At 65.8% G+C, this 55180-nt stretch carries 55 protein-coding genes (1 of these 55 running past the window's edge); 29 read left to right on the plus strand and 26 right to left on the minus strand.

Annotation, left to right across the window (positions count from 1 at the left end; genetic code table 11):
• Positions 1 to 132 precede the first annotated feature (132 nt).
• Both ARADN35_RS0116120 and ARADN35_RS0116125 read right to left on the minus strand, forming a co-directional pair.
• Entirely contained in the window at positions 133 to 2799 is a 2667-nt protein-coding gene (locus ARADN35_RS0116120; protein WP_010463960.1) for an ABC transporter permease, read from the minus strand.
• 172 nt (positions 2800 to 2971) lie between these two features.
• Positions 2972 to 3733, minus strand: a complete 762-nt coding sequence (locus tag ARADN35_RS0116125; protein ID WP_010463961.1) for an IclR family transcriptional regulator — start codon at positions 3731 to 3733, stop codon at positions 2972 to 2974.
• Positions 3734 to 3963: 230 nt separating this feature from the next.
• On the opposite strand from ARADN35_RS0116125, the gene ARADN35_RS0116130 reads away from it, so the two are divergent.
• The 11 genes from ARADN35_RS0116130 (at position 3964) to ARADN35_RS26475 (ending at position 15757) form a co-directional block, all read left to right on the plus strand.
• Complete coding sequence (locus ARADN35_RS0116130) at positions 3964 to 4716, plus strand: SDR family oxidoreductase (protein ID WP_010463962.1); 753 nt, start codon at positions 3964 to 3966, stop codon at positions 4714 to 4716.
• A gap of 34 nt (positions 4717 to 4750) precedes the next feature.
• Positions 4751 to 5620 (plus strand): amidohydrolase family protein, encoded by an 870-nt coding sequence (locus ARADN35_RS0116135; RefSeq protein WP_010463963.1) that lies wholly within the window; start codon positions 4751 to 4753, stop codon positions 5618 to 5620.
• Positions 5621 to 5633: 13 nt separating this feature from the next.
• Complete coding sequence (locus tag ARADN35_RS0116140; RefSeq protein WP_010463964.1) at positions 5634 to 7148, plus strand: sugar ABC transporter ATP-binding protein; 1515 nt, start codon at positions 5634 to 5636, stop codon at positions 7146 to 7148.
• Positions 7149 to 7153: 5 nt separating this feature from the next.
• On the plus strand, positions 7154 to 8188 hold the full coding sequence (locus ARADN35_RS0116145; RefSeq protein WP_181147570.1) for an ABC transporter permease: 1035 nt from the start codon (positions 7154 to 7156) through the stop codon (positions 8186 to 8188).
• Positions 8189 to 8242: 54 nt separating this feature from the next.
• Positions 8243 to 9193, plus strand: a complete 951-nt coding sequence (locus ARADN35_RS0116150) for an ABC transporter substrate-binding protein (RefSeq protein WP_010463966.1) — start codon at positions 8243 to 8245, stop codon at positions 9191 to 9193.
• 61 nt (positions 9194 to 9254) lie between these two features.
• The gene (locus ARADN35_RS0116155) at positions 9255 to 10112 is read left to right on the plus strand and encodes an ureidoglycolate lyase (RefSeq protein ID WP_010463967.1); all 858 of its coding nucleotides are present in this window, start codon (positions 9255 to 9257) and stop codon (positions 10110 to 10112) included.
• Positions 10113 to 10147: 35 nt separating this feature from the next.
• Positions 10148 to 11428: an L-fuconate dehydratase gene (locus ARADN35_RS0116160; protein ID WP_010463968.1), complete on the plus strand. Its 1281-nt coding sequence runs from the start codon at positions 10148 to 10150 to the stop codon at positions 11426 to 11428.
• Between the two features lie 23 nt (positions 11429 to 11451).
• Positions 11452 to 12228: an L-fucose dehydrogenase gene (locus tag ARADN35_RS0116165; RefSeq protein WP_010463969.1), complete on the plus strand. Its 777-nt coding sequence runs from the start codon at positions 11452 to 11454 to the stop codon at positions 12226 to 12228.
• Between the two features lie 35 nt (positions 12229 to 12263).
• Entirely contained in the window at positions 12264 to 12605 is a 342-nt protein-coding gene (locus tag ARADN35_RS0116170; protein ID WP_010463970.1) for an L-rhamnose mutarotase, read from the plus strand.
• A gap of 145 nt (positions 12606 to 12750) precedes the next feature.
• Positions 12751 to 13815 (plus strand): porin, encoded by a 1065-nt coding sequence (locus ARADN35_RS0116175; protein ID WP_010463971.1) that lies wholly within the window; start codon positions 12751 to 12753, stop codon positions 13813 to 13815.
• Between the two features lie 232 nt (positions 13816 to 14047).
• Positions 14048 to 15757 (plus strand): serine hydrolase, encoded by a 1710-nt coding sequence (locus ARADN35_RS26475; RefSeq protein WP_159103197.1) that lies wholly within the window; start codon positions 14048 to 14050, stop codon positions 15755 to 15757.
• A 15-nt stretch (positions 15758 to 15772) separates the two neighbouring features.
• Here the strand turns inward: ARADN35_RS26475 and ARADN35_RS0116185 are convergent, their stop codons facing one another.
• From ARADN35_RS0116185 to gdhA, 5 genes are all read right to left on the minus strand, one after another.
• The gene (locus tag ARADN35_RS0116185; RefSeq protein ID WP_010463973.1) at positions 15773 to 16429 is read right to left on the minus strand and encodes an ABC transporter ATP-binding protein; all 657 of its coding nucleotides are present in this window, start codon (positions 16427 to 16429) and stop codon (positions 15773 to 15775) included.
• The gene (gene miaA / locus ARADN35_RS0116190) at positions 16426 to 17457 is read right to left on the minus strand and encodes a tRNA (adenosine(37)-N6)-dimethylallyltransferase MiaA (protein ID WP_010463974.1); all 1032 of its coding nucleotides are present in this window, start codon (positions 17455 to 17457) and stop codon (positions 16426 to 16428) included. The genes ARADN35_RS0116185 and miaA overlap by 4 nt, the downstream gene beginning before the upstream one ends.
• Positions 17450 to 18691 carry a multidrug effflux MFS transporter gene (locus ARADN35_RS0116195; protein WP_010463975.1) on the minus strand — a complete coding sequence of 414 codons (1242 nt, stop codon included), beginning with the start codon at positions 18689 to 18691 and terminating at the stop codon, positions 17450 to 17452. Before ARADN35_RS0116195 ends, miaA begins: the two co-directional genes overlap by 8 nt.
• A gap of 144 nt (positions 18692 to 18835) precedes the next feature.
• Positions 18836 to 19669, minus strand: a complete 834-nt coding sequence (locus tag ARADN35_RS0116200) for an alpha/beta hydrolase (protein WP_010463976.1) — start codon at positions 19667 to 19669, stop codon at positions 18836 to 18838.
• Between the two features lie 140 nt (positions 19670 to 19809).
• A complete protein-coding gene (gdhA, locus tag ARADN35_RS0116205) occupies positions 19810 to 21153 on the minus strand; it encodes an NADP-specific glutamate dehydrogenase (RefSeq protein WP_010463977.1) in 1344 nt (447 codons plus the stop codon).
• Between the two features lie 252 nt (positions 21154 to 21405).
• Between gdhA and ARADN35_RS0116210 the strand changes: the two genes are divergently transcribed.
• Positions 21406 to 22569: a glycerophosphodiester phosphodiesterase gene (locus ARADN35_RS0116210; RefSeq protein ID WP_010463978.1), complete on the plus strand. Its 1164-nt coding sequence runs from the start codon at positions 21406 to 21408 to the stop codon at positions 22567 to 22569.
• A 213-nt stretch (positions 22570 to 22782) separates the two neighbouring features.
• Positions 22783 to 23070, plus strand: a complete 288-nt coding sequence (locus tag ARADN35_RS0116215) for a hypothetical protein (protein ID WP_010463979.1) — start codon at positions 22783 to 22785, stop codon at positions 23068 to 23070.
• 82 nt (positions 23071 to 23152) lie between these two features.
• On the opposite strand, the gene ARADN35_RS0116220 is transcribed toward ARADN35_RS0116215, so the two are convergent.
• Together ARADN35_RS0116220 and mutL are read right to left on the minus strand one after the other, a co-directional pair.
• A complete protein-coding gene (locus ARADN35_RS0116220) occupies positions 23153 to 24208 on the minus strand; it encodes a phosphotransferase enzyme family protein (RefSeq protein ID WP_010463980.1) in 1056 nt (351 codons plus the stop codon).
• 112 nt (positions 24209 to 24320) lie between these two features.
• Positions 24321 to 26372, minus strand: coding sequence for a DNA mismatch repair endonuclease MutL (gene mutL / locus ARADN35_RS0116225; protein WP_010463981.1), 2052 nt, complete (start codon positions 26370 to 26372; stop codon positions 24321 to 24323).
• A gap of 110 nt (positions 26373 to 26482) precedes the next feature.
• Here mutL and ARADN35_RS0116230 point away from each other — a divergent pair, with 110 nt between their 5' ends.
• Positions 26483 to 27130, plus strand: a complete 648-nt coding sequence (locus ARADN35_RS0116230; protein WP_010463982.1) for a DedA family protein — start codon at positions 26483 to 26485, stop codon at positions 27128 to 27130.
• 112 nt (positions 27131 to 27242) lie between these two features.
• On the opposite strand, the gene ARADN35_RS26480 is transcribed toward ARADN35_RS0116230, so the two are convergent.
• On the minus strand, positions 27243 to 27482 hold the full coding sequence (locus tag ARADN35_RS26480) for a glycine zipper 2TM domain-containing protein (RefSeq protein ID WP_010463983.1): 240 nt from the start codon (positions 27480 to 27482) through the stop codon (positions 27243 to 27245).
• Positions 27483 to 27779: 297 nt separating this feature from the next.
• Here ARADN35_RS26480 and ARADN35_RS0116240 point away from each other — a divergent pair, with 297 nt between their 5' ends.
• A complete protein-coding gene (locus ARADN35_RS0116240) occupies positions 27780 to 29345 on the plus strand; it encodes a methyl-accepting chemotaxis protein (RefSeq protein WP_035198212.1) in 1566 nt (521 codons plus the stop codon).
• A gap of 58 nt (positions 29346 to 29403) precedes the next feature.
• Here ARADN35_RS0116240 and ARADN35_RS0116245 read toward each other — a convergent pair whose 3' ends face one another.
• The 3 genes from ARADN35_RS0116245 to tsaE form a co-directional block, all read right to left on the minus strand.
• The gene (locus ARADN35_RS0116245) at positions 29404 to 29736 is read right to left on the minus strand and encodes a cupin domain-containing protein (RefSeq protein ID WP_010463985.1); all 333 of its coding nucleotides are present in this window, start codon (positions 29734 to 29736) and stop codon (positions 29404 to 29406) included.
• A gap of 104 nt (positions 29737 to 29840) precedes the next feature.
• Positions 29841 to 31280, minus strand: coding sequence for an N-acetylmuramoyl-L-alanine amidase (locus ARADN35_RS0116250; RefSeq protein WP_010463986.1), 1440 nt, complete (start codon positions 31278 to 31280; stop codon positions 29841 to 29843).
• 6 nt (positions 31281 to 31286) lie between these two features.
• Positions 31287 to 31805 carry a tRNA (adenosine(37)-N6)-threonylcarbamoyltransferase complex ATPase subunit type 1 TsaE gene (gene tsaE, locus ARADN35_RS0116255; protein ID WP_010463987.1) on the minus strand — a complete coding sequence of 173 codons (519 nt, stop codon included), beginning with the start codon at positions 31803 to 31805 and terminating at the stop codon, positions 31287 to 31289.
• 12 nt (positions 31806 to 31817) lie between these two features.
• Between tsaE and queG the strand changes: the two genes are divergently transcribed.
• Positions 31818 to 32867, plus strand: a complete 1050-nt coding sequence (queG, locus tag ARADN35_RS0116260; RefSeq protein WP_010463988.1) for a tRNA epoxyqueuosine(34) reductase QueG — start codon at positions 31818 to 31820, stop codon at positions 32865 to 32867.
• 78 nt (positions 32868 to 32945) lie between these two features.
• Here the strand turns inward: queG and ARADN35_RS0116265 are convergent, their stop codons facing one another.
• Both ARADN35_RS0116265 and ARADN35_RS0116270 read right to left on the minus strand, forming a co-directional pair.
• A complete protein-coding gene (locus ARADN35_RS0116265; protein ID WP_010463989.1) occupies positions 32946 to 33635 on the minus strand; it encodes a GDSL-type esterase/lipase family protein in 690 nt (229 codons plus the stop codon).
• Positions 33632 to 34537, minus strand: coding sequence for an AEC family transporter (locus ARADN35_RS0116270; protein ID WP_010463990.1), 906 nt, complete (start codon positions 34535 to 34537; stop codon positions 33632 to 33634). Before ARADN35_RS0116270 ends, ARADN35_RS0116265 begins: the two co-directional genes overlap by 4 nt.
• A gap of 126 nt (positions 34538 to 34663) precedes the next feature.
• Here ARADN35_RS0116270 and ARADN35_RS0116275 point away from each other — a divergent pair, with 126 nt between their 5' ends.
• The 3 genes from ARADN35_RS0116275 (at position 34664) to ARADN35_RS0116285 (ending at position 37645) form a co-directional block, all read left to right on the plus strand.
• A complete protein-coding gene (locus ARADN35_RS0116275; RefSeq protein ID WP_010463991.1) occupies positions 34664 to 35629 on the plus strand; it encodes a tripartite tricarboxylate transporter substrate binding protein BugE in 966 nt (321 codons plus the stop codon).
• Positions 35630 to 35711: 82 nt separating this feature from the next.
• The gene (xerD, locus tag ARADN35_RS0116280) at positions 35712 to 36611 is read left to right on the plus strand and encodes a site-specific tyrosine recombinase XerD (RefSeq protein WP_010463992.1); all 900 of its coding nucleotides are present in this window, start codon (positions 35712 to 35714) and stop codon (positions 36609 to 36611) included.
• A 68-nt stretch (positions 36612 to 36679) separates the two neighbouring features.
• Positions 36680 to 37645: a Bug family tripartite tricarboxylate transporter substrate binding protein gene (locus ARADN35_RS0116285; protein ID WP_010463993.1), complete on the plus strand. Its 966-nt coding sequence runs from the start codon at positions 36680 to 36682 to the stop codon at positions 37643 to 37645.
• Between the two features lie 83 nt (positions 37646 to 37728).
• Here ARADN35_RS0116285 and ARADN35_RS0116290 read toward each other — a convergent pair whose 3' ends face one another.
• The 3 genes from ARADN35_RS0116290 to ARADN35_RS0116300 all read right to left on the minus strand — a co-directional run bounded on the left by ARADN35_RS0116290 (position 37729) and on the right by ARADN35_RS0116300 (position 41259).
• The gene (locus ARADN35_RS0116290) at positions 37729 to 39009 is read right to left on the minus strand and encodes an EAL and HDOD domain-containing protein (RefSeq protein WP_010463994.1); all 1281 of its coding nucleotides are present in this window, start codon (positions 39007 to 39009) and stop codon (positions 37729 to 37731) included.
• A gap of 85 nt (positions 39010 to 39094) precedes the next feature.
• Positions 39095 to 40360, minus strand: a complete 1266-nt coding sequence (locus ARADN35_RS0116295) for an EAL and HDOD domain-containing protein (protein WP_029414088.1) — start codon at positions 40358 to 40360, stop codon at positions 39095 to 39097.
• Between the two features lie 95 nt (positions 40361 to 40455).
• Positions 40456 to 41259: a ferritin-like domain-containing protein gene (locus ARADN35_RS0116300; RefSeq protein ID WP_010463996.1), complete on the minus strand. Its 804-nt coding sequence runs from the start codon at positions 41257 to 41259 to the stop codon at positions 40456 to 40458.
• A 110-nt stretch (positions 41260 to 41369) separates the two neighbouring features.
• On the opposite strand from ARADN35_RS0116300, the gene ARADN35_RS0116305 reads away from it, so the two are divergent.
• The 3 genes from ARADN35_RS0116305 (at position 41370) to ARADN35_RS0116315 (ending at position 43627) form a co-directional block, all read left to right on the plus strand.
• The gene (locus ARADN35_RS0116305; protein WP_010463997.1) at positions 41370 to 41894 is read left to right on the plus strand and encodes a gamma carbonic anhydrase family protein; all 525 of its coding nucleotides are present in this window, start codon (positions 41370 to 41372) and stop codon (positions 41892 to 41894) included.
• A 55-nt stretch (positions 41895 to 41949) separates the two neighbouring features.
• Positions 41950 to 42942, plus strand: coding sequence for an Hsp33 family molecular chaperone HslO (hslO, locus tag ARADN35_RS0116310; RefSeq protein ID WP_010463998.1), 993 nt, complete (start codon positions 41950 to 41952; stop codon positions 42940 to 42942).
• Between the two features lie 196 nt (positions 42943 to 43138).
• Positions 43139 to 43627 carry a CZB domain-containing protein gene (locus tag ARADN35_RS0116315; RefSeq protein ID WP_029414089.1) on the plus strand — a complete coding sequence of 163 codons (489 nt, stop codon included), beginning with the start codon at positions 43139 to 43141 and terminating at the stop codon, positions 43625 to 43627.
• Positions 43628 to 43691: 64 nt separating this feature from the next.
• Here the strand turns inward: ARADN35_RS0116315 and ARADN35_RS26485 are convergent, their stop codons facing one another.
• The 6 genes from ARADN35_RS26485 to ARADN35_RS0116345 form a co-directional block, all read right to left on the minus strand.
• Positions 43692 to 44192 carry a hypothetical protein gene (locus ARADN35_RS26485; RefSeq protein ID WP_050812531.1) on the minus strand — a complete coding sequence of 167 codons (501 nt, stop codon included), beginning with the start codon at positions 44190 to 44192 and terminating at the stop codon, positions 43692 to 43694.
• A 111-nt stretch (positions 44193 to 44303) separates the two neighbouring features.
• Positions 44304 to 44582: a septum formation initiator family protein gene (locus ARADN35_RS0116325; protein ID WP_010464001.1), complete on the minus strand. Its 279-nt coding sequence runs from the start codon at positions 44580 to 44582 to the stop codon at positions 44304 to 44306.
• Positions 44583 to 44758: 176 nt separating this feature from the next.
• Positions 44759 to 46045, minus strand: coding sequence for a phosphopyruvate hydratase (gene eno, locus ARADN35_RS0116330; RefSeq protein ID WP_010464002.1), 1287 nt, complete (start codon positions 46043 to 46045; stop codon positions 44759 to 44761).
• A 24-nt stretch (positions 46046 to 46069) separates the two neighbouring features.
• Entirely contained in the window at positions 46070 to 46375 is a 306-nt protein-coding gene (locus tag ARADN35_RS0116335) for a DUF1330 domain-containing protein (protein ID WP_010464003.1), read from the minus strand.
• Positions 46376 to 46387: 12 nt separating this feature from the next.
• On the minus strand, positions 46388 to 47242 hold the full coding sequence (gene kdsA / locus ARADN35_RS0116340; RefSeq protein ID WP_010464004.1) for a 3-deoxy-8-phosphooctulonate synthase: 855 nt from the start codon (positions 47240 to 47242) through the stop codon (positions 46388 to 46390).
• An 11-nt stretch (positions 47243 to 47253) separates the two neighbouring features.
• Complete coding sequence (locus tag ARADN35_RS0116345; protein WP_010464005.1) at positions 47254 to 48912, minus strand: CTP synthase; 1659 nt, start codon at positions 48910 to 48912, stop codon at positions 47254 to 47256.
• A gap of 91 nt (positions 48913 to 49003) precedes the next feature.
• Here ARADN35_RS0116345 and coaBC point away from each other — a divergent pair, with 91 nt between their 5' ends.
• The 4 genes from coaBC (at position 49004) to ARADN35_RS0116365 (ending at position 51866) form a co-directional block, all read left to right on the plus strand.
• Entirely contained in the window at positions 49004 to 50227 is a 1224-nt protein-coding gene (coaBC, locus tag ARADN35_RS0116350) for a bifunctional phosphopantothenoylcysteine decarboxylase/phosphopantothenate--cysteine ligase CoaBC (protein WP_010464006.1), read from the plus strand.
• Positions 50228 to 50452: 225 nt separating this feature from the next.
• Positions 50453 to 50719, plus strand: coding sequence for a hypothetical protein (locus ARADN35_RS0116355; RefSeq protein WP_010464007.1), 267 nt, complete (start codon positions 50453 to 50455; stop codon positions 50717 to 50719).
• Positions 50720 to 50721: 2 nt separating this feature from the next.
• A complete protein-coding gene (dut, locus tag ARADN35_RS0116360) occupies positions 50722 to 51168 on the plus strand; it encodes a dUTP diphosphatase (RefSeq protein WP_010464008.1) in 447 nt (148 codons plus the stop codon).
• Between the two features lie 194 nt (positions 51169 to 51362).
• The gene (locus ARADN35_RS0116365) at positions 51363 to 51866 is read left to right on the plus strand and encodes an outer membrane lipoprotein (protein WP_029414090.1); all 504 of its coding nucleotides are present in this window, start codon (positions 51363 to 51365) and stop codon (positions 51864 to 51866) included.
• 57 nt (positions 51867 to 51923) lie between these two features.
• On the opposite strand, the gene ARADN35_RS0116370 is transcribed toward ARADN35_RS0116365, so the two are convergent.
• Complete coding sequence (locus tag ARADN35_RS0116370; protein ID WP_010464010.1) at positions 51924 to 52448, minus strand: FKBP-type peptidyl-prolyl cis-trans isomerase; 525 nt, start codon at positions 52446 to 52448, stop codon at positions 51924 to 51926.
• Positions 52449 to 52502: 54 nt separating this feature from the next.
• Between ARADN35_RS0116370 and ARADN35_RS0116375 the strand changes: the two genes are divergently transcribed.
• From ARADN35_RS0116375 to ARADN35_RS27420, 3 genes are all read left to right on the plus strand, one after another.
• Entirely contained in the window at positions 52503 to 53627 is a 1125-nt protein-coding gene (locus ARADN35_RS0116375) for a cupin domain-containing protein (protein WP_029414091.1), read from the plus strand.
• Between the two features lie 26 nt (positions 53628 to 53653).
• Positions 53654 to 54172, plus strand: coding sequence for a hypothetical protein (locus ARADN35_RS0116380; RefSeq protein WP_010464012.1), 519 nt, complete (start codon positions 53654 to 53656; stop codon positions 54170 to 54172).
• A 201-nt stretch (positions 54173 to 54373) separates the two neighbouring features.
• Positions 54374 to 54637, plus strand: coding sequence for a hypothetical protein (locus ARADN35_RS27420; RefSeq protein WP_081474651.1), 264 nt, complete (start codon positions 54374 to 54376; stop codon positions 54635 to 54637).
• 134 nt (positions 54638 to 54771) lie between these two features.
• On the opposite strand, the gene ARADN35_RS0116385 is transcribed toward ARADN35_RS27420, so the two are convergent.
• Positions 54772 to 55180, minus strand: the 3' portion of a protein-coding gene (locus ARADN35_RS0116385; protein ID WP_010464013.1) for an MBL fold metallo-hydrolase. Its footprint extends 374 nt past the window's final position; 409 of the gene's 783 nt are visible here — the last part of the coding sequence; the start codon falls outside the window, past its right edge; its stop codon occupies positions 54772 to 54774.

Genomic DNA, 55180 nt, shown 5'->3' on the forward strand with positions numbered 1-55180 from the left:
GTTGGCACGGTGCGCCGGTATGGCTGGCAACCCCGGGATCGGGTTTGATTGGTGATGGATGATTATCAAAATCTGCAGGGATTGCAAACAATTTTTAACCAAACTATCGGAACTTGACAGACCGCCCGCCGTTCACCAATCTTCCTTGACCGCCATCACCGCATCGCGCCCAGCCGCAGCCCGCCCTGCCAGCCACGCCGTCACCGTGCCCGAGGCGACCACGGCCACACACAAGCCCAGCAGGCGCCCGGTGGGCAGGCTGAGGTCCATGGTCCAGTGAAAGCTTTGCGGGTTGACCACGTGCACCAAGACCACCGATACGGCCAGGCCCAGCAGCAAGCCTGCGGCCGCGCCCACGCCAGTCCAGGCAGCGCCCTCGCCAGCCACCACTGCCAGGATCTGGCGGCGCGTCAGACCCAGGTGGGCGAGCAGGCCAAACTCCTTGCGGCGCGCCAGAATCTGGGCGCTGAAGCTGGCGGCCACACCAAACAGGCCGATGCCGATGGCCACGGCCTGCAGCCAGTAGGTGACGGCGAAGCTGCGGTCAAAAATGCGCAGCGAGCGCTCGCGGATCGCGCCCACCGAGACGAATTCCACCAGGGCCTCGTCCGCCGCGCTGGTGCCGTCCCGGGCCGGGGGCACGCGGCCCGCCTGGGCTGCCGCCAATGCGCGGATCGCATCCTGCAACGCCGTGATGTTGATCTCTTCTGCGGGCCACAGCGCCAGGTCGCTGGTGCGGGCGTCGCCCGTCAGGCGCAGCCACACGGCGCGGTCCATCGCCACGGCGCCCGACTGCCGTGCATAGTCGCGCCACACGCCTGCTATGTAAAAGATAGCTGGTTGCGCTTGTCTATCAAGCGCCAAGGGGGTAAAAGCATCAGAAAGTGCGGGCCACTCCATGCCGGGGCGCAGTCCATACAGGTCCACCACCGCCTCGCTGACGTAGACGCCAGTGCGCCCGGCGGGCACGGGCAGGGCTTCGCCCACCAGGGGCAGGTGGCGGGCGGGGGCGGTGCCCAGCGGGCGGCTGATGACCATGAGCGCGGGGCGCGTGGCGTCGAGCTGCAGCGGGCTGGCGCGCAGGGCTTGCACACGCGCGAGGCCGGGCAACTGTGCGACGGACTCGGCGAAGCCTGCTGGCAGCAGTGCGGCCTCGCTGCCCGGCGCACCCAGGGCCGAGCGCACATACAGGGGCGATGGCAGCACAGCGTCCAGCCACTGCGTGACCGAGCCACGAAAGCTTGACACCATCACCGTCAGCGCGACGGCCAGGCTCAGGCTGGCCACCACCCCGCCTACCGCGATAGCGGCCGTGCCACGCATGCGCCGAGCGCGCTCCAGTGCCAGCAGCGCCAGGGCGTGGCGTGCGGCCAGCGGCTGCAGGCGGTGCAGTAGCCAGGCCATGGCCCAGGGCAGCACGGCAATGCCACCCACCAGCAGCAGGCCGATGGCCAGGTAGGCGGCCAGTGGTATGTCAAAAACGGGTGGTGCGCTAGTCAGTATTGCGCCAATAGCTATCAAAATGATACCAATCCAGCCTTGGTCCGCCTGGCTGGACACCGTGCCCAGGCCTTTCAAGGTTTGCGCGGGCGGCAGCGTCTGCGCGGCGCGCGCGGGCCACCAGCCACCCACCAGTGCTGCCAGCACACCCAGTGCGCCATAGGCCAGGGCTGCTGGCGCGCTCCACTGCAGAACCGGCTGCACCCCTGCAAAGTAGCCACCGCCCAGGTCGCCCCCCAGCAGCCGCAGCGCAGCGGCGGCCAGGGCCGTGCCCAGGGCGATGCCGGCGGCGCTGCCCACCAGGCCCAGCACGGCGGATTCGGCCAGCACCAGCGCCAGGCGCTGGCGCGGTGTGGCGCCCAGCACGGCCAGCAGCGCGAACTGCGGCGCGCGCTGTGCCACGCTGAGCGCCAGCACCGAGAACACCAGGAACGCCCCCGTGAACAACGCCACCAGCGCCAGCACAGTCAGGTTCACGCGGTAGGCGCGTGACAGATTGCTGATGCGCTGCGCCGCATCGCCCGGCTGCGCAAACACCACCTGCGCCGGCCAGCCGGGCTGGGCGCGCACGGCCTGCTCCCACGCGCTGCGGTCGGTGCCGGGCTGAAGCTGCAGGTCGATGCGGCTGAGCTGGCCGGCGCGGCCAAACAGGTCTTGTGCGGCACCGATGTCCATCACTGCCAGCGGTGCGCCCCCCGCAGCCACCGTGCCGGCAACGCGCACCGGCCATTGCTGCAGCCCGGCCTGCAGCAGCAACTGTGGCGACGGTTCTGCCGAGGTGGGGGGCGTGGTGGGCAGGCCCAGAGCCTGCAGCGCTGCTGTATTGAGGAACACCGTGGCCGGTGCAAAGAGGGCGAGCCGGTCGGCGCCCGCCCAGGGCCGTGGCATGAGCGCGGGGGCCATGGCGGGCAGCAACAGGGCGTCCACGCCCAGCACGCGCAGTGGCGTGGGGGGTGGAGTGGGTACGGTCGCCGTACCCGACCCCTGCCGCAGGGCCCGCGCCACGGCCGACAGCTCCAGCAGCGGGCTGGCGCGTGCCACCTGCGGATGGGTGGCAAGCTGCCCGTACAGTGCCTCAGGCAAACTACCCTGCATGGCCCGAAGCTCCAGGTCAGGTTGCCCGTTGACGGCTCGCACGGCCTGGGAGAATTCGTCCAGCGCAGACGCGTTGATCACATGCACCGCAAACGCCAGCGCCACGCCCAGCATCACCGCCGCCACTGCCGCAGCACTGCGCCAGGGGTGGTGGCGCAGGTCCTGCCAGGAGAAGGTGCGAAGCAGCGCAAGCATGGCCTGCATTGTGGCTGCTGGCGGGGCGCCTGGCGGATCCGGCGGATGAACGTCGCATGGCAACCCGACCGCTGGGTTGCCCGGGTTGGTGCTTGGCTTGGATGCCCAGGCCAGCCTCGGCCCGGTAGTTGGCATTCCTTGTCAGAAGTGCCAACCATGAACGCTCTCTTGTACCGCTTGTCTAGCGTAGTGACAGCCCGGTCGCCGCGCGTGCCAGCAGTTCGCGGGCGGTGTCCAGGTCCGAGCCGACATGGCGATCAATGCGCCGGATGAAGGGGCAGGTGAGCACGGCCAATGCATGCCCCTGGGGCCCGAGGATGGGCATCGAAATATCCGTGACGCCATAGGCCTGCTGGCTGTCGCCTTGCCAGTGTCCCAGCGTGCGGATGTGGTCCAGAATGGCCTGCAGCTCGGCCTCCGGCATGGGCACCTCACCCTCCAGCGCGTCGTGTTCTGCCAGCATTTCGGTGCGGCGCTGCTCGGACTGAAACGCCAGCACCACATGGCCCGATCCGGTGTCGATCAGGCTCACCCGCACCCCGAGCCGGATGGACAACCCCCAGTTGCCCGGGCCATTGACCTGCGCTACCACGGTGATGTTGCCCCGGTTGTAGATGCCCAGGTGGCACGACTGCTCGGCCGCCGTGGCAAAGGCTTCCATCGCAGGCAGGGCCTGCGCCACCAGCCTTTCGATGGGCGGGTGCCGGTGCCCCAGCACAAACAGCTTGAGGCTGAGCGCATAGCGGTCGCCTTGCTGCGACCGCGTGACGTAGTCCCGCGCGACCAGGCGCTCGAGCATGCGGTAGATCTCGCTCGGCCCGCGGCCCATGGCCTTCACGATCTCGGCGCGTGTGAGGCCGTGCGGCTGCTCTGCCAGCAGCTCGAGGATGTCCAGCCCTTTGTCGAGGGCGGGGGCGCGGTAGCGGTCGTTGGGTTCTGTCATGGAGAAAAAGGAGTGCTTGCAGCGCTACGGATTCAGGGGGGCGGAATGGAGTGTCCCTTGGCGCCGGTCAGCGCGCAGAAAAAGCGGCTTCACCTTACCAGAGGGTATCCCGGTCGCGGGACATCGGCCAGGGCAGGGTAAGCACTGATTGGATGGCAGTCGTCGCCTTTGTACATTATTTTCTAATGAACAAAAAGTTCATATATGAAGTTACAGAACAAAGGTACTCCATGAGACTGCAAGGCAAAACCATCCTGATCACCGCCGCTGGCCAAGGCATTGGTCGCGCCAGCGCACTGGCCTGTGCCCGCGAAGGCGCCCAGGTCATCGCCACCGACCTCAACCCAGCCTTGCTGGCGCGGCTGGCCCAGGATGGAGCGGGGCTCACGACCCATGTGCTGGATGTGCGCGACAGCGCTGCCGTGGTGGCCCTGGCTGCGCAGCTGCCTGCGCTGGACGGGCTCTTCAATTGCGCGGGCTACGTGCACAACGGCAGCGTGCTTGAATGCGACGAGGCAGCGTGGGACTTCAGCATGGACCTCAACGTCAAAGGGGCCTACCGCGTGGCGCGGGCCTTCCTGCCGGGCATGCTGGCCCGGATGGAGCGCGCGGGCACCAGTGGCTCCATCGTGAACATGGCTTCGATGGCCTCGTCGATCAAAGGCTTCCCGAACCGGTTCGTCTATGGCGCCAGCAAGGCTGCCGTCATCGGCATGAGCAAGGCGATCGCGGCGGATTTCGCCCGCGTGGGCCTGCGCTGCAATGCGCTGTGCCCGGGCACGGTGGACACGCCATCCCTGCGCGAGCGCATTGCGGGCGCTGCCGACCCGGTGCAGGCCGAGAAGGACTTCATCGCGCGCCAGCCGCTGGGCCGCCTGGCCACGGTGGACGACATCGCCCCCCAGGTGGTGTACCTGCTGAGCGACGAGTCCCGCTTCGTGACTGGACAAGCGGTGCTCGTCGACGGTGGCGTGACCATCTGAGCGGCAACGCCATTCAGCACCGGTAGCCCTGCCCATGACGCGCATCGACTCGCACCAGCACTTCTGGAACCCAGCACGCGGTGACTACACCTGGCTGCGTGCCGATGAGCCCGCGCTTGCGCCGCTGTTGCGTGCGTTCATGCCTTGCGATCTGGAGCCCACGCTCCAGGCCACGGGCACCGTCCGCACCGTGCTGGTCCAGGCTGCAGACTCGGTGGCGGAAACCGAATTCCTGTTGGGACTCGCCGCAGAGCATGACTTCATCGGCGGTGTGGTCGGCTGGGTGGACCTGAGCCGCAGCGACGCGGCCGCCACGCTGGAGGCGCTGTCGCGGTACCCGCAGTTCAAGGGCGTGCGCCCCATGCTGCAGGACCTGCCGGACGTCGATTGGATCGAGCGCGCGCCGCGTGCGGACGCCGTGCAGGCACTGAGCCGGCTGGGCTTGCGCCTGGACGCGCTGGTCAAGCCGGAGCACCTGCCATCGCTGCTGCGCTTTCTGCACGCCTGGCCCGACCTGCAGGTCGTGGTGGACCACGCTGCCAAGCCGCAGCTGGCCCAGGGCTGGCATGCCGACTGGGCGCCCCTGTGGCGCCGCTGCATGGCCGAGCTGGCGGCACTGCCGCGCGTGCACTGCAAGTTTTCGGGCCTGCTGACCGAGCTGCAGCCACAGCAGCGCACATCGGCCGAGGCCTGCGTGGCCGCAGTGCGGCCGGTGTGGGATGCGCTGCTCGAAGGATTCGGCCCGGCGCGGCTGATGTGGGGCAGCGATTGGCCCGTGGTCACGCTGGCCAGCAGCTATGGCCAATGGCTGGCCACCGCCGGCGTGTTGATCGGCCAGTTGCCGCCGGCTGACCAGGACGCGGTGTGGCGCAGCACCGCACAGCGCTTTTATGGCATTGCATGAGGCCCAGGCAGCCATGACATCTCCGCTCATCGAGATCCGCAACCTGTCCAAGGCCTTTGCCGGCGTGCGGGCGCTGGACAAGGCGCGCTTCGAACTCATCCCCGGCGAAGTCCATGCCCTCATGGGCGAGAACGGCGCGGGCAAGTCCACCCTGATGAAGGTGCTGTCCGGCATCTACCCGCGCGATGATGGCGAGGTGTTGGTGAGCGGGCAGCCCGCTGACATCGGCAGCCCGCGCGCCGCCCAGGCGCTGGGCATCGGCATCGTTCACCAGGAGCTCAACCTGATGAACCACCTGAGCGCCGCCCAGAACATCTTCATCGGCCGCGAGCCGCGCCACAGGCTGGGCCTGGTGCTGGACGAGCATGCGCTCAACGCCCAGGCGCGTGCCATCTTCGAGCGCCTGAACCTTCAGCTCGACCCGCGCACGCTGGTGGGCGAGCTCACGGTGGCCAAGCAGCAGATGGTCGAGATCGCCAAGGCGCTGTCGTTCCAGTCGCGGGTGCTCATCATGGACGAGCCGACCGCCGCGCTGAACAACGAAGAAGTCGCCGACCTGTTTCGCATCATCCGCCAGCTCAGGGCCGAGGGCGTGGGCATCGTCTACATCTCGCACAAGATGGACGAGCTGCAGCAGATCGCCGACCGGGTCACGGTGATGCGCGATGGCCAGACCATCGCCACCGTGCCCATGGCGTCGACCAGCGTGGACAGCATCATCGGCATGATGGTCGGCCGCCAGCTCGAAGCCCTGGAAAAGCACGTACCCGACACCACGGGCAACGAGGTTGTGCTGCAGGTGCGGGGGCTGTGCCGCAAGGCGGCCATCGTGGATGTGGGCTTTGAGCTGCGGCGCGGCGAAATCCTGGGCTTTGCCGGGCTGATGGGCGCGGGGCGCACCGAGGTGGCGCGGGCCATCTTTGGTGCGGACCCCATCGACGCTGGCGAAATCCATGTGCGGGGCCAGCGCGTCACCATCCGTTCGCCGCAGCAGGCGGTGGCGCTGGGCATCGGCTATCTGTCCGAAGACCGCAAGCATTTTGGCCTGGCCACCGGGCTCGACGTCGAGACCAACATCGCCTTGTCGTCCATGCGCTCCTTTGCGCGGGGCGGCATCGTCCTGGACCAGGCCGCCCTGCGCAGCACGGCGCAAGCATACGTGCGCCAGCTGGGCATCAAGACGCCTTCGGTGCAGCAGCAGGTGCGCCTGCTTTCCGGCGGCAACCAGCAAAAGATCGTCATCGCCAAATGGCTGCTGCGCGACTGCGACATCCTGTTCTTCGATGAGCCCACGCGCGGCATCGATGTCGGCGCCAAGGCCGAGATCTACAAGCTCCTGAACGCCCTGGCCGAGCAGGGCAAAGCCATCGTCGTGATCTCTTCCGAGCTGCCCGAGGTGCTGCGCCTGTCGCACCGCGTGTTGGTGATGTGCGAGGGACGCATCACCGGCGAGCTTTCGGCCGCCGATGCCACCCAGGAACGGATCATGGAACTCGCCACCCGGCGGCCCACCACGTTGACGAACTGAAGACCATGCCAAAAGCCACACCGACATTGACGACGCCCACTGCATCGAAGGCCGGCCCCTGGGCCGCGATCAAAGAGCGGCTGTTTCGCGCCGAGACGCGGCAAAAGCTGCTGGCCTTCGCCAGCCTGCTCGCGCTGATGGCGTTCTTCACGGCCGCGTCCGGCAACTTCCTCAAGGCCGACAACATGGTGAGCATCCTGCAGGCCACGGCCGTCAATGGGGTGCTGGCCATCGCCTGCACCTTCGTCATCATCACTTCGGGCATCGACCTGTCGGTGGGCACGCTGATGACCTTCAGCGCCGTGATGGCCGGGGTGGTGCTGACCTACCTGGGGTTGCCGCTGCCCCTGGGCATTGCGGCGGCCATCCTCTCGGGGGCGTTGTGCGGGTTTATCTCGGGCGTGCTGATCGCCAAGCTCAAGATCCCGCCCTTCATTGCCACGCTGGGCATGATGATGCTGCTCAAGGGGCTGTCGCTCGTGATCTCGGGCACCAAGCCCATCTACTTCAACGATACCGAAGGCTTCAGCGCCATCTCGCAGGACTCGCTGATCGGCGAGCTGCTGCCGTCGCTGCCCATTCCCAACGCGGTGCTGATCCTCTTCGTCGTGGCGGTGGCGGCCAGTTTCGTGCTGAACAAGACCATGCTGGGCCGCTACACGTTTGCCCTGGGCAGCAACGAAGAGGCTGTGCGCCTGTCGGGCGTGAACGTCGATTTCTGGAAGATCGTCGTCTATTCGGTCAGCGGCGGCATCTGTGGCATTGCCGGGCTGCTAATTGCCTCGCGGCTCAACTCTGCGCAGCCGGCGCTGGGGCAGGGCTACGAGCTGGATGCCATCGCCGCCGTGGTCATCGGTGGGACCTCGCTGGCGGGGGGCACCGGCACCATTCTCGGAACCATCATCGGCGCTTTCATCATGAGCGTGCTGACCAACGGGCTGCGCATCATGTCCGTGGCCCAGGAATGGCAGACCGTGGTGACCGGCGCCATCATCATTTTGGCCGTCTACACCGACATCCTGCGGCGCCGCAGCCGCTGAGGGCCGTCCATCCCGAGTTCCGCTTTTCCCACAACCACTAAAAGGAGACAAACCATGTTCAGCAAACGCGTACTCAGCATCGCCGTGGGCCTCACCATGGCATGGGGCGGCACCACGGCCGCCATGGCCCAGCAGCAACAGCAGGTCTACATACCGCTGGTGTCCAAGGGCTTCCAGCACCAGTTCTGGCAGGCCGTGAAATCGGGCGCCGAACAGGCGGGCAAGGACCTGGATGTGCGCGTCACGTTCGAGGGACCGGAGTCCGAAGCCATGGTGGACAAGCAGATCGACATGCTGTCCGCAGCGCTTGCCAAGAACCCCAAGGCCATCGGCCTGGCCGCACTGGACAGCAAGGCCGCGATCCCGCTTCTGAAAAAGGCCCAGGCCGCCAAGATCCCGGTCGTTGCCTTCGACTCGGGCGTGGACAGCGACATCCCGGTGACCACCGCCACCACCGACAACAAGGCGGCAGCGGCGCTGGCGGCCGACAAGATGGCTGAACTCATCGGCGGTGCGGGCGAGGTGGCACTGGTGGTGCACGACCAGACCAGCCGCACCGGCGTGGACCGGCGCGACGGCTTCGTCGAGCGCATGAAGGCCGCACATCCCAAGATCAAGATCGTGAGCGTGCAGTACGGCGGAGGCGACCACCTCAAGTCCACCGAAATCGCCAAATCCATCCTGCAGGCCTACCCCCAACTCAAGGGCATGTTTGGTGCCAACGAAGGCTCGGTGCTCGGCGTGGTGAATGCGGTGCGCGAAACCAAGCGCAAGCTCGTCGTCATCGGCTACGACTCGGGCAAGCAGCAGAAGGACGCCATCAAGGAAGGCTTGATTGCCGGCTCCATCACGCAGAACCCCGTGGGCATTGGCTACAAGACCGTGGAGGCGGCAGTCAAGGCGCTCAAGGGCGAAAAGCTGCCCAAGGTGATCGACACCGGCTTCTTCTGGTACGACAAGACCAGTATCAACGATCCCAAGATCGCCGCCGTTCTGTACGACTGATGGTCTCTGCGACGGACCGCTTTTTCAACTCGGTGCGTTGTCACCCACAAGGAACTCTTTCGTGAAACTTCTTCGCTACGGCCCCCTGGGCCAGGAAAAGCCCGGCCTGCTCGATGCCCAGGGCCGCGTGCGCGACCTCTCGGGCTTGGTGCCCGACATCGCTGGCGACGTGCTCACGCCCGAGGGGCTGGCACGCATTGCGCAGCTCGATGTGGACTCGCTGCCGCTGGTGGCGGGCACACCACAGCAGGACCTGCGCCTGGGGGCCTGCGTGGGCCGCGTGGGCAAGTTCATCTGCATCGGACTGAACTACGCGGACCACGCGGCGGAGTCCGGCATGCCGGTGCCCGCCGAACCCGTGGTGTTCTCCAAATGGACGAGCGCCATCGTGGGGCCCAACGATGCGGTGGAGATCCCGCGCGGCAGCCAGCGCACCGACTGGGAGGTGGAGCTGGGCGTGGTCATCGGCCAAGGTGGCCGCTACATCAGCGAGGCCGACGCCATGCGGCATGTGGCCGGATACTGCGTGATCAACGACGTGTCCGAGCGCGAAGTGCAGCTCGAGCGCGGCGGCGGCCAGTGGGACAAGGGCAAGGGCTGCGACACCTTCGGGCCCACCGGGCCCTGGCTGGTCACTGCCGACGAGGTGCCGGACCCGCAGGTGCTGGACCTGTGGCTGGAGGTCGATGGCCGGCGCTACCAGAACGGGAACACCCGCACCATGGTCTTTGGCGTGGCGCAACTGGTCAGCCACCTGAGCCAGTTCATGAGCCTGCAGCCGGGCGACATCATTTCCACCGGCACCCCGCCCGGCGTGGGACTGGGCCAGAAGCCGCCGGTGTATCTGGTGGCGGGCCAGACCATGCGCCTGGGGATCAGCGGCCTGGGCGAGCAGCAGCAGCGCACCGTGCAGGCCTGAACGCGAGCCGACTTTCCCCGCAAAACCACCGAGCTATGACCACCATTCGATCGATGCGCGTCCTGGACGTGCGCTTCCCCACGTCCGCCCACCTGGACGGCTCCGACGCGATGAACCCCGACCCGGACTATTCGGCCGCCTATGTGGTACTGGAAACCGACCAGCCGGGGCTGGAGGGGCACGGCCTCACGTTCACTATCGGCCGGGGCAACGAGATCTGCTGCGCCGCTATCCGCGCGATGGAGCACTTGGTGGTCGGGCTGGACCTGGCGTGGATCGCCGAGGACATGGGCCGCTTCTGGCGCCATGTCACCTCCGACAGCCAGCTGCGCTGGATCGGCCCTGACAAGGGCGCCATCCATCTGGCCACCGGCGCGGTGGTCAACGCCGCCTGGGACCTGTGGGCCAAGTCGGAGGGCAAGCCGGTGTGGCAACTGGTGGCCGACCTGAGCCCCGAAGAGCTGGTGCGACTCATCGACTTTCGCTACATCACCGACTGCATCACGCCCGACGAGGCGCTGGCATTGCTGCGCGAGCGCGCCGTGGGCCAGGCCGAGCGCCGCGCCGACCTGCTGGCCCATGGCTACCCCAGCTACACCACGTCTGCCGGCTGGCTGGGCTACGACGATGCCAAGCTGCGCCGACTGGCGCAGGAGGCGGTGGATGCAGGTTTCACCCACATCAAGCTCAAGGTGGGGCGTGACCTGCAGGACGACATCCGCCGCGTGCGCGTGGCCCGCGAGGTGCTGGGCCCCGATCGCAAGCTCATGATCGACGCCAACCAGGTGTGGGAGGTGGGCCAGGCCATCGACTGGCTCCAGGAGCTGGCATTCGCCAAGCCCTGGTTCATCGAGGAACCTACCAGCCCCGACGACATCGAGGGCCACCGCCGCATCCGCGAGGCCGTGAAGGATTCGATGCAGGTGGCCACGGGCGAGATGTGCCAGAACCGCATCATGTTCAAGCAGCTCATCATGCGCGGCGCCATCGATGTGGTGCAGATCGACGCCTGCCGCCTGGGCGGCGTGAACGAGGTGCTGGCCGTGATGCTCATGGCCGCCAAGTACGGCCTCAAGGTATGCCCGCACGCGGGCGGGGTGGGCCTGTGCGAGTACGTGCAGCACTTGTCGATGATCGACTACCTGTGCATCGCGGGCACCAAGGAGGGCCGCGTGATCGAGTATGTGGACCACCTGCACGAGCATTTTGTCGACCCGTGCGTGATGCGCGGCGCGGCCTACATGCCGCCGCAGCGGCCCGGCTATTCCATCGAGATGAAGCCGGAATCGCTCGCCCAGTACCAGTACCGCGGCTGACCTACGCCATCCAAGGAACTCCCATGGACCTGTATCTCAAAGACAAGGTCGTTATCGTGACCGGCGGCGGCGCCGGCATCGGCGGCGCCATCAGCCTGCAGCTGGCGCGCGAAGGGGCGGTGCCCGTCATCCTGGGCCGCCACCCGTTGGGCGACGACTTTGCCGCCACGCTGCGTGCGCTGTGCCCCACCTTTGCGTTCTTTGCCCTGGAGCTGGGCGACGAAGCCGCCTGCACGGACGCGGTGGCGCAGACGCTGCGCCGGTTCGGCGGCATCGATGGGCTGGTGAACAACGCCGGTGTGAACGATGGGGTGGACCTCGCGGCCGGCACCGCCGCATTCCGCCGGTCGCTGGAGGACAACCTGGTGCATTGCTACCTGATGGCTCACCTGTGCGTGGAGTCGCTCCAGCAGCGCCAGGGCGCCATCGTCAACATCTCCTCCAAGACCGCGCTCACGGGCCAGGGCGGCACCAGCGGCTACGTGGCTGCCAAGGCGGCGCAGCTGGGGCTCACGCGGGAGTGGGCTGCAGCGCTGGCGCCGCACGGCGTGCGCGTCAACGCGGTGCTGCCGGCCGAAGTGATGACGCCGCTGTATGAGCGCTGGCTGCAGACGCTGCCCGACCCCGCCACCGCACTGCAGCGCATCACCGCGCGCATACCGCTCGGGCACCGCATGACGCGGGACCAGGAGATCGCGGACCTGGTGGTCTTTTTGCTGTCGGACCGCTCGTCCCACACCACCGGGCAGTGGCTGCACCCGGACGGGGGCTATACGCACCTCGACCGCGCATTGCCCTGACCCCTGCACTCCTACCTTCAACCCCAGGAAGCCCCATGCGCCACTGCCTGATGCTCGACCTCCAGGACGACCCCGCCCTAATTGCGCAATACGAGGCGCACCACCGCGCCATCTGGCCCGAGGTGAGGGAACACCTGCGCGAGCACGGGGTGACGGGCATGGAGATCTTTCGCCTGGGCACGCGGCTGTGCATGTTCATGGAGACGGATGACGCGCGCTTTGACGGCGACCGCATGGCACAGGCCGAAGCCCTCGATGCCCGGCTGCAGGCCTGGGAGGCGTTGATGTGGCGCTTCCAGGCGCCCACGCCATGGACGCCCGCGGGCCGCAAGTGGATGCCGGCGACGCGTATCTTTGATCTGGCGGCGCAGGGCTAGCCGCTTCTACCGAACGTCAAAAACACCCCGTGCGCCGGGCCCCAGCGCACGGGTGGGGCGCCAGCCTGGGCGCACGGTTTGCGGGGCAGACAGCCACCTCTGAACGCATCACAAAGAACTCACCAACGAATGGAGACACACCACCATGAGCAGCACATTGAACAAGACCCTGGCGGTCGCGGCCACGCTGGTGGCTGCGGGCGCATGGCCTCAGCTGGCACAGGCGCAGTCCAGCGTCACCCTCTACGGCCGGGTAGTGGCCGGGGTGGAGCATGTGGACAAGATCGCCAACCCCGCCACAGGCAGCACCGGATCGCTCACGCGGGCGGCGGACAACCAGTGGGGCACCAGCATGCTCGGCTTTAAGGGCACCGAAGACCTGGGCGACGGCCTGAAGGCCGTGTTCCGGCTGGAGGGCGGCTTCAGCGCCCCCAAGGGCGCCACGGGCGATGCCTTCTTCAACCGCCGCAGCTTCGTGGGCCTGTCGAGCCCGGGCTGGGGCACGTTCCAGTTGGGCAAGAACCTGCTCAACAGCAACGATGTCTGGTTTCTGGACCCCACGGGCCAGCAGTTCATGAGCAGCGCCACTCTGGTGCGCGGGCGCAGCTGGCAGGGCGCGAACAATGTGTTCGAGTACACCACGCCCAACTGGGGCGGCTTCACGCTCAATGCCCAGGTGGCCCTGGGCGAGCAGCCTGCATCGGCCAGGCAGTTGCGCAGCGAGGGGCTGTCTGCGGCCTACGTGGCGGGCGACTTGGAGTTGCGCGCCATCCACACCAGCCGGCGCGACGGCAATGGCCGCCACAGCGACGTCTATAGCTTCTCCAACGAAACCATCGTGGGCGGCACCTACACCGTGGGCAATGCCAAGCTCTTTGCAGCGATCGACAGCGTCTCGGCCCCCGACGCCGCGTCCGGCACGCCGACAAAACTGCGCCACGGATGGGTGGGTGTGCGCTACCAGGTCACGCCGCTGCTCACGCTGATCGGAGCGGGCTACCACGTCAGCGCCAACCGGGGCAACGGCAAGGCCACGCTGCTGATGGTGGGTGCAGACTACTACCTGTCCAAGCGGACCTTTGTGTATGCGTCGCTGGGCGGCGTGAGCAACAGCGCATCTGCCAACTACGCTGCGGATGTGACGGTCAACGGGCCGGGGGCAGGCGCCTCGCAGCGCGCCATCTACGCAGGCCTGGGGCATTCGTTCTGACGCTACTGATTGTCTGACATGCGAGGCCGCCCCGGCGGCATTGGGCTGCAGCGTTTGCCGCTGCGGCCCTTTTTTTGACTCTACCTCGCAGATACAGGGGGTGATGTTCGTCGCCGCAGCAGCCCTTCCTCACAGCCCTTCTTAAGCTGGCCCATAGCCAGCGCGTGCGACCATGCCGCCCTGGTACCCGCGTTGCGGTGCCGTTCAAAAGGGCGATGGCATGGTGTGCATTGTGGAATCCTTTGTCTGGGCGCACAGGGTGGCGTGGCATGCGTTGGCTGCCGGGTTGGTGTCGGCCGCGTTGGCGGGGCATGCCGGTGCGCAGGCGCAGCAGCCCGCCGGCACAGCCACAGCGCCCGCCGCACCAGTGTTGCCACGCAGCTTCGACTGGTCGGGCCCTGCGGACACCCTGGCCGCCGCCGCGCTGGGCCTGCTGCGCGGCGCTGCCGAAGTCGGGGTGTGGCACGGAGGCCAGGCCCGATTCGGCGCGGCCCACAACCGCGTGGCAGAGGCGCCTGCCCAGGCGCTGTTCGAAGTGGGCTCGATCAGCAAGGTGTTCACCGGCCTGCTGCTGGCGCAGGCGGTGGAGCGCGGCGATCTGGCGCTGGACGACACGCTGGGCGGGCTGCTCAATGGTTCGCCCGCCTTGCCCGCCCCGGTGGCTGCCATTACCCTGCGCCAGCTCGTCACGCACACCTCGTGCCTGCCACGCTTGCCGGCGGACTTCCGCCGCGACTCGGACGCCGCCAACCCGTACTTGCGGTACGACCGCGCACGGCTGTGGCAGGCGCTGGCCGATGCGCGTCTCGCCCAGTCGCCGCCGTGTGCCGGCGCATACAGCAACCTCGGCTTTGCGGTGCTGGGCGAGCTGCTGGCCCAGCGCCATGGCAAGCCCTGGGCTGAGCTGGTGCAAGAGCGCATCACCGGCCCGCTGGGCATGCACGACACGGTGCAGTCGCTGGGCGACAAGGCGCCGCGCCTGGCTGTGCCGCATGAGGGCGAGATGCCGGTGTCGGTGTGGGATTTCGATGCGTTCTCCGGTGCGGGCGCCCTGCGCTCCACGGCGGCCGACATGCTGGTGTTCAGCCGCGCGCTGCTGGCCGGCGCGCAAGGGCCTCTGGGCCCCGCGGCCGAGCGCCTGTTCACGCCGCTGGCGGACCACGACGGCGGCCAGATCGGCTACGCCATCATGCTGCGCGAGCGCGATGGACTGCGCACTTGGCTGCATGGCGGCGGCACGGGGGGCTTTCGCAGCGTATGGCTGCTGGCACCCGACCGGGGCGAAGCGGTGATTGCCCTCGTGGCCAACGCCCAGGCCGCGCAGCAGGATGTGATGACCCCGCTGCTGGCGCAGCGCTACCCCGTGCCGCCCGGCCAGCCCGCCACCGATGCAGCTGCATTGGCACCGTACGAGGGGGTTTACCGCGCGTCGCCTGCGGTGGCCCTGAGCCTGGCCCTGGTGGATGGTCAACTTCAGCTTCGGCCGACTGGCGGTGTGTTCGAGCCGCTGCAGGTGCTGGGGACCGACGCCTTCACGCAGCCCACATCGGGCCGGCAGCTGCGCTTTGAGCGCGACAAGGAAGGGCGGCCCGCGGTGCTGCGCTACACGCGCTTTGGCGCGCGCTTGACGGCCCTGCGTGTAAAGGAGCCCGTGCTGGGCCTCGCGCCGCCACAGTCCGACGAGGTGCTGGCCCCGTACCTGGGCCGCTATCGCCTGCGCGGCGGCACTGTGATGGATGTGCAGGCCACGAGTGGCCGCCTGCAGGTGCGCCTGGGCTCTCAACCGCGCTACACCGTCTACCCGCTGCCTGGGCAGCGCGACCGGTTTGCGTACGACGCGGTGCGGGCGGAGCTGGAGTTTGAGCGTTATTCCAGCGGCGAGGTGCGTGCCGTGGTGCTGCACCAGAACGGGCACTTCCGCGCGCCACGCCTCGAACCGTGATGCGGGTGTTGCGGGTCAGCCGCCCGCACTGATGCCGTCGCTGCGCAGCCGCAGTACCCGGTCGGCCCGGGCTGCCGCCGCGTCGGAATGCGTGACCAGCACCAGCGATGCCCCATGCCCGCGTGTTTGCGCCAGCAGCAGGTCCATCACGCGGGCTGCGGTGGTGGGGTCGAGGTTGCCGGTGGGCTCGTCCGCCAGCAGCAGGGCAGGGCGGTGGACCAGCGCACGGGCGATGGCCACGCGCTGCAGCTGCCCGCCGCTGAGCTGCTGGGGCAGCCGCGCGCCCAGTGCGCCCATGTCCACGGCGTCCAGCATCTGCTGCACGCGCGCCGGGTCGTTCTGGCCCAGCAGCATCAGCGGCAGGGCCACGTTCTGCGCCACGTCCAGGTGCGGCAGCACATGGAAGGCCTGAAAGACAAAACCCACATGGGCACGGCGCCACAGGGCGCGCTCTGTGTCGCCCAACTGGCCCAGGTCGGTGGTGCCGTGCGTGATGCGGCCGGTGTCCCAGGTGTCCAGCCCGGCCAGGCAGTTGAGCAGGGTGGACTTGCCCACGCCCGAGTCGCCCACGATGGCCACGAATTCACCCGCTTCCACGGTGAACTGCACGTTGGAAAACACCGGTGTTTCGCCGTAGTGTTTGCCCAGCTGTTCGGCACGCAGCAGCGTCATGGGGTGATTGGCTCTTGCGAATCCGGCCGCTGCTCCAGCCGCTGCAGCACGGCCTGCACGAGCTGGGCCACCGCGTGGGGCTGGTCGCAGGCGATGGCGTGGCGCCCGTGCATGCTGCGCAGCCAGGTGATCTGGCGCTTGGCGAGCTGGCGTGTGGCGGCAATGCCGCGCTCGCGCAGCAGGCCCATGTTGAGCGGTGTGCCCGGTGCGCGCGTGGCCTGGAAGTCCAGCTCTTCCCATGCCTGGCGGTAGCCCACGCAGCGCATGGAGGGCAGGTCCGGGTGCAGGTCGCCGCGTGCGCGCAGGGCCCGCACTTCGTCGATGAAGCCGCCGGCCAGCATGGCGTCAAAACGCTGGGCAATGCGACCGTGCAGCCAGGCCCGATCGTCGGGCTCCAAGGAAAATAGGGCTCTAGCGCTTATTTCATCAGCGCTAGTAGCTATCTTTTTGATAGTTTGAAAGCTCGACAGCGGTTGACCCGATACCTGCCAAACCTCCAGCGCGCGCTGGATGCGCTGGCTGTCGGCCGGTGCCAGCCGGGCGGCCGTCACAGGGTCTACACGGGCCAGCTCAGCGTGTAATGCGGGCCAGCCCTGCTCGGCCGCCTGGGCTTCCAGCCGCGCACGCACGGCAGGGTCTGCGGCGGGCATGTCGTCGATGCCGTCAAACAGCGCCTTGAAGTACAGCATGGTGCCGCCCACCAGCAGCGGCAGCGCGCCGCGCGCGCGAATCTCGGCGATGAGCCGCGTGGCGTCCTGAACGAACTCCGCCGCGCTGTAGGCCTGCAAGGGATCGCGGATGTCGATGAGGTGGTGCGGCACGGCGGCCAGTTCGTCCGGTGTGGGCTTGGCGGTGCCGATGTCCATGCCCCGGTACACCAGGGCCGAGTCCACGCTGATGATCTCCACCGGCGTGCCCTGCTTGCCCAGTACGGCGGCCAGCGCGAGGGCCCCGGCCGTCTTGCCCGAGGCCGTGGGGCCTGCCAGGGCGACGGCGGGCAGGGTGTTGTGCAACAAGGGCTCAAGCATGCTCACGCGGCGCTCCGAACTTCTGCACCAGTGTCCATGAGATGAGGGCGAGCACCACCGACCAGAACCAGATGCCGTTGACCAGCGGCCACACCGTGCCATCCAGGCGCATGCCCAGCCAGCCACCGATTCCGAACGCGGCCAGCATCATCATGAAGCCGTTGAGTGCGGAGGCCACGCCGGCTGCCTTGGGAAACGGCCCCACCGCCCCGCTTTGCCCGCAGGGCTGGTGGATGCCGTGGCCCAGCATGAACAGGTAGAACGGCAGCAGCAGCGCCCAGGGCTGGTGCCAGCCCATGAAGGCCACGGCGGCCATCAGCGTGCCGCCGCTTGCGCTCAGCGCGCCAGCAATGGCCACCGTGCGCAGCAGGCCCTGGCGTGCCAGCAGGCGCCGGCACAGGAAGGTGCCCGCGAGATACGCCACGCAGGCCGATGCCATGGTCCACCCGAACTGCGTGCGCGTGAGGCCCAGCACGTCGATGAAGACAAACGACGACGCGGCCAGAAAGGTGAACAGGCCGCCATAGGTGGCTGTGGTCTGGAGCGAGAACGCCCAGAAGGTGGGGCTGCGCAAAACCTGCATCCAGGTGCCGACCAGTGCGCGGGGCTGCAGGGCTTGCGGGTTGCGGTGGGCCAGGGTTTCGGGCAGTCGCAGCGCCACCAGCGCCAGCGTGGCCACGGCATACACCGTGAGCGCCATCAGCGCCGCCCGCCAGCCCAGCCATTCACTCAGCAAGCCGCCCAATGGCGCGCAGATGCACGCCACGACGCCGAGGCCGGTGAGCGCCTTGGACATGGCGCGTGCGCCATCGAGCGGGGTGTACAGGTCGCGCACGATGGCCCGGGCGCACATCACCACCGCGCCCATGGCGGCGCCCTGGGCAATGCGCCACACGATGAGCAGCGCCATGGTGGGCGCAAATGCGCTGCCCAGCGAGGCCACGGTGTAGATGCCAAGCCCGGCCAGCAGGATGGGGCGGCGGCCAAAGCGGTCCGACAGCGGCCCCCACACCATTTGCGAGCAGCCAAACGCCAGCAGCAGCCCGCTGAGCGTGAGCTGTGCCGCTGCCATCTGCGCGCCCAGGCTGCGCGTGAGGGCGGGCAATGCGGGCAGGTACAGGTCGGTGGTGACAGGCTGGATGGAGAGCAGCATGGCCAGCACCAGGATGGCCATGCCAGGCTGGATGGAGGCAGAAGCAGCCGCAGGCACGGCGGTGGCGGAGGAGGCAGACATATCTGTCTGAGGGTACCAGATGGGGCATGCAGGCCGGTGCCAGCGGGACCTGTGCGCAGTGGTGCGCATTTGCGCCACATCAACGCGGCGGGCCGCGGGCTTCGCACGCCGCCAGTGGTGCGTGCCGCCGGGCGGCGGCAGGGCCTACTTCAGCTTGAACAGCGAGGCCATCGCCTCGCGGTAGAGGCCCTGGCCCACCGAATTGGTGTTGTGGTGCGAGCCCCCTTCGACCAGGATGAATTGCTTGGGCTCCTGCGCCGCCTCGAACAGCTTGCGACCCAGGGCGGGCTGGATCAGGCTGTCCTGGCTGCCATGCACCACCAGCAGGGGCGAGCCGATCTCGGCCACCTTGCGGACGGATTCGAACCGCTGCGTGATCAGGCCCGACACCGGCAACCAGCCCCACTTGAAGGTGCTGACCACCTCGGGGATGCTGGTGAACGTTCCTTCCACCATGGTGCCCTGTTCGTCGGGCACCTGGCGGGCCAGGTCGATGGCAATGGCACCCCCCAGCGAGTGGCCGAAGATGTAGCGGGGCTTGCCCGGTTGCTGCTGGCCCAGCCAGTCCCACGCTGCGCGGGCGTCTTCTCCGGCGGTCGCCTCGGACGGCAGCGCGGCGCTGCTCTGGCCAAAACCCCGGTAGTCGATGGCCAGCACCGAAAAGCCCAGCTCCTGCATGCGCCGGATGCGGCCGGACGAGCCCGCCACGTTCCAGCGCGCGCCATGGAGGTACAGCAGCACGGGCGCATCGGCACGTTCATGGGCCAGCCACAGGCCATGCAAGCGCTCGGCCTTGCCGCTGGCATCGGACTGGAAGTCGATCCAGACATCCTGCATGTCTGCGGTGGACTGCGCGCCACCCCAGCTGCGGTCGCTGGGCTGGAAGATCCACTCGCGCTGCTTGGCGTCGAGGGTGGCGCAACCCGCCGTCACGGCGATGGCCAAGGTCAGGGAAACCAGGAGGGGGGTGCGCTTCATGATGGAGACAGACTCGGCTTCGCGTCAGAAAGTTCTGACCGGCGAAGCAGGGTTTGTGCCCATTGCGTGCAAATGGGACGAAATGGCGGGTAACGCGCCTTCTTGTCCCATCTTCGGGCGCCTTGCCTTCGGGACCGGGGTTACACCACGCCTTGCGCCAGCATGGCGTCGGCCACCTTCACAAAACCTGCGATGTTGGCGCCGTCCACATAGCTCACCGTGCCGTCGCTGCGCTTGCCATAGCGCAGGCAGGCAGCGTGGATGCCCTGCATGATCTGCAGCAGGCGCGCATCCACCTCTTCGCGCGGCCAGGACAGGCGGGCGGCGTTCTGGCTCATCTCCAGGCCCGAGGTGGCCACACCGCCTGCGTTGCTTGCCTTGCCCGGCGCGTACAGCACGCCCGCAGCCTCAAATGCCTTGGCCGCCTCGATGGTGGAAGGCATGTTGGCGCCCTCGGCCACGCAGACCACCCCGTTCTTGATCAGCACCGCAGCGTTGTTTGCGTCCAGCTCGTTCTGGGTGGCACAGGGCAGGGCCACGTCCACCGGCACATGCCAGGGGCGCACACCGGCTTCAAATTGGGCCCCGGTCCGCGCCGCGTAGTCGCTCACGCGGCCGTACAGGTGGTTCTTCACCTCCATCAGCTCGGCCAGCTTGGCGGGGGTGAATCCGTCCTCGTCCACGATGGTGCCGCTCGAATCCGACACCGTGACCACCTTGGCGCCCAGCTGCAAAGCCTTTTCCACGGCGTATTGCGCCACATTGCCCGAGCCGGAGACCGATACGCGCAGGCCATCCAGTGACCGGCCGGTGGACTTGAGCATCTCTTGCGCAAAGTACACCGTGCCATAGCCGGTGGCTTCAGGCCGGATCAGCGAGCCGCCAAACGACAGCCCCTTGCCGGTGAACACGCAGTCTGCCCGGTTACTGAGCTTTTTCATCATGCCGGCCATGAACCCCACCTCGCGGCCCCCCACGCCAATGTCGCCTGCGGGCACGTCCGTGTTGGCACCCACATGGCGGAACAGCTCGGACACAAAGGCCTGGCAAAAGCGCATGACCTCGCCAGGACTCTTGCCCTTGGGGTCGAAGTCGGAGCCGCCCTTGCCGCCGCCCATGGGCAGCGTGGTCAGGGCGTTCTTGAAGGTCTGCTCGAATGCCAGGAACTTCAGCACCGACAGGTTGACCGATGGATGGAACCGGATGCCGCCCTTATAGGGTCCAATGGCCATGCTGTGCTGGATGCGGTAGCCCCGGTTGACCTGCACGCTGCCATGGTCGTCCACCCAAGAGACGCGGAACATCACGATGCGCTCGGGCTCCACCAGGCGCTCCAGCAGGCCGTGTTCGGCATAGCGGGGGTGTTCTTCGATGAAGGGCCACAGGCTTTCCATCACCTCGGTGACAGCTTGCAGAAACTCGGGCTGTCCCGGGTTGCGAAGGGCGACGTGCGAAAGGAAGCTGCCTGCGGACGCGTGTTTCATGTTTCAAAAGACTTTCAGAAGATCAAGGGCGGTGGCACGCCATGGCGCGCTGCAACATCGAATTATGTTCAAAAGTTATACGTTTATGCGTATGCCTCTGCACAATGGTGGGGAATGTGGCGAGACAGTTGCCACTTTCTGGTGCGGATGGTGGCGGCACAGGGCTGTCACCGGTTCGTAATGGGGGCGTCACGGCCTTGTCACAGGCCGAGCCCACAGTTCGGCGGTTCTAAACACAACGAGGAGAAGAGCATGCACATTTCTGGTGCGAAGTTGGGTGCGCTGGCCTTGCTGGCCACGCTGGCAGCTTGTGGAGGCAACGATGACAACCCCTATCCCACTTTGAATGGCGACAAGCCGCTGGTGATTGGCCACCGTGGTGCTGCCGGTTACCTGCCCGACCACACCCTCGAGGGCTACAAGCGGGCCATCGACATGGGCGCCGATTTCATCGAGCCCGACCTGGTGGCCACCAAGGACGGCGTGCTGATTGCCCGCCACGAGCCCAACATCACCGGTACCACCGACGTGTCCACGCGCGCCGAATTTGCGAGCCGCAAGACCAAGAAAATGGTGGACGGCGTGGAAGAGGAGGGCTGGTTTGTCTCTGACTTCACCCTGGCCGAAATCAAGACCCTGCGAGCCGTGCAGCCCCTGGCCGACCGCGACCAGTCGCACAACGGCAAGTACCAGATCCCCACTCTGGAAGAAGTGCTGGACCTCGCCAAGAGCGAAGGCACCAAGGCCGGCCGCAGCGTGGGCGTGTACCCGGAGACCAAGCACCCCACCTTCCATTCAAAACTGGGCCTGCCGCTGGAAGACCGACTGCTGGCCGTCCTGGCCAAATACGGTTACACCACCAAGGCATCACCGGTGATCGTGCAATCGTTCGAGGTATCCAACCTCAAGTACCTGCGCACCAAGACGCAGATCCGCCTGGTGCAACTGGTGGACGCGAACGATGTGAACCCCGACGGCAGCATGGACCTGACCGCACCCTACGACAAACCGTACGACTTTGCCGTGGCCGGAGACACGCGCACCTTCGCCAGCCTGCTGACGCCAGCGGGCCTCAAGGAAGTCAAGACCTATGCCGACGGCATTGGCCCCTGGAAGCCCTACCTCATCCCCTCCAAGCAGGTGGACGCCAACAAGGACGGCAAGGCCGACGACCTCAATGGTGACGGCAAGATCGACGAGCGCGACCGCGTGATGATGCCCGCCACGGACGTGGTGAAAAACGCCCACGCCGCAGGCCTGCTGGTGCACCCCTACACTTTCCGCAGCGAGGCCAAACGCCTGGCCTCGGACTTCAAGGGCGACCCCAAGGCCGAATACAAGCTGTTCTACCAACTGGGCGTGGACGGCGTGTTCAGCGACTTCCCCGATACCGCCAAGGCAGCGCGCGACAACTGAGCGACCTGAGGTGTGCGCCCACGCGCATCCGATCCAAAAAAGCCTGCACCTGCAGGCTTTTTTTGTTTCCTCGGGGCCATGGCTTGGCCCCGCGCCGCGTATGGCACCTTCGCGCGGGATCGGGCCACAATGTGGCCGGTGCGGGGGCATCGCTGTCCTGCGCCTTCCGTGGGTTTGCTTCTTTCCACCCTTTGATTGATGAATGGCACCGCTATGTCCACAACTCCGATCTTCCGCACCACGTTGCGCTCCCTGGCCGTCACAGTGGCTGCGCTGGTCTTTACCAGTTCTGCCTTGGCGGCCGATGTCCTGCAGGGCATTGAGAAGCTGCTGGCCGACGCCCAGCAGCAGCGGCACAGCGTCACCCTGTATGTGGGCGGCCAGTCGGTGGGCGGCGCTGTCACGCGCCTGGAGCCCGGCCAATGGGTGGAGTTGCGCAACCAGCAGTTTGGCCGGATCCTGGTGCGGCTTGACCGCATCGACGCCGTGGCCACCCAATGAATGAAGGCGCGTTGCAGGGTGGCCGGGCCAACGTGCCGTCCGGCGACCATGCGCGCGCAGCACTTCCTCGCAGCCCGGGGGATCAGGCCGCTGCCGGTGCTCCCCCGATGTTGCCGTCGGCCAGGGGCATGTCCATCCAGGCCCGCATGAGCGGGACCTGTTTGCGCAGCCAGTGGGTGGGCATCGCCTGCGTACCCCACACAGGAATGCGCCCCGCGTATTCGCCCATCACCCAGAACTGCCGCACCGCAAGGCAGGGTGCAATGGCCGCCAGGTCCACCTCTGGCACTGCGCGCACGCCGGTGTAGCCGGCCAGATAGCGGCGCCAGCGCTCCTGCGTGGCGGCCGATGTGGGGGTTTCCAGGCTGCGCGGCAGCAGCACCCACAGGTACACGCTCAACTCGTAGGCCAGCAGGCCCGGGCCGGTGTCGTCAAAGTCAAAGAACGCGGCCACACGGTGGCCTTCTCCTGTGCCATGCGGCCCGTCGGACATGAAGTTGTTGCTGCCGTGGCAGTCGCCATGGCAACGCACGTGGGTCAGGCCGTGCAGTGTGGCAAAGCGTTCGTGCAGATCACGGGCCAGTGCAGAAAACTCGCGTGCCAGCGGCCCGTCCACCGTGGGCGCTTGCAGCATCCGCTCCAACGATGCGTCCAGCAGTTCGGGCAGATCCAGCACGTAGCGGCTTGCCGGGCCCGCGTAGTCCTGTGCTGCGGTGTGCAACTGCGCCAGCCCCCGGCCGGTGGCTTCGATGTCCACCAGCGATTCGCCGGGAGGATCGCCCGGCAGAAAGTCGAACAGCATCAGGGCGCGCGGCCCCTCGGGCAAGCTGAGTACCAGGCTGAATGTTCCATCTCCTGCAGCCAACGGCGCTGCCACTGGAATGCCCCGGGCTTGCAGGTGCAGGAGCAGGGCGGTTTCGTACGCGATGTTGGGCTCGCCACGCGGCCTCTCGGCGCTCAGGCGCGCGATGGCGTGGCGGCCATTGTCAAAGTGCAGCTCGTACACCTGGTTGAAGCCGCGCCGCATCAGCACGCAGTGTTTTACGGGCCCGAGCGCCCAGAAGGACACGACGGCCTGCGCAATGGCCTCGCCCGTGGGTGTGGTCTGCGCGATGGATTGGGCGTTGAGTGCAAACATGAAAGGGCCAGCCAGAGGTGTGGGGCGGCCGATTCTGCCCGTGTCTGCGTCTTTGGAGCTTAACGCCAGCCAAAGGCTGCGAGGGGCTCAACCGGTGGTGGCCGGGCACCCGTTAACGGCCGCGCAAAAACAACGCGTCCAGCTCTTTCATCGACAGCTGCCGCCACGTTGGCCTTCCGTGGTTGCACTGGTCCGACCGGTCCGTGGTTTCCATTTGCCGCAGAAGGGCGTTCATCTCGTCGATGGTGAGCTTGCGGTTGGCGCGCACGGCGCCGTGGCAAGCCATGGTGCCCAGGATTTCATTGCGGGCGCGTTGCACCACGGTGGTGGCGTCGTGTGCGGCCAGTTCGGCCAGCACGCTGCGGGCCAGTTCCACGGGGTCGCCCTGGGCCAGCGTGGTGGGCACGGCGCGCACGGCCAGGGTCTTGGGGGAGAAAGGCACGACCTCCAGGCCCAGCGTGGCCAGCACCTCGGCCGACTCTTCGGCGGTAGCCACTTCCTGCGGGGTGGCGGCAAAGGTGGCGGGGATCAGCAGGGGCTGGCTCGCAATGCGGGCGCCGCTGTCCACCTGGGATTTCAGGCGCTCGTAGACGATGCGTTCGTGCGCGGCGTGCATGTCCACGATGACCATGCCTTGGGCGTTTTCAGCCAGGATGTACACACCGTGCAACTGGGCCACGGCCTTGCCCAGCGGCCAGGCGATGTCGTTGCCGCCCTGGCCCTGGGGCCAGGCGGCTTCATGTCCGGTATTGTTGCTGGGCCAGGCCACAGCGCCTGCTGCGGCAGGGGGGATAGACGAGGCGGGCGCAAAGGGCTGCGGCATGGCGTCTGCCTCAGCGGTGTTGGCCGCAGTGCCCCAGTTCACGAAGGGTGCGGCGGGGCCAGAAGGCACGGTGGCTGCGTTGTCTTTCCGGGGCCCCCACAGGGCCTGCAGGTCGGCCACATGGTGGCCACGTTCTTCAAATTTGATAGCTGCTTGCGCTTGCCAGTTTTGCGCCAGGGGCTGATTTGGCTTGAAATTTTCGATGCTGCCCTGTGCCGAGGAGCCTGTGTCTGCTGATGCGCCAGCCCCTGCTGCCGCCAGCGCAGCGGCGCGCGGCGCGGCCAGCGCGTTTTCCACGGCGTGGCGCACGGCCTGGTGCACCTCGCGGCTGTCCCGAAAGCGCACTTCGATCTTGGTGGGGTGCACGTTCACGTCCACGCGGGCCGGGTCGATCTCGACATACAGCGCATAAATGGGCTGCTTGTGGCCGTGCAGCACGTCTTCATACGCGCTGCGGGCGGCGTGGGTGAGCACCTTGTCGCGCACGAAGCGGCCGTTGACGTAGCAATACTGGTGGTCGGGGCGCGAGCGGGCGGCATCGGGCAGGCCTGCACGGCCGGTCACGATGACAGGGCCCACGCGGTGCTGTACGGCGACCGATTGCGTGACGAAGTCTTCGCCCAGCACGTCCGAGAGGCGGCGGGCCAGCGCATCCTGCACGGCGTCGGTGGTGCCTTGGCCAGGAATGAAAGTCGCGCGCCATTGCTCCACCAGCTTGCCTTCGTGCCAGATGGCAAAGCCCACATCGGGCCGCGCCAGGGCATGGCGGCGCACCGATTCAATGCAGTGCGCCAATTCGGTGGCGTCGGTCTTCAAGAACTTGCGGCGCGCCGGGGTGGAGAAGAACAGTTCCTTCACCTCCACCGTCGTGCCGGTGCTGCGTGCGGCGGGGCGCAGTTCGCCGCTGCGGGCGTCCAGCAGGAACGCGCTGGCCTGTGCGGCCGGGCGTGAGAGCAGGGCCATCTCCGACACCGAGGCAATCGCCGCCAGCGCCTCGCCCCGAAAGCCCATGGTGGCCACGGTTTCCAGGTCGTTGAGGTTGGTGATCTTGCTGGTGGCATGGCGGCGCAGGGCCACGGGCAGCTCTTCGTGTGGAATGCCGCCGCCATCGTCTTCCACGGTGATCAGCCGCACGCCGCCGGCCGACAGGCGCACGGTGATCTGCGTGGCGCCCGCATCGAGCGCGTTGTCCACCAGCTCGCGCACCACCGAGGCGGGGCGTTCCACCACTTCGCCCGCAGCAATCTGGCTGATCAGCTCGTCGGGCAGGTCGCGGATGGGGCGGCGGGTGGCGGGGGGGGCAGGCTGTGCGGCAGCGAGGGTGGGGATGGTGTCGTTCACCCGGCAGATTTTAGGGCGAGGGCTGCGCAGGGGCATCGGTCGATGGGAATCGACCGATGGGGATAATGCCCGCAACTTTTTTAACGTCCGGTGCCCCCACCGGCTACCCCATGGAACTGGTCACTTTTCTGATCGACTTCATCCTGCATGTCGACAAGTACCTCGAAGCCTTCGTGCAAACCTACGGTGCCTGGGTGTACGCGCTGCTGTTCCTGATCGTGTTCGTCGAAACCGGCGTGGTGGTCATGCCTTTTCTGCCGGGCGACTCGCTGCTGTTCATAGTGGGCGCGCTCTGCGGCGCGGGGATGATGAGTTTTCCGCTGGCCTGCGCAGTGCTAATTGCGGCGGCCATTCTGGGGGACCAGTGCAATTATTCGATTGGCCGCTTCTTTGGCCCCAAGGTGTTCCAGTGGGAGGATTCGCGCTGGTTCAACCGCCGCGCCTTCAACCAGGCGCACGAGTTTTATGAGCGGTATGGTGGCATCACCATCATCCTGGCGCGTTTCATGCCCTTCATCCGCACGTTTGCGCCCTTTGTGGCCGGCGTGGCCGAGATGGGGCGGGCCAAGTTCACGGCGTTCAATGTGGGTGGCGCGCTGCTGTGGGTGCTGGGCATTGCCACGGCGGGCTACTTCTTTGGCAACTTTGCCTGGGTCAAGGAGAACCTGGACAAGATCATCTGGGCGATGATTTTTGTGCCCGGCCTGATCGCTATTTTCGGCGCATGGCGTGCGGGGCGACAGGCCAAGGCGGCCTGAGGCAATCATTTCATAGTTGCTATCAAAAAAAGAGCTTCTGGCGCTTGTTGAATAAGCGCCAGCAGCTCTTTTTATGCCAAATCCCCGTGGGGATTCGGCACGGAAGGCCGGATCAACGGCGATAAGGCCTGCGCTGATCGCGGTCTTCGCCGATTTCGTGGCCGATGAGGGCGCCAGCTGCTGCCCCGCCGATGGTGCCCACCGGGCCGCCAAAGATGGCGTTGCCGGCCACACCACCGACCACGGCGCCGACACCGGTGCCAACCTGGGCGTTCGACGGATTTGAAGCGCAACCACCCAGAGCAAGGGCTGCAGTGCAGGTGGTCGCAAGAAGGATGTGACGGATTTTCATGGCAGGAGTCCTTTGTGAATGGATTCAGGCCTTGGCTCCCAGCAGCGGTTGCGTCTGGGCTCGACCTGTGGTTTCACTATCCATCCGGCGCCTGCCGTCTGGCGTAGGCACCCTTGGCATGCGCCTGTAGGACATGGGGCTTTCTGGGATCACTGTTTCCTCCTGCGTCGGGTCACCGCCGGGGCGATGGTGGGTCTCCATGGATCAGGGTTTACGTGGCGTGTGGGGTGGTTGCCAACGGGCGGGCACCGGCAGATCATTTCCTGTGTAAACCCATTACTCATACAAGGGGACACCATGGACCAGCAATCACGGCGGATGGGCGCGCAGCTGACGGTGGCGCAACAGATCGGGTTGATTGTGGGGGTGGCTGTGCTGGCGCTCGTGCTCATCCTGGCGTTGAGCCTGGTGCGGGTGCAGCATCTGGGCAGGACGGTGGACGGCCTGGCCACCGAGCAGGTCGAGCGGCTGCAACTGGCCCTGCGCTGGCGCAGCAACATTGCCGTCAACGCCACCCGGGTGTTCTCCATCGTGCAGACCGAGGGGGACGATCTGCAGAACTACTTCAAGGACATGATGGCGGCGACCACGGCCGACACCAGCACGGTGCAAAAGCGCTACACCGAGCTGGAGAACAGCCCTGAAGGGCTGCGCATCCAGGAGGAGCTTGCCGCCGTGCGCAAGAACTACCTGGAAACCCGCGACAAATCCCTGGCGCTCAAGAAGGCGGGCGACATGGCGCAGGCCAAGAGCTACGCCCTGGGGACGTTTGCGCCCGTGCTGAACCAGTACAACGCCGTGGCCGACAAGATGGTGAGCTACCAGGTGCAGCGTTCGGGCGAACAGGCGTCCGAGGCGGCTGCGCTCATCCAGTCCTACCGCATGGCGGTGCTTTCGGCGGGCGTGGCGGGGCTGGCGCTGCTGGTGGTGTTGTCGTGGGTGGTGGTGCGGCGCATCCGTCGCTCGCTGGGCGAGGTCAGTGCGGTGGCGCAGCGCATTGGCGGGGGCGATCTGTCGCAGCCCATCCATGCCAGCGGGCGTGGCGAGGTGGCCGAGATGATGCGGGCGATGGAGGCCATGCAGACCTCGCTGGTACGCATCGTGGGCGACGTGCGCCACAGCAGCGACTCCATCGCCACCGGCTCCAGCGAGATCGCCTCGGGCAATGCCGACCTGAGCCAGCGCACCGAGGAGCAGGCCAGCAACCTGGAGCAGACCGCCGCCTCGATGGAAGAGATCACCAGCACCGTGAAGAACAACTCCGACACCGCGCAGCGCGCCGCCGTGCTGGCGGGCTCCGCTTCGGCTGCGGCCGTGAAGGGCGGTGAGGTGGTGGGCCAGGTGGTGGCCACGATGCAGGACATCTCGGCCGCGTCGCGCAAGATCACCGACATCATCGCGGTGATCGACGGCATTGCGTTCCAGACGAATATCCTGGCGCTCAATGCTGCGGTGGAAGCCGCCCGCGCGGGCGAGCAGGGCCGGGGTTTTGCCGTGGTGGCCAGTGAAGTGCGCAGCCTGGCCCAGCGCTCTGCCTCTGCGGCTCGGGAGATCAAGGCACTGATCAGCGACAGCGTGCACAAGGTGGAAAACGGCACCCAGCTGGTGGGCGATGCCGGGCGCAGCATGGAAGACATCGTCACGCAGGTCAAACGCGTGAGCGATCTGATTGGCGAAATCTCGAGCGCCACGGGCGAGCAGACCATCGGCATCAGCCAGGTGGGTGAGGCCGTGACGCAGCTTGATCAGGTCACTCAGCAGAACGCGGCGCTCGTGGAGCAGAGCGCCGCGGCGGCCGACAGCCTCAAACACCAGGCCGCGCGGCTGGCTGAAATTGTGAGCGTGTTCCGGCTGGGGCGCTGACCGGACGCGGCCTGGAAATCCTGTTTACGGTCGCCCCTGCGAGATCGTGAACACGTTCTTAACCCGGCCGCAGGCAGATGGTGACCAGCAGCGAGGCGTGCTCCACGGCCTTGAGCGCGTGCAATGCACGGGGGGCCAGGTGCACAAAATCGCCGGGGTGCAGCCGCTGGATACCCTCTTCGCTGACAAACTCCACCACACCCTCGATGCACTGCACCGTGGCTTCGCCGGGGGTCTGGTGTTCTTTCATGGATTTGCCCACCGGCAGCACCACGCGCATGACTTCGAGCTGGCCCGCTTTGAGAATGGCGGTGGTGATGGCTTCGGGCAGGCGGTGGCCCAGGGGGCGCACGCTGACGATCTGGCCGGATTGGGCGTGGGGTAATGCCATAGCTTGCCTCCTTCCCATCGCTGGGATGGGCGTCGTGATGAAGGCTACTGTGCCTGCACTTGCCCGCCAGTGCAAGGCGCAGGGTACTCCTCGGGCAGCAGGGGCTACACGGAGCGGCTGCGCGCCAGCGGCGGGTTTTTGGCAAAGTAGCGTGTGATGCCGCGCATCAGCGCATCGGCCAGCTGTTCCTGGTAGGCGCTGCTGCGCAGGCGCTTTTCTTCTTCGGGGTTGCTGATGAAGGCGGTTTCGACCAGCACGCTGGGAATGTCGGGCGCCTTCAGCACGGCAAAGCCCGCTTGTTCCACGCGGGGCTTGTGCAGCTTGCCCACGTTGCCGATCTCGCCCAGCAGCACGGTGCCCAGCTTCAGGCTGTCGTTGATCTGTGCGGTGGTGCTCATGTCCAGCAGCGCGCGCTGCACGTGCTGGTCTTTGGACTGCACGTTGATCCCGCCCACCAGATCGGCCTGGTTCTCCTTGTTGGCCAGCCAGCGGGCGGCCGTGCTGGAGGCGCCGCCCTGACTCAGCGCAAACACGCTGGCCCCCCGGGCGGCGGGCGTGGTGAACGCGTCGGCGTGGATGCTGACGAACAGGTCGGCCTGCACGCGCCGCGCCTTTTGCACGCGGGTGCCCAGGGGCACAAAATAATCGCCGTCGCGCGTCAGGTAGGCACGCATGGGGTTACCGCCCACGGTGGTGGCGTTGATGCGGTCGCGCAGCAGGTGTGCCACGCGCAGCACCACGTCTTTTTCGCGCGTGCCTGCGGGGCCGATGGCGCCCGGGTCTTCGCCACCGTGGCCGGGGTCCAGCGCCACGATGATGAGACGGTCGGTCTGTGTGGAGGTGGCTCGAATGCCGGGGCGCGCGGGTTCGGCGGGGGGCGGTGCAGTAGCCACCATGGGCGGCGGCTCGGGTGGGCCGGGGCGCTGGCTGCGTTGTGCAATCAGATCGCCCAGTGGGTCGTGCTCCGGTGGGGCGGGTGCGCGCGCAGCGGCTGCAGCGGTGGTCAGGGGTGGGTTGGGCGCCGGTGCGGCCTTGGCGGGGGCCTCCCGCAGGCGCTCGGCAATCAGTGCCTCCAGCGGGTCCACCGGCGCGGCCGGGTACAGGTCAAACACCAGCCGGTGCTGGTAGGCGGCCACGGGTGGCAGCGTGAACACCTGGGGCATGGCGGCCTGTTTCAGGTCGACCACCAACCGCACCACGCCGGGCGCGTTCTGGCCCACACGGATGCCGGCGATGTTCGGGTCGTCCGGCTTGACCTTGGCCACCAGCTCGCGCAGCTCGGGGCTCAAGTCAATGCCCTCGATGTCCACCGCCAGCCGGGGCGGCGTGGTCACGAAGAACTGCTTGGCCACCAGCGCACCGTCGGATTCGATGGTCACGCGCGAATATTCGGGGGCGGGCCACACGCGCACGGCCAGGATGGTGGCGCCGCGCGCAATCTGCTGCGTGCCCAGCAACAGAACTAGGCTGCCCGCCTGCAGCACAGCGCGGCGTGACGGAAGGGGGGCAGCGGCGGGGCGGGCGGGCAGGGTGGGTTCGTTCACGGCGTCTCAGAGTGCTTGCAGCAGGCTGCGCCCGATGGCGGTGTGGGCGTGCAGCGTGACCTTCCTTTCGGTGTCATCCATTGCTTCAATGTGGATAGCAAGGTCCGCAAGTGGCGTAAGCCCTGCAGCCTTTTCCGGCCATTCTGCCACCTTGAGGCCGGGGTTGGCAAAAATGTCCCTGAAACCCGCGTCCTCCCACTCGCGTGGGTCGTCAAAGCGGTAGAAGTCAAAGTGCCAGATGGCCAGGCCCGGTGCCTCGTGGGGCTCCACCACCGCATACGTAGGGCTCTTGATGCGGCCCCCAACGCCCAGGGCGCGCAGCAGGTGGCGCACCAGCGTGGTCTTGCCCGCGCCCAGGTCGCCGTGCAGGGTCAGGTAGGCGTTGGCCAACTGCGGCTGCGCTGCAAGCTGGCGTGCAAAGGCACTGGTGTCATCCTCGCTGTGCCAGGTGATCTGACGGGGTGGTTCTGCCGGAGCGGCAGCGGCGCTTCCTACAATCTGGCCGGTATGTGGTGCAACAGTCAACTCGTTCCTCAAATGCAGGAGTGGGCCCGCGAACTGGGATTTTCCCAAATCGGCGTGGCGGGGGTGGACTTGTCTGCGGCAGAGCCCGGTCTTTCGGCCTGGCTGGCGCAGGGCTTCCATGGTGACATGCATTACATGGCGTCGCATGGGTTGAAGCGCGCCCGCCCTGCCGAACTGGTGCCCGGCACCGTGAGCGTGATCACGGCGCGCATGGATTATTTGCCCGGAAACATGGGCAGGCAGGCGCCGGGGGCATGGCAGGCGTTTGAATGGGGGCGTCTGGCGCGCCCGCAGGAAGGCATCGTCTCGGTCTATGCCCGGGGGCGGGACTATCACAAGGTGCTGCGCGCGCGCCTGCAAAAACTCAGCGACCGCATCGCCGAGGCCATCGGCCCCTTCGGCCACCGCGTGTTCACCGACTCGGCGCCCGTGCTGGAGGCCGAGCTGGCCGCGCGCAGCGGCCAGGGCTGGCGGGGAAAACACACGCTGGTGCTCAACCGCGAGGCGGGGTCGATGTTCTTTCTGGGTGAGATTTATGTGGACATGGCTCTGCCCGCGAGCGAACCGGTCACGGCCCACTGCGGCAGCTGCAGTGCCTGCATCGATGTGTGCCCGACGCAGGCCATCATTGCGCCGCACCGGCTCGATGCGCGGCGCTGCATTTCGTACCTCACTATCGAACACGCTGGCCCCATCCCTCTGGAGCTGCGCCCGCTGATGGGCAACCGCATCTACGGCTGCGATGACTGCCAGCTCATCTGCCCCTGGAACAAGTTCGCCCAGGTCAGCCGGTTGCCCGACTTTGACGAGCGCAAGGGCCTGGCGGGCCAGCAGCTGGTGCACCTGTTTGCATGGGACGAGGCCACCTTTTTGCGCATGACCGACGGCGGCCCCATCCGCCGCATTGGCCACGAGCGCTGGCTGCGCAACGTGGCCGTGGCGCTGGGCAATGCGCTGCGTGCCACCGGGGATGAAGCGGTGCGCGCGGCGCTGCAGTCCCGCGCCGAGGACCCCAGCGAGCTGGTGCGTGAGCATGTGGCCTGGGCGCTGGATCTTGAATAGAAATGGATGCTAGCGCTTTATGGATAAGCGCTGGTAGCTATCAAAAAATGAGTATTTGAACCGTGACCTTGTGTGGCTTTACCGTGCCAGCAGTCCGGTGTCCTTGAGCGTTTCCACCAGCCCTTGCGCAAATCGCTCGTAGCCCGCTGCATTGGCGTGGATCTGGTCGGACCGCAGGCGCGCGTCGGCCAGCACGCCGGACCAGCCTTTGCTGTGCAGGGGGATTTTCAGCTCGCTCGCCACTTCTTCGTACAGCGCGTGGTCGCTCAGCCGGCCGGTGGAGGCCGCCAAAAGCGACAGCTCGGGCACGGCCACCAGCAACACCTGGGCGCCAGTGGACTGCGCGTCGGCGCAGATCTGGCGGATGTTGGCGCGGGTGGCGCTGGCGCTCTGGCGGCGCAGGAAGTCGTTGCCGCCGATGCCCACGATCACGAGTGCGGGCTGGTGTTTTTGCAACAGCGCTGGCAGGCGTTCGAGCGCCTGGGCCGAGGTGTCGCCCGATACGCCTGCGTTGACCACCTTCCAGCCGGTCAGGCGCGCCAGCACTGCGGGGTAGGCGGTGTCTGCCGATGCGCCCACGCCGGAGGTCAACGAGTCACCCAGCGCCAGCACCGTGGCACTGGTGGGCACGGCCTGGGCGCGCGGGGCCTTGCGCCCGCAGCCCGCCAGCGGCGGCACCAGCGCGACCGCGGCCAGGCCCGCCATCAGGGTGCGGCGCTGTGCCAGGACCAAGGAGGCGGAACGCGGGGCGGGGTGTGAATCGGTCATCGCAGAAATCCCAGGGCAAATGGCAGGCTGACCATGCCCAGCAGGGTGGACAGCGTCACCAGCCCTGCCACATAGGGGCCGTTGTAGCCCATGCGCGCCGCCAGCACATAGCAGGTGGAGGCCGTGGGCAGGGCCGAGAACGCAAGCAGCATGGTGGTCTGCACCGGGTTCAGCCCGAACAGGCGTGCCATGCCGAAGGCCAGCAGCGGCTGCACCAGGTGCCGGATGGACAACACCGCCACGCTCAGCGCCTTGCCGCGCGAGAGCAATCCAAACTGCAGGCCCGCGCCCGCCGCCATCAGCCCCAGCGCCAGCGATGCGGCACTGATGCGGCTGACCGTGGGGTTGGCCCACTCCGGAATCTGAAAGCCCAGCAGGTTGGCCACCAGGCCCGACACCGTGGCGACGATGAGCGGGTTGCGCACCAGTTCTCGTGCAAAGCTGTGCTGGCCGTGCCGCGCCATCGGCCACACGGCCGCCACGTTGAACAGCGGCACACATACGCCGATCAGCACGGCAATCATGAGCAGGCCCTCCGAGCCCGCCAGACGCTCGGCGATGGCCAGGCCAATGAAGGAGTTGAAGCGGAACGCCACCTGCGCACTGGCAGCGTGGTCGCGTGCGTCGATGTGTTTGCCCAGCCACGGCCAGTGCGGCAGGCTGTAGGCCAGTGCAATGCCCGTGACACCCATGGTCAAACCCGCAGCGATCAGGCCCGACGCGGCGCCGATGTCCACCGGGCTCTTGACGATGGACTGGAACAGCAGCACGGGGAACAGCAGGTAGTACACCAGGCTCTCCACGGGCTGCCACACCGAGCGGTTGAGGGCGGTGTACCGGCAGATCAGGTAGCCGCAAAGGATGAGGGAGAAGTCCGGGATCAGGAGCTGGGCGTAGTTCACGCAACGAGAATACTTGATGCGGGGCAAGTTCTTCGGGTTAGCCCTTATGTGGAATCCGCAGGGCTCCATGGGGCTGGTTGCGCATACCATCAGCGCTGTTTGTTACCCCGCACGAAGGAGAACTCCATGCATCGTCGTCAATGGCTCGCGCTGACCGTACTGGCTACCGCCGCAGGGTCCGCAGCCGCCCAGGGCTACCCCAACAAGGTGATCAAGCTGCAGGTGCCGTTTGCGCCCGGTGGCACCACCGACATCATTGCGCGCGTGATTGCCGACCCGCTGGGCAAAGCCCTGGGCCAATCCGTGATCGTGGAAAACAAGGCCGGTGGCGGTGGCATCGTGGGTGCGTCGGAAACGGCACGTTCGGCGCCGGACGGCTACACGCTGGGCGTGGCCACCGTGTCCACCACGGCGGCCAACCCGGCCATCAACCCCAAGACGCCCTACAACCCGCTGACGGACTTCACGCCCATCATCAACATTGCGGCCACGCCCAACATCATTGCGGTGCACCCGGGCTTCCCGGCCAAGGACTACAAGGCGTTCGTGGCCGAGCTCAAGAAGTCGCCCGGCAAGTATTCGTACTCCTCGTCCGGCACGGGTGGCATTGGCCACCTGCAGATGGAGCTGTACAAGAACCTCTCGGGCACCTTCGTCACGCACATTCCCTACCGCGGTGCGGGCCCCGCCCTGAACGATACGGTGGCGGGCCAGGTGCCCATGATTTTTGACAACCTGCCCTCGGCGCTGCCCTTCATCAAGGAAAACCGCCTCGTGCCCATCGTGGTGGCGGCGCCTCAACGCGTTGCCGCCTTGCCCAATGTGCCCACCTTCAAGGAAATGGGCCTGGAGCCCGTGAACCGCATGGCGTACTACGGCATCGTGGGCCCCAAGGGCCTGCCCAAGGACGTGGTGGACAAGGTCAACGCTGCCGTGCGCAAGGCACTGGAAGACCCGGCCGTGAAAAAACGCATCGAAGACACCGGCTCCATCGTGCTGGGCAACACGCCCGAGCAGTTTGCCGAGCAGATCAAGGCAGAGTTTGCCGTGTACAAGGATGTGGTGGTCAAGCAGAAGCTGACGCTGGAATAACCGGCACCGCATTCCTTCCTGCACAAAGCCGCCCGTTACCACGGGCGGCTTTTTTATGGGCTTTACGTGCTATTGTTTTTGGATGCTCACCGCCAGCCTGAACGCGATCGATACCTTTGTGGACGCCCTCTGGCTGGAGGACGGCCTTTCACGCAACACGTTGGCCGCCTACCGGCGCGACCTGACGCTGTATGCGCAGTGGCTGGCCGCGCAGCAGCCTGCGCTGGCACTTGATGACACGGCTGAGCACCACCTGCAGGGCTACTTCGCGGCACGCCACGCGCAAACCCGCGCCACCTCGGCCAACCGGCGCCTCACGGTGCTGCGGCGCTACTTTCATTGGGCGCTGCGGGAGCGGCGCACCACGGCCGACCCCACAGTGCGGCTGCAGGCAGCGCGCCAGCCCCTGCGTGTGCCCAAGACCTTGTCGCAGGCGCAGGTGGAGGCCCTGCTCAATGCGCCAGACGTTGGCAACCCGTTGGGCCTGCGCGACCGAACCATGCTGGAACTGATGTACGCCAGCGGGCTGCGCGTGACGGAGCTGGTGACGCTCAAGACTTTTCAGCTGGGCCTGAACGAAGGTGTGCTGCGGGTGATGGGCAAGGGCAGCAAGGAGCGGCTTGTTCCGTTTGGCGAAGTGGCCCGCCAGTGGCTCGACCGCTATCTGCAGGAGGGCCGCAGCGCCATCCTGGGCGGGCAGCAGACGGACGACTTGTTCGTCACCCAGCGCGGCAGCGGCATGACGCGTGTCATGTTCTGGGTCATCGTGAAAAAATGGGCGCAGGTGGCGGGTATCACCGTGCCACTGTCGCCCCACACGCTGCGGCACGCGTTTGCCACACACTTGCTGAACCATGGTGCCGATCTGCGTGTGGTGCAGCTGCTGCTGGGCCACGCCGATATTTCCACGACCACCATCTACACCCATGTGGCGCGGGAACGCCTCAAGTCGCTGCATGCGCAGCACCATCCGCGCGGATAGCGCGGATCGGTACTGGTATCGCGGCCGTCTGCCGTTTGTATCTACAGCTTGTATACGCAAGGAAACCCATGAAAAAAACGATAACCGGCGCGTTGCTGATAGGCGCTGCCACCCTGGCCACGGCGCAGGCCTGGCCCACGGCCAAACCCATCCGCCTTGTGGTTGCTTATCCCGCCGGCGGCGTGAGCGACTCGGTGGCCCGTGCGCTGGCCGACAAACTCGCGGTGCAGCTGGGCACCCCCGTGGTCATCGAGAACAAGGCCGGTGCGAGCGGCAGCCTGGGCGTGGATGCGGTCGCCAAGGCAGTGCCAGACGGCTACACCCTGGGCTTTGCGGCGGTGAGCCCGCTGGCGCTCAATCCGCACCTTGGCAAATCTCCATTCGATCCCCACAAGGACATTGCACCGGTCGTGAGCGTGATGTATTCGCCCGTGCTGCTCCTCGGAACCTCGGCCAGCAAGGCGGGGGATTTCAAGGAACTGATCGCCACCGCACAGGCTCGGCCCGGTGCCGTGCGCTGGGCCACCTCGGGGCAGGCGTCGCTGGGCCACATCATGGTGGAGCAGATCATGGGCAAAAGCCAGGTGCAGATCACCCATGTGCCTTACAAGGGCGGTGGCCAGCAGATGAACGACGCGTTGGGCGGGCAGTTCGAGGTGTTGTCCACCAATGCGGGGCCTGCCGTGCTGCAGCACATCAAGGCGGGCAAGCTCAAGCCGCTGGCGGTGGGTGCGCCGGCACGGCTGGATTCGTTGCCCCAGGTGCCCACGCTGGCGGAGCTGGGGCAGCCCGCCGCCAACCTGTCGTCGTTGTTTGGCATCTATGCGCCAGCACAGACGCCCGCCGCTGTGCTGGAGCGCATCAACACCGAGGTGAACAAGGCGCTGGCATTGCCTGACATCCGCAGCAAGCTCGAAGCCACGGACAACGTGCCGACCGGTGGCACGGCGGCGGAGTTTGCGCGCCAGATCGCGCAGGAGTCGGAGAGCAATGCGCGCATCATCCGTGCGGCGGGCATTCAGGGAAATCAATGACCGCCTGAAAAACGAAGGGCCCTGGATGACCAGGGCCCGTGCAGGCGAATGCAGGGAGCGAGGAGCGACCCCGCTCCCGGGGGCTAGTCTTCGTTGAGGCTCTCGGCCCAGGTCAGGGCCTGCAGGTGGGCCCAGTTGACCTGGCGGTTGGATAGGTGCAAGGCATCGGCTGCCTTGGCAAAGGCCACTTCATCACCACTTTCGCAGGCCTTGGTCAGCTCCAGGAACGGGGCAAACACGCCGGTCCCGCGCAGCAGGGCGTCCATCACAGGCTCGGGCAGGGCGACGGATTCCAGCGCCTTTTCAATCGGAACCCCCAGCATGGTGTCAAGCAGCGAGAACACGCCCACGACAAAGGCGTTGTCGCAGTCTTCGGGCGGTAGCAACTCGCCGGCCAGCAGCTCCATGAGGCGCCCGCGCACCACGGCGGTCTGGCCCACGGCGGGTGGTGCTCCTCCGGCGCGGGAGGTGGTCATCAGCAGGGCTGCCCAGCGGAAAAGCTTTTTGAGGCCCAGGATCATCACGGCATGGCGGAACGAGGTGATCTCGCACGACAGGCCAAAACCCGAGGAGTTGATGAAGCGCAGCAGGTTGAAAGACAGCGTGGGGTCTTTCTTGAGCAGGTCTTCGATCTCCGCCGTGCTGGCCTGTTTGCGCACCAGGTTGATGAGCTGGATGATCGTGGCCTGCGAAGGGCGGATGGTGGTGGCCTTCACCAGCGAGGGGCGTGCGAACCAGTAGCCCTGGAACAGTTTCACCCCCAGGTCGCGCATCATTTCGTACTGTTCGGCGGTTTCCACCTTTTCGGCCACCAGCGTGGCCTTGCTGTGGGTGGTGGAAAACTTGACCAGCGGCCCCGCCAGCTCGGGCTTGAAGGCCTGCATGTCCAGCTTGATGAAAGACGCCAGCGGCAACCAGCTGGTGTAGGCGCGGCGCAAGGCCTGCTGGTCGAACGCCAGGCGAAAGCCGCGGGTGCGCAAGGCTTCCAGTGTGGGGATGCGGCCTTCGATTTCCTCGGGCGTGGCGCTGTCGGGCAGGGGGGGGACTTCCAGCACCACCTTTTCGGGGTGGATCAGTTCGAGGTGTCCACCCGAAAGGCTGTCATGGGTGCAGTTGATGAACACTGTCTTCTTGCCGACCAGGGCCTCGGTGCCAGCGTACGACAGGGCGTTGAACAGCAGGGCGGCATCGCTGGCCGCCGTGTGCGCATCGGAGGCGGTGGACCGGTCAAACAGCTCATAGCCATAGACGGCGCGGGATTCGTCCACGATGGCCTGGCGCGCGATGATGGCAAGGTTTTCGTCCACGGGGTCAACCGCAGTCGGTGCAGCTTCGGGGGCGTCTTGTTCAGGTGTGGTCGACATGGGGTCCGCGGTGGTGAAGTGCTGGGCGCTGCAATGATTCTAGACCGGCACGCGGCGCTCGCCTATGAATCAATGTGTGGTGCACTCAGGCAGCGAGCTGGTCGGCCCAGGCCAGGGCCTGAAGGTGCGCAAAGTTGATCTGCTGGCTGGTCAGGTGCAGCAGGCCCGCCGTGCGGTCAAAAACGACATCGTCGCTGGACTCGCAGGCTTCGGCCAGGGTCAGCAGGTCTCCCAGGAAGCCTTCGCGCCGCAGCAACGCCGCCGCCACGGGCTCGGGCACGTTGAGCAGGCCCAGCGCGGACTCCATGGGCATGGACAGCATCACGTCCAGCAACGAGAAAATGCCCACCACAAAGGCCTGGTCGGCTTCCTCGGGCGGCAGCGTCTCCAGGGCCAGCAGTTCCATCAGGCGGCCGCGCTCGACGGCGGTCTGGCCCACCGACGACGGCGTGCCGCTGGTGCGCGATGCCGTGAGCAGCAGCGCCGCCCAGCGGAACAGTTTCTTGAGCCCCATGAGCATGACGGCCTGGCGAAAGGATGTGATCTCGCGCGTCAGGCCAAAACCCGCGGAGTTGATCAGGCGCATCAGGTTGAAGGCCAGGCCGGCGTCCTTCTTGAGTGTGTCCTCGATGTCATCGGTGCTGGCCTGTTTGCGCACCTGGTTGATGAGTTCGATGATGCTGGCCTGCGACGGGGTGAGCAGCTTGGCCTCCACCAGCGCGGGGCGAGCGAACCAGTAGCCCTGGAACAGCTGCACTCCCTGGCTGGACACCATGTCGTACTGTTGGGCGGTTTCCACTTTTTCCGCGATCAGCTCGGCCTGGCAATGGCGGCCTGCATAGCTGATGAGCACCGCCAGCTGGTCGGCGGCCAGCACCGAAAGATCGAGCTTGATGTAGTCCGCCAGCGGCAGCCACGGGGCGTAAGCCGACTGCAGCACCGTGTGGTTGAACGCCAGGTGAAAACCCCGGTCGCGCAGCTCTGCCAGGATGGGCATGCGCGTGGCAACTTCTTCGGCCGCCGTGTGGCCCAGCGGGGGGATTTCCAGCACCACCTTGTCGGGCTCCACCAGTTCGAGGTGGCCCCCGGAAAGGCTTTCATGCGTGCAGTTCACGAAGATGAGCTTCTTGCCCACCAGTTCTTCGGTGCCCGCGTGCGAGAGCGCCGTGAAGACCAGGATCACATCGGTGGCGGCCGTATGCGCCGCGCCGCTGCGTGAGCGATTGAACAGCTCGTAGCCAACCACCACCTGCTGCGCATTCACGATGGCCTGCCGCGCGATCATGGCGACGGAGGTCTGGCTGCCGGAGGGGGGGGCTGGGGGGGTTCCGGGGGCGGAGGGTGAGGTCATGGTGGGAGTATCGAAGAAAGAGGGGCCAGTGTCAGTGGTGGCTGGCGCGGCGGATTGTAGGAGCCGCTGCCGGCGCGCGCTGTAACCACAGGAATTCAGATTTGCTGGAGCCAGCGCAACTCGTTGTCGGTGAACCCTGCCTTGCGGCGGGCGGTTTCGTTGAACGGTGGTTTCAGGCGTGGGGCCTCGTACAGCTTGACCAGGGTGCCGTAGTGGGCCTCCGGGTCCACCCCTTGGCGCTCGCACAGCCAGCGGTACCAGTGGTTGCCGATGGCCACATGGCCCACTTCGTCGCGCAGGATGATGTCGAGAATGTCCACGGCGGCCAGCGCGTCGGGCGTGCCCACCTGGCGCAGCTTGGCCTGGATCTGCGGCGTCGCGTCCAATCCGCGGGCCTCCAGTGTGCGCGGCACCAGGGCCATCCGGGCCAAGATGTCGTGCTGGGTCTTCTCGCACATCGTCCACAGGCCCTGGTGGGCCGGAAAGTCGCCATAGTCGTGCCCCTGGCTGCGCAGGTGGTCGCGCAGCAGGCGGAAGTGCCGGGCCTCTTCGCCAGCCACAAGCATCCAGTCGGTGTAGTAGTCGCGGGGCATGCCATCAAAGCGCCACACGGCATCCAGCGCCAGATTGATGGCGTTGAACTCAATGTGCGCAATGGCGTGAATCAGGATGGCTCGCCCCTGTGCGGTGGCGGGCGAACGGCGGGCGACGTCGGTATGGCGAAGCAGCGACGGCCGCTCGGGCCGACCGGGCAGTGCGCTGGCGTCCGATGGCGGCGAGGGGGCTTTTTTTGCTATTGAAAATATAGCTGCTTGCGCATGCAGATCCAGCGCTGCAGCCGCTTTTTGTTCAGGGTCGGCGAGGCACAAGACCTGCAATGCACGGTGGCGAAGCTCCATCCTTACAATTCTAGGCCCTGCCATTCGGAACACTGCGCACGCTTTGTAACGACTGGCGACTTCCCTGGGCTTGCGCAAACGCTGGCCTTTCCTCTTTTTCGGAGTGGTGCATGGCGATTTACGAACTCGATGGCATGGTGCCCCAGTTGGCTGCATCGGCCTGGGTGGCGGACAGCGCCCAGGTGATGGGCAATGTGGTGCTTGGCGAAGACACCAGCGTGTGGTTTGGCACGGTGATCCGGGGTGATACCGAGACCATCACCATTGGTGCCGGTTCCAACATCCAGGATGCCAGCGTGCTGCACGCCGACATTGGCAAGCCCCTGGTGGTGGGCGAGCGTGTGACGGTGGGCCACCAGGTCATGCTGCACGGTTGCACCATCGGCGACGAGTCGCTGATCGGCATTGGCGCCGTGGTGCTCAATGGCGCGAAGATCGGCAAAAACTGCCTGGTGGGCGCGGGTGCGCTGGTCACCGAGGGCAAGGAATTCCCGGATGGTTCCATGATCATCGGCAGCCCCGCCAAGGCGGTGCGCGAACTGACCCCCGAGCAGATCGAAGGCCTGCGCGAGAGCGCCCGGCACTACATTGACAACGCCCGCCGCTACCACAACGGCCTGCACAAACTCGCCTGAGCGGCGGCCGCTTTCTTTCGTTGCTGCGGCCCATTTTTTCTCCTGGAACCCCTGCGTGTCTGAACTCCACAAGTTTCTTTTCGAAGGCCTGCCCGTGCGTGGCATGGTCGTGCGCCTGACCGATGCCTGGACCGAAATCCTGCGACGCCGTGCGGGCAACACCGCCAACGGCGCTTACCCCGCACCCGTGAGCGAGCTGCTGGGCGAAATGGCCGCTGCAGGCGTGCTCATGCAGTCCAACATCAAGTTCAATGGCGCGCTGGTGCTGCAAGTGTTTGGTGACGGCCCCGTGAAACTGGCTGTGGCCGAAGTGCAGTCGGACCTGAGCCTGCGTGCCACGGCCACCCTCAATGGCGAAGTGCCAGAAGGCGCACCGCTGAGCCAGATGGTGAATGTGGGGGGCGGTGGCCGCTGCGCCATCACGCTGGACCCCAAGGACCGCCACCCCGGACAGCGGCCCTATCAGGGCGTGGTTCCGCTGTACGGCGACCGCCACGAGAAGCTGGAGCGCCTGTCCGACGTGTTGCAGCACTACATGCTGCAATCCGAGCAGCTCGACACCATCCTGGTGCTGGGCGCCAACGATCAGGTGGCCGCCGGCCTGCTGATCCAGCGCATGCCGATCAAGGGCGAGGGCAACCTGGCCTCGGGCCTCTCGCACCGCGAGAACGAAGACCAGATCGGCCACAACGAAGACTACAACCGCATTGCCCACCTGGCCGCCAGCCTGACCCGCGAGGAACTGCTGACGCTGGATGTGGACACCATCCTGCGCCGCCTGTTCTGGGAGGAAAAGCTGCTGCGCTTCGAACCCCAGCAGGGTGCCAGCGGACCGCGTTTTGCCTGCACCTGCAGCCGTGAGCGCGTGAGCAACATGCTGCGCAACCTGGGCATCGAAGAAGCCGAGAGCATCCTGGCAGAGCGCGAGGACATCGAGGTGGGCTGCGAGTTCTGCGGCCAGCAGTACCGCTTCGATGCGGTGGATGCCGCACAGATTTTTCTGCCACCCACCGCCACCCAGCCGCCGGGGCCGACCGGCATCCAGTAGGCGTCCCAGCGCCCATTGCCGCCATGGAGCTGCAGCGGCCGGCCGAGGCACCGGGCGGATGACCATCGTTGACAATCGCGCGCGTTTTCCCCCGCTCTGCGCACCTAAGATGGGCGCCTTTCACACACGAGGTTCTCTGCAAGGGTGCTCCATAGAGCACCTGGCAGCTGCGCCGCATGGTGTGGCAAGAGGGGCTATGGATTTCTTACGTCGTGTATTTGTGGGCGCCCGAGGGCGGGAGGCTGTGCCTTCGCTGGAGCTGTGCGACAGCAGCCGTGCCGCAGGCGCGCCGGACTCGCTGCGTGCGGACACTGTGCTGGCGGCCCTCGACATCGACGCAGCGATCAATGCCCACGAGCGCTGGAAAACCCACCTCATGGACTACCTCGAAGGCCGCACCAGCGAGGGCCTGGACCCTGCGGAGGTGCGCCGCAGCGACCGTGGCGCGCTCGGGCGGTGGCTGCATGGCGTGGGCGGGGAATTGCTGGGCGACCAGCCTGCCTATGCAGTGCTGATGGCGCGCCACCAGTACTTTCACGAACAGGCCGCGGTGCTGGTGGAATGGGCCCAGCAAGGGGAATGGGAGAAGGCCGTGCAGGTGCTCCACGGCGGGTACCGCTATGGCTCCAGCCAGGTGGTGCTGCTGCTCAAGGAACTCAAGCGCGGCCTCGTGCAGCAAGCCTGATTACCGTCGCGCCACCCCCTCCCCAGCACGCATTTTTGGGGGATGCGCCCTGGGTTGCCAGGATTCAGGTGGTGCGTGTGTCCCGCCCCGTGAGCGCGGTGAACTGGCGGTACTCGCATTCAGGGTCGCTGCATTTTTCGCAGTTCCAGGCGCGAAGACGGGCAGGTGTGCGGGTGCTGGCATCGGATTTTGGGTCAAAAATGCCCCTGGCGCTTGATTGGTGAATATTTGTTGCTATATTTTTAATAGCAATCAGTGCATTGGCAATGCGTTGCTCGCCATGCCCATACACCACCCGATAGCCCATGCCAGCCTGGGCCAGATCCACACGCAAACGTGCGTCGACTGCCTCCTGCGCCGCCCGTTCGCCAGCGGGGCAGGGCAGATCCAGCCCCATCAGCAGAATCAGGCTGGCCTCAACTTCCTCAGGGGGCAGGCCGCACAGGGCAGGGTTGCAGAGAATGTGTGCGGAACCGGCGGCAAGCTGCATGTGCAGCGCGTCGCTCAACGCCTGGGCTCCAGTGCCGGGCGCGCCGAGCAGAACGATGGTGGGCGAGGAGGGCACGGGGGCAGGTGGTCAGAAGATGGGGCGTCGCCCCCTGTGCCGTCGTCAAGACATCCGAACGGCGGTTTTTTGGGGGAGGGTCACTGAACCTCGGAGTGCAAACGCACGGGCTCAGCGTGGCGTGAACTGCACGTAGACCTCGTTGGGCTTGACCATGCCCAATTCGCTGCGCGCCTTCTCTTCCACCATGTCGAGCCCTTCCTTGAGGTCGTGCACCTCCGAGGACAAGCGCTCGTTGGCCTGCCGGGCCTGGTCATTGGCGACCTTTTGCACATCAATCTGCCGCTGCATCTCGTTGACGCGCGGCACACTGCCACGCCCCAGCCAGAGCTGGGCGTGCAGTGCTGCCAGCAGAGCCAGCAGGATGACAGGCACTATGCGGGAGCCCATGGCGGCGGTTCAGTCCTTGGTGCGATGCCGCGCCGTCCGACCGGCTGCAGCAGGCCATGCCTGTGTCCTGGGCGCGCTGCACGCCAGTGCACCCGTGGAACCGGCTTGACCGGGCCACTGGTTGGGTCCCCCTCCCGCAGGAGCGGGGGAAGGCGCGAAGCGGCTCAGGTGGAGCTTCATTTCAGGTTGTAGAACGCAGCGCGGCCAGGGTACTGAGCGATTTCGCCCAGGTCTTCCTCGATGCGCAGCAGCTGGTTGTATTTGGCGATGCGGTCCGAGCGCGACAGCGAGCCCGTCTTGATCTGGCCGGCGTTGGTGCCCACGGCGATGTCGGCAATGGTGCTGTCTTCGGTTTCGCCCGAGCGGTGCGAGATCACGGCGGTGTAGCCGGCGCGCTTGGCCATCTCGATGGCCGCGAAGGTTTCGGTCAGCGTGCCGATCTGGTTGATCTTGATGAGGATCGAGTTGGCGATGCGCTTGTCGATGCCTTCCTTCAGGATCTTGGTGTTGGTCACGAACAGGTCGTCGCCCACCAGCTGCACCTTGTCGCCCAGGCGTTCGGTCAGGTGCTTCCAGCCGTCCCAGTCGCCTTCGTGCATGCCGTCTTCGATGCTGATGATTGGGTACTTGTCGACCCAGGCCGCCAGCATGTCCGTCCATTGCTGCGCAGTGAGCTTGAGGCCGCCTTCGCCTTCCAGCACGTAGTGGCCGTCCTTGTAGAACTCGCTCGCGGCGCAGTCCAGGCCCAGGGCGATCTGCTCGCCCGCCGTGTAGCCCGCAGCTTCGATGGCTTGCAGGATGAGGCGGATGGCCGCTTCGTGGTTTTCAACGCTGGGGGCAAAGCCGCCTTCGTCGCCCACGGCGGTGCTCATGCCCTTGTCGTGGATGATCTTCTTGAGCGCGTGGAACACTTCAGCGCCCCAGCGCACAGCTTCGCGGAAGGTGGGAGCGCCCACGGGGATGATCATGAACTCTTGCAGGTCCAGGCTGTTGTTGGCGTGCGCGCCGCCGTTGATCACGTTCATCATCGGCACGGGCAACTGCACGCTGCCCATGCCGCCCAGGTAGCGGTACAGGGGCAGGCCGGATTCCTCGGCGGCAGCGCGGGCCACGGCCATCGACACGGCCAGCATGGCGTTCGCGCCCAGGCGGCTCTTGTTCTCGGTGCCGTCCAGGTCGATCAGCGTCTTGTCCAGGAAGGCCTGCTCGGAGGCATCCAGGCCCAGCACGGCTTCGCTGATTTCGGTGTTGATGTGCTCCACGGCCTTGAGCACGCCCTTGCCCAGGTAGCGACTCTTGTCGCCATCGCGCATTTCAATGGCTTCGCGGCTGCCGGTGGATGCGCCCGAAGGCACGGCGGCGCGCCCCATCACGCCCGATTCCAGCAGCACGTCACATTCGACGGTGGGATTGCCGCGGCTGTCCAGAACTTCGCGGCCTACGATGTCAACGATTGCGCTCATTTTTTTCCTTTGGATAGATAAGGGTCAGACCGGGGCGTCTACGCCTTCGACCAGCACCATATTGAAAAACTCGGTGGCGCCTTCGCGCTTGGCGCGCGCGGCCCGGTACAACTCGGCGTCGTAGAAAGCCTTGGCATTGTCGAAACTGGGGAAACGAAGCATGGCCACTCGTGCTGGCGTCCAATCGCCTTCCAAAGTCTCGAACTTTCCGCCGCGAACCAGGTATTCGCCACCATGGGCTTTCACCGCAGCGGGGGCGGCGGCCATGTACAGCTTGTACTGCTCGGGGTCAGTCACTTTCATGTCTACGATGATGTAGGCGACGGCCATTTTTTCGTCCTGTCAGTTGAAGTTGTTTTCGAGGAATCCGTTTTTCTTGGTGATGTCGTCCAGCGCCACCAAGGTCTCCAGCAACGCCTTCATGTGCTTGAGGGGCACGGCATTGGGCCCGTCCGACCAGGCCTCAGCGGGCTTAGGGTGGGTTTCCATGAACAGCCCTGCCACGCCCGCAGCCACACCGGCGCGGGCCAGCACAGGCACCATGTCGCGCGCGCCGCCGCTCACGGCGCCAAGCCCACCAGGTTTTTGCACCGAATGGGTTACGTCAAACACCACCGGCGCGCCAGACTTGCGCATCTCGGCCAGGCTGGTCATGTCGGCCACCAGATTGTTGTAGCCAAAGCTCACGCCGCGTTCGCAGGCGAGAAACCGGTCTTCCGACAGGCCAACTTCCAGCGCGGCAGCACGGGCTTTGTCGATGACGTTCTTCATGTCCCAGGGTGCGAGGAACTGGCCCTTCTTGATGTTCACCGGCTTGCCAGACTGCGCCACGGCGCGGATGAAGTCGGTCTGGCGGCACAGGAATGCGGGCGTCTGCAGCACATCGACCACGCTGGCCACTTCGGCCACCTGAGCTGTGTCGTGCACATCGGTCAGGATGGGCAACTGCAACTGGCGGCGCACCTCGTCCAGGATCTTGAGACCCGCCTCCAGCCCCACACCACGCTGGCTGGAGCCGGACGAGCGATTGGCCTTGTCGAACGAGCCCTTGTAGATCAGCGGGATACCCAAGGCGGTGCAGGTTTCCTTGAGCTGGCCTGCGACGTCGAGCGACATCTGCAAACCTTCAATGGAGCAGGTGCCCGCGATCAGGAAAAAGCGCTGGTGGAGGTCGACGTCGAATCCGCACAGTTGCATGGCCGTTTTCCTCAGGCTTTCGCCGCTTGCTTCTGGTGTTCCACCGCCGCCTTGATGAAGGCATTGAACAGCGGGTGGCCGTTCCAGGGCGTGGACTTGAACTCGGGGTGAAATTGCACGCCGATGAACCAGGGGTGCACGTTTTGCGGTAACTCCACGATTTCGGTGAGTTCTTCACGCTGCGTAAGCGCCGAGATCACCAGACCCGCCTTGCGCAGCTGGTCCAGGTAGTTCACGTTGGCTTCATAGCGGTGGCGGTGGCGCTCGGTCACCACATCTCCGTAGATGCTGTGGGCCAGCGTGTTGGCCGATACGTCAGAGCTTTGTGCACCCAGGCGCATGGTGCCGCCCAGGTCCGAGTTTTCATCGCGCTTCTTGATCGTGCCGTCTGCATCTTTCCACTCGGTGATCAGCGCGATCACGGGGTGCGGTGTGGTGGGGTCGAACTCGGTGCTGTTGGCGTTGGCCAGGCCCGCCACATGGCGTGCGTATTCGATGGTGGCCACCTGCATCCCCAGGCAGATGCCCAGGTAGGGCACCTTGCGCTCGCGGGCAAACTGGGCCGTGGCGATCTTGCCTTCCACACCGCGTTGGCCAAAGCCGCCGGGCACCAGGATGGCGTCGTACTTGGCCAGTTTGGCCACAGCGTCCGCACCGTCGATGGTTTCAGAATCGACATGGTCGATCTTCACGCGCACATGGTTTCGCATGCCGGCATGGCGCAGAGCCTCGTTGACGGACTTGTAGCTGTCCGAAAGGTCCACATACTTGCCCACCATCGCGATGGTGACTTCGCCTTGTGGGTGCTCGGTTTCGTGCACCAGGTCGTCCCAGCGCTTGAGGCTGGTGGGCGGCGTGTTCAGGCGCAGCTTGTCGCAGATCAGTCCGTCCAGGCCCTGCTCGTGCAGCATGCGGGGCACCTTGTAGATGGTATCCACATCCCACATGCTGATCACGCCCCATTCGGGCACGTTGGTGAACAGCGAGATCTTGGCGCGCTCTTCCTCGGGAATGCGGCGGTCGGCGCGGCACAAGAGGGCGTCGGCCTGGATGCCGATCTCGCGCAGCTTCTGCACGGTGTGCTGGGTGGGTTTGGTCTTGAGCTCGCCCGCTGCTGCGATCCAGGGCAGGTAGGTCAGGTGCACGAAGGCCGCATTGTTGGGGCCCATGCGCAGGCTCATCTGGCGCACGGCTTCCAGGAACGGCAGCGATTCGATGTCGCCCACCGTACCGCCGATTTCGACAATGGCCACATCCACAGCGTCCGGCGTGCCGATGCCAGCGCCGCGCTTGATGAATTCCTGGATTTCGTTGGTGACATGGGGAATGACCTGCACGGTCTTGCCCAGGTAGTCGCCACGGCGTTCCTTCTCCAGCACGGACTGATAAATCTTGCCCGTGGTGAAGTTATTGGTTTTCTTCATGCGCGTTTCGATGAAACGCTCATAGTGGCCCAGGTCGAGGTCGGTTTCTGCACCGTCGTCGGTCACAAAAACCTCGCCGTGCTGAAACGGCGACATGGTGCCCGGATCTACGTTGATGTAGGGGTCAAGCTTGATGAGGGTGACTTTGAGTCCCCGCGATTCGAGGATCGCGGCAAGGGAGGCTGAGGCGATTCCCTTACCGAGGGAAGACACCACACCGCCGGTGACGAAGACAAATTTGGTCATGTCTTTTTTGGTGGTGGGAAATTGGGATTATAGATGGCACCCCGGCAGCACCCCGGCCGGCAGGGTCACCCCCGTCTGCTAAATTCGCTCCATGAATGAGCTTGCTGGCAAACACATTGTTCTGGGTCTGAGTGGGGGCGTGGCTTGCTACAAGGCGGCTGATCTGTGCCGCCAGCTCATCAAGGAGGGGGCCACCGTGCAGGTCGTCATGACCGAAGCGGCCGGGCAATTCATCACGCCGGTCACCATGCAGGCCCTTTCCGGTCGCCCCGTGTATGGCTCGCAGTGGGATGCGCGAGAGCCCAACAACATGCCCCACATCAACCTGAGCCGTGAGGCCGATGCCATCCTGATCGCGCCCTGCAGTGCGGATTTCATCGCGCGGCTGGTGCAGGGGCGGGCGGATGAATTGTTGAGCCTGCTGTGCTTGGCACGTCCGGCGCACCAGGTGCCGTTTTTGCTGGCACCCGCCATGAACCGTGAGATGTGGGCTCACCCAGCCACGCAGCGCAACCTGGTCCAGGTTGCGCAGGATGGTGCGGTGGTGCTGGGTGTGGGCAACGGCGACCAGGCTTGTGGCGAGACCGGCGATGGCCGTATGTTGGAACCTGGGGAGCTGCTTGAGGAGTTGATTGCCTTCTTCGCGCCCAAGGTCCTGGCGGGGCGCAAGGTGCTGGTGACGGCGGGCCCCACTTTTGAGGCCATCGACCCTGTGCGCGGTATCACCAACCTTTCAAGCGGGAAGATGGGCTTTGCCATCGCCCGCGCGGCCCGCGAGGCCGGAGCCGATGTCACTTTGGTGGCCGGGCCTGTGCATGTGCCCACTCCGCGTGGCGTGCGCCGTGTGAATGTGCTGTCGGCCGAGGAAATGTTGGCGGCGGTGGAACGGCATGTACAGGCGGCTTCGGTGTTCATTGCCACGGCTGCCGTGGCGGACTGGCGGCCTGCCAGCCAGTCTTCCCAGAAGATCAAGAAGGACGGATCGGGCCAGACGCCGACCCTGGGTTTTGTCGAGAACCCCGACATTCTGGCTGCGGTGGCGAAGTCATCGCATGCCCTCGCAGGCGATTTGTTCTGTGTCGGTTTTGCGGCGGAGAGCCATGATCTGCTGGCCCATGCGACGGCCAAGCGCGTGCGCAAAGGGGTACCGCTGCTGGTGGGCAACATTGGCCCTGCCACTTTTGGGATGGATGACAATGCCCTGTTGCTAGTGGATGCGGAGGGTCACCGGGAGTTGCCCCGTGCTTCCAAGCGCGTGCTGGCGCAGCAACTGGTGGAGGACATCGCCGCCCGCTTGCCGCCCCTGGGTTCGTGACTTTCGTTTTTAGGAGGTCGTATGAATACTGGCTCCACCAAGCCTGAATGGGACACACCGCCCAATGGCGATTTTGCGCGATATGTGGAGCGGCTGAGCGCGTCAGCTCCCGCCAGGAGCGCGCAGGCACCATCCCCTGGCTCCACCACGGCATCTAAGCCGGCGGCTGCAGGTGGTGTGCGCCCGATGTCTCCGGCTGTTCCGCCGGACCTTGCCCAGGTTCTCATGCCTTTGTTCGGAGTGCTGCGGACGGTGCGCGTCGTGCTGTTGGTGCTGATTGCACTGCATGCCGTTGCGCTGTTTGTGTTCAGCCAGGGCTCTTTGCCGGGGCTGGTGGTCATGGGGGCTATTTGGTGGGGGCTCGGCTGGCTGATGGAGGCCGCGCCCAAAGCCCTATCATCCGCAGGCTCCGGCGCCACGCCAGGCGTGGCTCCCTTGCAGGAGCGGCTGCGGCAAGTGACCCAGCAGCGCAAAACAGGAAAGAAAAAATAGCTGTGAAGATTGATGTGAAGATTTTGGATCCGCGCATGGCGGACCAGTTGCCAACTTATGCCACGCCCGGTAGTGCTGGCCTGGACCTGCGGGCCTGCCTCGATGCTCCGCTGACATTGCAGCCCAATGGTTGGCAGCTGGTGCCCACGGGGATTGCCGTGTACCTCAAGGACCCCGGGTATGCCGCGCTGATCCTGCCACGCTCGGGCTTGGGCCACAAGCATGGCATCGTGCTGGGCAATCTCGTGGGGTTGATCGACAGCGACTACCAGGGGCAGCTCATGGTGAGCGCCTGGAACCGCAGCGGCACTGCATTCACCCTGGAGCCGATGGAGCGGCTGGCCCAGTTGGTGATCGTCCCGGTGGTGCAGGCACAGTTCAATGTGGTGACGGAGTTTGCAGCGACGGAGCGTGGTGAGGGCGGCTACGGATCTACCGGAAAAGGCTGAAAAACGAGCAGCCAGCGGGCCGTGGGCGTGGTTGTAAGACGGCGCTTACCTTTGGAAGAGTCTGTTACTGACCAACTCGTAGCCTCCGCGTCTACGGTATGGGGTGCTCGCGCGTTGTTCCAATCAAGGCATGCGCACCGAGTCTGAGTTCTCAGAGCGCCATGCGCCAGCCCCCTGACTTTAGGAGTTTGAAAATGCTGCAATTTACCCGTTCCTTCGCCATTGCCGGTGCTGTCGTCCTCATGGGCTCCTTGGCCGCTTGCGGTCATAACCGGTCGGCTCCTCCGCCGCAATATTCGGGTGGCTACTCGGGTGGCTACCAGACCGCGCCAGCCTACCCGAACAGCCCGGCAGGCACGGAATATGGTCGGGTTTCCAATATTGAAGTGCTGCAGGGGCGCTCGCAAGGCCAAACCTCTGGTGCAGGAGCTGTGATCGGAGCCGTGGTCGGGGGTGTGCTGGGCAACCAGATTGGCAAGGGCTCAGGCCGCGCCGCAGCGACAGGCGTAGGCATTGTTGGGGGAGCCGTCGCAGGCAATGCCATCGAGGGCCGCAACAACAGCCAGGAAGTACAGGGTTATCGCCTGTCGGTACAACTCGATCACGGGGGCTACCGCGTCTACGACGTGAGCAGCCCTGGGGATCTGCGCATGGGTGATCGTGTGCGCCTCTACAACGGCCAGATTTCTCGCCTTTGATGAACCGGCAGATTGCGCGGGAGTCCTGAGTCGTTCAGGACTGACCGTCAACGTGGTTCAGTGGAGCAGGTTGTTGCCAGGAGCCTGGGGCTGAACCCGAAAGAAACCGGTACCGGCGGTGCCACGGCCAATCTCTTCTTCAGTGGCTTCACGCACGGCCTGCACGGTCAACTGCAAACGCAGCGCAATGCCCGCCAACGGATGGTTGCCGTCCAGAACTACATGTTCAGGATAGATCTCGGTCACCGTGTAGAGCCCGGTGCGGGGAGCATCGGGGTTGCAGCCTTGCGGCAAAGCGGCGCCGTCAAACGTCATGCCCTCTTCGATCTCTGCGGGAAACAGGGCACGCGGTTCCAGGAACAGCAATTGATCATTGAAGTCGCCGAAGGCGTCTTCGGGCTCCAGGTGGAGTGCCAGCGTGGCCCCGGGGCTGTGGCCTTGCAGGGCTTCCTCGATGCGGGGCAGCAGATCGTCGCCCCCCACCAGAAACTCCACAGGGTCATCGAGAACGTCCAGTTCTTCGCCCAGGGTGTCTTTCAGCGTCCAGGTCAGTGCGACCACACATTGTTGGGTAATTTCCATAGGAGAATTGTCGCAGTTTGACCAATGGCCCCGCAAAGGGGTAGACCTGTGCCCATGGATATCCAGCAACCCCTTTCCCTACTCGGTGGTCTGACCCCTGCGCAATTCATGCGCCGCCATTGGCAGAAGAAGCCTTTGCTGGTGCGCCAGGCTATTCCCCAGTTCACGCCCCCAGTGCTGCGGTCCGAGCTTTTCGCGCTGGCCGCCCAAGAGGGGGTGGAGTCCCGCCTTGTTCAATTGGCCAAAGGTGCGTGGAAGCTGCGCCACGGCCCTTTCCAGCGGCGTGCCCTGCCTGCACTCCAGCAGCCAGACTGGACCTTGCTGGTGCAAGGGGTGGACCTGCACAATGATGCAGTACACGCGCTGATGCAGCAGTTCAGGTTTGTGCCGGAAGCGCGGCTTGATGACCTCATGATCAGCTATGCGTCCCCTGGCGGGGGGGTGGGCCCGCATTTCGACAGTTACGACGTCTTTCTGTTGCAGGCCCACGGCCGGCGGCGCTGGCGCATTGGCCGCCAGAAGGATCTCACGCTGCGTGACGGCATTCCGCTCAAGGTGTTGGCGCAGTTCGAGCCGGAAGAGGAGTTTGTGCTGGAGCCTGGCGACATGCTGTACCTGCCACCGCGCTATGCACATGACGGCATCGCCGAGGGCGAATGCATGACCTATTCGATCGGTTTCAGGGCCCCGGCCCGTGCTGAGCTTGCGCAAGAACTGCTGGTGCGCCTGGCGGAGGATGCTGCCGATGAGGGCAGCCCCTTGTTGTACCGAGACGCGCAGCAGGAGGCTGTGCCTCAGCCCGCCGCCATTCCCGCGGGGTTGCAGGATTTTGCGCGCGATGCACTGGCCCGCGCGCTGGCGCAGCCCCTGGTGCTGGAGCGCGCGCTCGGTGAATATCTGACCGAGCCCAAGCCCAGCGTGTGGTTCCAGCCAGGGGACGCGGGTGTGATGCTCGAAGGTGTACGCCTGGATCGCCGCAGCCGCATGATGTACGACACGCACCATGTATTCATCAATGGCGAGAGCTACCGCGCTGCAGGCCGCGATGCGACGCTGATGCGCCGGCTGGCCGACGAACGCCGGTTGAGCGCCCGCGAACTGGCGCGCGCCAGTGACGATGCGCTGGAGCTGCTGTCGTCCTGGTGTGATGCGGGCTGGGCCCATGTCTGGGCTGAATAGACTGTCGCACCCAAGGAGACATCGCCATGACCGAGGCTTCCACTCCCCCGAATTCGCTGCCTGATCTGCCTTCAGGGCGTTTCAGTGGCAGAGAGGCGTTTCAGCAGATGGTGCGCGATGCGATTGCTACCGCCGCCCGGGATGGCTGGAAGGAAATTCTGATCAGCGATGCGAATTTTCATGACTGGCCCCTGGGTGAACGTGGCGTGGTCGAGGCCCTCCAAGATTGGGCCCATGGGAGCCGGCGGTTCACCATGCTGGCGTGCAGCTACGACGACGTGATTCGCCGGCATGCGCGGTTTGTACGCTGGCGGGGCACCTGGGACCACATCATCAATTGCCGCCGCAGCCCGACCGCCGATCCCTTGGATATTCCCAGCGCGTTCTGGTCGCCGCAGTGGGTGATGCAGCGGCTGGACCCGGAGCGGTGTGTAGGTGTTACCGGCAACGAGCCGGACCGGCGGGTGCTGCTGGGCGAGACCCTCAAGGAGTGGGTGCGCAGCAAAAGCACGCCCGGTTTTCCCGCATCCACGCTGGGGTTGTGAGCAAAATGCACGCTTTGTGCCTTGTCAATCGGGTGTAAAGGTTTCGTCAGTGTTAGTCTGTATTGACTAAATACCAATATAATCGGCGGCTGCGCCAAAAAGGTGCAAGCCAAGCGCATTGTGCCAAAGCGTACCGGGGCTTCCAAAAAGCCTGACGCCGTGGCTTTTCAAGATTCTGTCTGTCCAACTAGGAAAATCGAAATGAAGAACTCTCTCGTTCTGGCCGCCCTGATCGCTGCTGCAGCACTCGCCGCTTGTGGCAAGAAGGAAGAGCCAGCTCCAGCGCCAGCACCTGCTGCCGTGGAAGCCCCAGCTCCAGCACCCGCACCAGCTCCTGCCGCTTCTGAAGCCGCTCCTGCTGCTTCCGACGCTGCTTCGGCTGCTGCCGCACCCGCTGCTGACGCTGCCAAGGCTGCTGCTGACGCTGCTGCCACCGCTGCTACTGGCGCTTCCGCAGCCAAGTAATTCGCTGCAGGCCACAGCGGGTTGCAAGACCCGCTATCGCCCCGAAAGCCCCGCATCGCAAGGTCGGGGCTTTTTCTTTTTGGCGGTGCCTTCCTTCCCTGGGGTTGGTCGTTTGCGACGTGGCCAGGGTCACTTCATCCTGCAACTGAAAGCCAGGGTGTTCCCATCGTTGGGCTGGCGACGGTGATTTCGTCGGCGGGCCACTCCAGCGCAAGACCCAGTGCCTGTTGGGCGAGGGCGGGGGCATTGTTCTGCGCGCTCAGGTGGGCGGCCACCACACGCTGCAGACCAGGGTGCCGCACGGCGCGCAGGATGTCGGCTGTCGCCAAATTGGCCAGGTGCCCATACGGTCCTCCGACGCGGCGCTTCAGAAAGGCCGGGTATCGGGACGCTTCGAGCATTGCGGGGTCGTGGTTGGCTTCAATCATGAGCGCATGGCAGCCCTGCAATTGCTGCAAAACATGGTCACTGGCGTGGCCCAGGTCGGTCAGTACACCCAGGTGGGTTGCACCGTCCGAGCAGCGCAGCTGCAGCGGTTCGCGG

Source organism: Acidovorax radicis N35 (assembly GCF_000204195.1).
In the GTDB taxonomy this organism is placed as follows: domain Bacteria; phylum Pseudomonadota; class Gammaproteobacteria; order Burkholderiales; family Burkholderiaceae_C; genus Acidovorax; species Acidovorax radicis.

Coding starts and splice junctions, on each gene's coding strand:
- ARADN35_RS0116240 (WP_035198212.1), top strand. CDS start 27,780: ATGGACCAGCAATCACGGCGGATGGGCGCGCAGCTGACGGTGGCGCAA.
- kdsA (WP_010464004.1), bottom strand. CDS start 47,242: ATGCAACTGTGCGGATTCGACGTCGACCTCCACCAGCGCTTTTTCCTG.
- ARADN35_RS0116345 (WP_010464005.1), bottom strand. CDS start 48,912: ATGACCAAATTTGTCTTCGTCACCGGCGGTGTGGTGTCTTCCCTCGGT.
- ARADN35_RS0116160 (WP_010463968.1), top strand. CDS start 10,148: ATGACCACCATTCGATCGATGCGCGTCCTGGACGTGCGCTTCCCCACG.
- ARADN35_RS0116140 (WP_010463964.1), top strand. CDS start 5,634: ATGACATCTCCGCTCATCGAGATCCGCAACCTGTCCAAGGCCTTTGCC.
- ARADN35_RS0116355 (WP_010464007.1), top strand. CDS start 50,453: ATGCCTTTGTTCGGAGTGCTGCGGACGGTGCGCGTCGTGCTGTTGGTG.
- ARADN35_RS0116290 (WP_010463994.1), bottom strand. CDS start 39,009: ATGTCGACCACACCTGAACAAGACGCCCCCGAAGCTGCACCGACTGCG.
- ARADN35_RS0116295 (WP_029414088.1), bottom strand. CDS start 40,360: ATGACCTCACCCTCCGCCCCCGGAACCCCCCCAGCCCCCCCCTCCGGC.
- xerD (WP_010463992.1), top strand. CDS start 35,712: ATGCTCACCGCCAGCCTGAACGCGATCGATACCTTTGTGGACGCCCTC.
- ARADN35_RS0116230 (WP_010463982.1), top strand. CDS start 26,483: ATGGAACTGGTCACTTTTCTGATCGACTTCATCCTGCATGTCGACAAG.
- ARADN35_RS0116145 (WP_181147570.1), top strand. CDS start 7,154: ATGCCAAAAGCCACACCGACATTGACGACGCCCACTGCATCGAAGGCC.
- ARADN35_RS0116130 (WP_010463962.1), top strand. CDS start 3,964: ATGAGACTGCAAGGCAAAACCATCCTGATCACCGCCGCTGGCCAAGGC.
- ARADN35_RS0116275 (WP_010463991.1), top strand. CDS start 34,664: ATGCATCGTCGTCAATGGCTCGCGCTGACCGTACTGGCTACCGCCGCA.
- gdhA (WP_010463977.1), bottom strand. CDS start 21,153: ATGAAACACGCGTCCGCAGGCAGCTTCCTTTCGCACGTCGCCCTTCGC.
- eno (WP_010464002.1), bottom strand. CDS start 46,045: ATGAGCGCAATCGTTGACATCGTAGGCCGCGAAGTTCTGGACAGCCGC.
- miaA (WP_010463974.1), bottom strand. CDS start 17,457: ATGCTTGAGCCCTTGTTGCACAACACCCTGCCCGCCGTCGCCCTGGCA.
- ARADN35_RS0116370 (WP_010464010.1), bottom strand. CDS start 52,448: ATGGAAATTACCCAACAATGTGTGGTCGCACTGACCTGGACGCTGAAA.
- ARADN35_RS0116165 (WP_010463969.1), top strand. CDS start 11,452: ATGGACCTGTATCTCAAAGACAAGGTCGTTATCGTGACCGGCGGCGGC.
- ARADN35_RS0116125 (WP_010463961.1), bottom strand. CDS start 3,733: ATGACAGAACCCAACGACCGCTACCGCGCCCCCGCCCTCGACAAAGGG.
- ARADN35_RS0116135 (WP_010463963.1), top strand. CDS start 4,751: ATGACGCGCATCGACTCGCACCAGCACTTCTGGAACCCAGCACGCGGT.
- ARADN35_RS0116245 (WP_010463985.1), bottom strand. CDS start 29,736: ATGGCATTACCCCACGCCCAATCCGGCCAGATCGTCAGCGTGCGCCCC.
- ARADN35_RS0116325 (WP_010464001.1), bottom strand. CDS start 44,582: ATGGGCTCCCGCATAGTGCCTGTCATCCTGCTGGCTCTGCTGGCAGCA.
- ARADN35_RS0116380 (WP_010464012.1), top strand. CDS start 53,654: ATGACCGAGGCTTCCACTCCCCCGAATTCGCTGCCTGATCTGCCTTCA.
- ARADN35_RS0116300 (WP_010463996.1), bottom strand. CDS start 41,259: ATGGAGCTTCGCCACCGTGCATTGCAGGTCTTGTGCCTCGCCGACCCT.
- ARADN35_RS0116215 (WP_010463979.1), top strand. CDS start 22,783: ATGTCCACAACTCCGATCTTCCGCACCACGTTGCGCTCCCTGGCCGTC.
- ARADN35_RS0116265 (WP_010463989.1), bottom strand. CDS start 33,635: ATGACCGATTCACACCCCGCCCCGCGTTCCGCCTCCTTGGTCCTGGCA.
- ARADN35_RS0116175 (WP_010463971.1), top strand. CDS start 12,751: ATGAGCAGCACATTGAACAAGACCCTGGCGGTCGCGGCCACGCTGGTG.
- ARADN35_RS0116210 (WP_010463978.1), top strand. CDS start 21,406: ATGCACATTTCTGGTGCGAAGTTGGGTGCGCTGGCCTTGCTGGCCACG.
- ARADN35_RS0116285 (WP_010463993.1), top strand. CDS start 36,680: ATGAAAAAAACGATAACCGGCGCGTTGCTGATAGGCGCTGCCACCCTG.
- ARADN35_RS0116335 (WP_010464003.1), bottom strand. CDS start 46,375: ATGGCCGTCGCCTACATCATCGTAGACATGAAAGTGACTGACCCCGAG.
- coaBC (WP_010464006.1), top strand. CDS start 49,004: ATGAATGAGCTTGCTGGCAAACACATTGTTCTGGGTCTGAGTGGGGGC.
- ARADN35_RS0116170 (WP_010463970.1), top strand. CDS start 12,264: ATGCGCCACTGCCTGATGCTCGACCTCCAGGACGACCCCGCCCTAATT.
- ARADN35_RS0116185 (WP_010463973.1), bottom strand. CDS start 16,429: ATGACGCTGCTGCGTGCCGAACAGCTGGGCAAACACTACGGCGAAACA.
- ARADN35_RS0116120 (WP_010463960.1), bottom strand. CDS start 2,799: ATGCAGGCCATGCTTGCGCTGCTTCGCACCTTCTCCTGGCAGGACCTG.
- ARADN35_RS0116150 (WP_010463966.1), top strand. CDS start 8,243: ATGTTCAGCAAACGCGTACTCAGCATCGCCGTGGGCCTCACCATGGCA.
- ARADN35_RS0116305 (WP_010463997.1), top strand. CDS start 41,370: ATGGCGATTTACGAACTCGATGGCATGGTGCCCCAGTTGGCTGCATCG.
- ARADN35_RS0116195 (WP_010463975.1), bottom strand. CDS start 18,691: ATGTCTGCCTCCTCCGCCACCGCCGTGCCTGCGGCTGCTTCTGCCTCC.
- ARADN35_RS0116220 (WP_010463980.1), bottom strand. CDS start 24,208: ATGTTTGCACTCAACGCCCAATCCATCGCGCAGACCACACCCACGGGC.
- ARADN35_RS0116200 (WP_010463976.1), bottom strand. CDS start 19,669: ATGAAGCGCACCCCCCTCCTGGTTTCCCTGACCTTGGCCATCGCCGTG.
- ARADN35_RS0116315 (WP_029414089.1), top strand. CDS start 43,139: ATGGATTTCTTACGTCGTGTATTTGTGGGCGCCCGAGGGCGGGAGGCT.
- queG (WP_010463988.1), top strand. CDS start 31,818: ATGCAGGAGTGGGCCCGCGAACTGGGATTTTCCCAAATCGGCGTGGCG.
- ARADN35_RS26480 (WP_010463983.1), bottom strand. CDS start 27,482: ATGAAAATCCGTCACATCCTTCTTGCGACCACCTGCACTGCAGCCCTT.
- ARADN35_RS0116375 (WP_029414091.1), top strand. CDS start 52,503: ATGGATATCCAGCAACCCCTTTCCCTACTCGGTGGTCTGACCCCTGCG.
- ARADN35_RS0116365 (WP_029414090.1), top strand. CDS start 51,363: ATGCTGCAATTTACCCGTTCCTTCGCCATTGCCGGTGCTGTCGTCCTC.
- ARADN35_RS27420 (WP_081474651.1), top strand. CDS start 54,374: ATGAAGAACTCTCTCGTTCTGGCCGCCCTGATCGCTGCTGCAGCACTC.